The organism is Photobacterium sanctipauli, assembly GCF_003026495.1.
GTDB classification, from domain to species: Bacteria; Pseudomonadota; Gammaproteobacteria; order Enterobacterales; family Vibrionaceae; genus Photobacterium; species Photobacterium sanctipauli.
Window position 1 is genome coordinate 1 of the sequence record NZ_PYMA01000018.1, and the last position, 54,130, is coordinate 54,130.

Genomic DNA, 54,130 nt, shown 5'->3' on the forward strand with positions numbered 1-54,130 from the left:
GCCAGTTTAAGGGCTTCTGCTTTAAATTCAGGAGAATGGATAATACGTTTCTTCTTGTTTGTCATGATTCACCTCGTTAGTGATTGTACTCACTTAACTCGGTGTCCAAAACTGCTGGTGCGGATCACTTGGCGAGATGCTAACTACCTTGGACAGCTATATGTTAAGACTCAATATCACGGCCAAGGTATTGCCAAACAATTAGTTGATGAAATGAAGCAGTTGAGTCACGCAGAAGTGATTCAAGTTAAAGCTTCGATTTATGCAGTCGGTTTTTATAGTAGGGTCGGTTTTCAGCCAACCGATCAAGAGCAAAGCATCAATGGAATACGCTATATTCCAATGGAGCTAGTTGTAAAGCAGCCCATGAGTAGCACTTAATCTACTATTGCACATAATCATCATGCTATTCGGTTACTAAGGGCATTATAAATGCGTGAACAGTTTATGTTGAGAGCGCTTGAAATATCAAAACAAGCGTTGCCTCTATGTCTTCCTAATCCTCCCATCGGTTGTGTCTTGGTGAAAGATGGTTCTATTGTGGCTGAAGGGTTTACTCAGGCGATAGGGGGCGATCATGCTGAAGTTCAAGCGCTTAAAGCGTACTCAGGCTCTCTAGATGGTGTGACAGCCTATGTCACACTTGAGCCCTGTTCATTTGTTGGGAGAACACCAGCATGTGCTAAAACATTGGCAAACTCGGGTATTAAAAGCGTTGTGGTATCTATTCTTGATCCGGACCCTCGCAATAGCGGAAGAGGTATAGAAATCTTAAAACAGGCTGAGGTGAATGTTGAAATTGGCCTTTGCCGTGAGCAGGTGAGTCACTTTCTCGCACCATATTTAGGGAAATCATAATTATTGATCTCTGGCTTCGTTATATCCATTAGCTGTAACATGATCCCAAACCCTATGCAGCTAGAGAGTGTCTAAATGGTTAAGGAAGAACTGTCACAAATGGGCTCGGCGAGTGTGTATTTAACGGAGTACCAGGGCGTTGAGTGTATTCGTAAGCTTGGCGCTTCGCCTATCGAACTGAGTTTTTATCAACATTCGGCCCCATTACTTCGGCAGGCAGGCGTTAATATTCCTGACCTTATTCATGCTGATGGCACTGATTTATATATTGAATTCATTCCCAACCCCATTGCGCTCAATGAGTTAAATCAAACAGATGATGTTTATCGTCAAATCTCAATTATCCATTCTCTTAACCTGGAAAGCCCACCATATCTGAAAACGCATGAGTGGTCTTTGGCTAAAACACATAGTGCATTTCAAATTCTAAACTTGCCTAGTGCTAGTCAAGCTGTATTAACACACATCCAAACGCAAAGCCGTTGTTTATTTTCTCCCGCAACTTTGATCTCCGGTGACACCAATGATGGTAATTGGGGACGCCGTAACACTGGCGAATTGGTTTTGTTTGATTGGGAAAGGTTTGGTTATGGCAGCCCCGCCATTGACTTAGCGCCCTTGGTTAAAGGGATGGGCTGCCGAGCAGATTACGAGTCTGTTATTGAAAGGTATCTAAAGCACAGTACAGCCCAATCGGCTGGAGAGCTGCTGAGACAGCTGGTTATGGCGAAGGCCTGGATTGTCATTGATGTAGTTAATCTGCTTGTAGAGAGAAACAACCCAATGAAAGGGAAGTATATCGATTGGTTCAACGAAAATTTACCCTACTGGCTAGACGAAACAGCGGTAGCCTCGGTTTAAGAAAAGGAATTGAATATGAGTACTGTAGTGGTCACGGGTGCAAACCGCGGTATAGGTTTAGCTTTGGTTAAAGAGTTTATTAAGCTAGGTTGGCATATTATTGCGACTTGCCGTGATCCAGAAAATGCCACTGTGCTAAATCAACTGGCTCTTGATAATAGTCGGTTGTGTATTTATCCGTTAGAAGTGACAGATGAACACTCTGTGGCGGCCTTTTGCTCTGCACTTGAAGGGAAGACGATTGATGTGCTGGTCAATAACGCAGGTATCTTTGGGGGCGATGAACAAAGCGTTGATAATATGGATTATCAAGCGTGGCTGAGCGTGTTTGAGGTGAATACGTTGGCACCGTTTCGAATTTCGACATTATTGAAGCCTAACTTGTTGTTGGCGTCAAATCCGAGGGTCATTTCTATTTCAAGTTGTATGGCATCACTGAGTGGGGAAAGTGTGGGGTCCTATGCTTACCGAAGCTCGAAAACGGCTCTGAATAAAGTTATGCAAGTTTTAGCGAACGAATATAGGCAAGAAGGGATTATTGTTTGCCCTATTGATCCTGGTTGGGTTCGAACTGATATGGGGGGTGAGAATGCAGATATTTCCGTTGAAGAAAGTGCGTCAGGCTTAGTGTCGCTCATTGAAAACTTAAAGCCTGAGCACTCCGGGCGTTTCTTCACATGGAATAGTAAAGAAGTACCTTGGTAATAGGATTATTTGATCATCACTTTCTCAATGACAATAGGAATGACAGGTACATCTTCATGGCCGAATAGAGTGGTTGTGTGAGCTTTGGCAATGGTATTAACAACATCCATGCCTGCTGTGACTTTACCAAATACCGCATAGCCCCAGCCTTGGTTAGTTGTTGAGGTATGATCAAGAAAATCATTATCGGCAATGTTAATAAAAAACTGTGCGGTAGCTGAGTGAGGGGCGTCAGTTCGTGCCATGGCAATGGTGCCATAGCTGTTCTTTAGGCCACGGTTCGCTTCATTGACGATAGGTGCACGGGTTGCCTTCTCATTCAGATCTTGGGTATGGCCGCCCCCTTGGATCATGAACCCGTCTATGACGCGGTGAAAAATAGTGCCTTCGTAAAATCCGTCTTGGCAGTATTTCAAGAAGTTTTTTGAGCTAACAGGTGCTTTGTCCATGTTTAGCTCAATTTCGATATTGCCGAGGCTGGTTTGGAAAATAATCATAATATTGTTGGTCACGTCATAATATTGTTGGTCACGTCATAATGAAGTTGGTCGGAGTATACTTAACTCTATTTATTAAGGGTAGGCTAAAGTTGGCAGCTATATAGTTTTAATAAGCCCGTTTATACATGGCTTAATATTTGATCTTCTCGGGTGTTTTGCCATTCTGGAAACGGCGTCATGGCTTTGGCGTAGATAGGCGTTTGCACAAGACGGTTTATCCAATGGTGAGTTTGCTGATAAGGTGAACTTAGAAACCATTGCCTTTCTACGCGAGAGAATTGGCGGATAAAGGGGAGTAGGGCATAGTCAATAAGGCAGGGTTTGTCCTTAACAATACATGTTTGCCCCGATAAGACTTGCTCTATTTCAACCAGGAATTTTTCGCATTCGTCGCGAAAGTAGTATTTACTAAAGTCTTTGCGTCTCGTAGCTTGTTTATAGCGTTCAAGAAAAGGGATGAACTTAGCATCATGGCGGTGCACTAATTCAAGTTGGGTTACGTGTTTAGAGGATTCATCTAGCAAGTGATGAGGGTCGTTGTGCTGTAGTGCCCAGAGCATGATATCAAGGCTTTCGTTGATGATTTCGCCGCTGGGTAAAACCATCAACGGCACTGTTGGGCTTGAGGATATAACACGCATTTCATCAGGCACCCGTTTTAGGGAGACTTCACGAAGCCGAGTGGATTGTTGTGCACATATTAGCCCTAAGCGAGCCCGCATTGCATAGGGGCAGCGTTGGAGAGAATAGAGAATGGGTAGTGAGTCCATGATGATCTCATTTATCTATTGATGAATATCAGTATACGTATTTTTATCGACAAGGATGCTATATGGAGCAGTTAGAGCTTAAAGTCCCACCGCTGGTGTTAGTGATAATCGCCGTTGGGTTAATGGTGCCTTTGGCTTTGTATTTGCCACAAAGCGAGTGGCTGCAGAGCGCTGGTGGCTGGCTCGGTACGCTGTTCATTGTTGCGGGTGGCTTGGTTGCGATAAGTGGTGTTTGGGCATTTAGGCGATCGCAAACCACCGTTAATCCGATGAGTCCTGACACTGTTTCTGAGCTTGTAACGTCGGGGATATATAGATATACCCGTAATCCTATGTATCTTGGTTTTTTGCTGACGCTGATTGGTGCGAGTTGCTGGTTAGCGAGTATTTATACGCTTATTCCATGCGTTCTATTTGTGCGTTATATGACGACTTTTCAAATTAAGCCTGAAGAGCGGGCATTGGAGCAGCTATTTCCGCACTCTTTCCCAGAATATAAGCAACAAGTAAGACGTTGGTTATAGTCTAGCTTGGCCGTTCTATACCGATTGGCGAATTGCTGGTTCAATACAGCCGCAATTCGCCAGAAAGGAGTGAGTTATAAGGCCGTGATAGAGAAGTTGGTTGCAGGGGCAACAATTTCGTCTTGTGCTGCAATCGTTTGAAGTTCCCACTCGCCTAATGATGACGTTGTTCTGAGTACTGCGTAGCAAGCATCGTTACAGTGCTCGAATGCCTGCTCTGGCTGGTTTGTTGTCAGCAACTGGCCTGTGAAAAGGGCAGAAATTAAATCACCCACCCCTACAGGTTGCTTATCGAATTCAAGGTGCGGGCGTTGTGCAAGCCAGCAGCCTTCTTGGGTCGCTAACATCATCGAGAACTTTTCCGAAGAAATACTGTGGAGGTGCTTAACCAGCACAATTTTCGGGCCTTTCTCCAAAGCTGCCTTACAAGCCGTTACAGCATCTTCCAATGAGTTAATTTCCATCTGTGCAAATTGGCTTAGCTCGAATTGGTTCGGCACAATGATGTCGGCCATTGGCATTAGGGTGTTAATTAAATGCTCGGCAATGCCTGGTGCCACAATACAGCCTTTGTCAGGTGCGCCCATCACAGGATCACAAACGTAAAGCGCGGCGGGGTTGGCCGCTTTCACTTTCTCTACGGTGTCTTTAATGGCTAGGCATTGCTCGGCGCTGCCCTGGTAGCCGCTTAGGATTGCCTCACAGTTTTCAAGCTGGCCAATAGCGGCCATGCCTGCAACAAGGTCAGTAATGTCTTTGGCTTCGAAGGCGCGTCCAGTCCAGCCTTGCTGGTATTGGGTATGGTTGGAAAATTGAACGGTATGAATTGGCCACACTTCATACCCCATACGTTGCAGGGGAAATACAGCAGAGCTGTTACCTGCATGACCATAAACGACATGAGATTGAATAGACAAGATGCCTTTCATTGATAAATTCCTATTGGGTATGACGTAAGGGGTTAGATAATAGTTGGATTGTACTTATATCACAATCACTTAACGGCGGGCTCATCACATTTAATTGGAATAAGCCGTGCTAGAAACCATGTTTTTTGTCTCAATCTCACATAAAAGCAATAATTCACGTTAATCAACTGGTTTCAGTGTGATTTATTGCGCTCGATCTCGGAATGAAAGTTCGACCAATGCTAGTTTTTGCAGTGCATAATATTGAAGGAGTAGAATATGCAAGATGCAAACACTAGGTTTCCATTTATTGCCAGAGTGTTAATTCTAAGGCAATTTCTGTGGGGAGCTGCATTCTATGGTACATACGTACTACTGACTAAATTTTTTCTTGTAGAACTTAATTATAGTGAAGCCGATACCATCATGATGATGGGTGCATTTGGTGCGGTTGGGCCTGTTTTTTCCGCTGTGGGCGGGTTTGTGGCAGACCGTTATATCGGTTCTTTTCGTGCTGTTTATATAGGCTATACCGTTTATACAATTGGCTTTTTCACCCTTGGTATTGGGGCGAGTAGCCTAAATGTTCCCCTTAGTATCTTTGCTATTGCTTTGATCGGTTATGCCCGGGGTCTGTCGGCAACGAGCCCAACAGTACTTTTGGGTAACTCGTACTCTGAAACTAACCGCGAGTCATTCCAGCAAGGTTTGACTGTGAACTACTCAATCAATAACTTAGGTTCATTTTCTTCGAAATACTTGTTCCCATTCCTTATCGCCTTCCTTGCCTATAGCGGTAACTTCTATATTGCTTCAGGGCTAATGTCGATCACTTTGGTGCTATTTGTCTTGTTCCGTGACCGCTTGGTTGCTGTGGGTAACGACATCGACCGCCGCCCTGTAAGCTTGAAAATTTGGGCTGGTTTTATTGTTGGTTCGGCACTCATGCTAGGGTTAGTATTCTGGGTCTTCTCAAACTTGGATGCCGGTAAATACCTGCTTTACGCGTTAGGTTTCGGTGCTATTGGCTACTTTGTCTTTGAGATTACTCGTGCGACCAAAGCTTTCCAATACAAGATGATGGCTGTTTTGATCATGATCTTCATTATGATTGTGTTCTATTTCTACTACGGCCAAATGCTTACCTCGATGAACATTTATGCCATTAACCTGATGGGCGATAGTTTGCTTGGCTTTATTCCAATTCGTCCGGAGTCTAATGCGGCATTTAACCCATTGTGGTGCTTTGTTTTGGGTGGCCCTGTCATCTTTGTATACGGCTGGCTTGAGAGGAAAGGTATTTCACCATCGATTCCAACCAAGTTCTCCGCGGCATTCTTGTTTAGTGCGATAGCGTTTTCTTTGCTTGGCCTTTCAACCAATTTTGTTGGCGAAAGTGGCAAGATTTCTGCTGACTGGATTCTTTGGGTTCACTTCTTCCAGTCATTGGCTGAGTTGATTGTGGGTGCTTTGGGAGCGGGCTTTATTTTCGAAATGGTACCACGCTACCTATCGGCTTTCTCAATTGGCTTACGTTCGGTCGCACTTTCTTTGAGTGGTATTCTTGCTGCGGTAATTTCTACGCGTATTGCCCTGCCAAAAGATCAAGTACTGACGCCAGAGATCATCGAGAACGTTTATGCTAGCTACTTCTTCAACTTGGCTATCCTGGCCTTGGTGATGGTGTTTGTCACACTGGCATTATCCAAGGTGATTGCGAAGTTGGTGCGTAAAGGCGAACAACTTGAGCAACAAGAAAACCAGTCTGACGAGTCGCTGACTGTTCAGCACTAATTTTACGAGTTGTGAAATGATCAACGCCGGCAAATGCCGGCGTTTTTTTATATTAATTTTTATGTAGGTATTAATAGGCTAGTGCTTTGGCACACTGGCTGTAACGGTTCCTTCCGCCGTTGTTGCGGTTTGCTCCGTGATATTGACTTCTGCTGAAGTTGTTGTCATTTCAACAATATCGACCGTTAACTTGCCTTCTCCCAGTAGCTCGTCAACCAGCATTTGTGAGAATGGCCAGTAGTTCAAGGTTGCACTGAGTGATAGGGTGCCGGTGACATCCACAGGTACTAGGAAGGTGTAGTCAACAACAGAGTATCCCTTGGGCGGGATTCTGGTATCCGCTAAAATTCTATCCACTTCCCATACATTCAAGTCGACAACATTGCCGTCTGAGTCGCCCAAGGTCACCTTAAAGTTACGGGTGTTCGGTTCAGTATGGCCATCGACTACAGCGCCGGAACGGTAAACCGTCGTGGCGTCTTGAGCGGAGTTAGCCATAAAATCAACCCATACTTCACGCCCTTCAGGGAAACCCGTTGGTAGTTTGTGGCCAGCACCAACATTGGTCACTTTCACTTTTATGGTGATGAGCTCGCCAGGTGTCACTTCATGGGGCAAGTCTATGAACTCTATTGTGGCGGCAGATCGCAGCATAGCGCGTGCGAGCTCGGCACTTTCAGGTTCATTGAAGTAATTATGAAGTGTGGAGTTTCCGCCTGTGAATTCATGCGAATAAATATGTTCCCTTTCCTTGCCCATTACCGCCGAGCGACCAGGATTATCATTGACGCCCGGCCCAGGGGTCATATGACAATCTTGGCAATGGATGCCTTGTTCGTTATAGGCACTTTCAAGCCATTCATCGTAAGTTCGTTCAATCGGGGTGCTGTTTACCGGGTGGGAAACATTATGACAGGTGGAGCAAAATTCTGAACGCGTATGGAGATCAGAGTATTCAGTTTTATGGTAGGGAGAGACGGCGTCACTGCGTGGGCCTAATTTAACATGCTTTTCTTTATTGGGAGAGAGCACATAAGCCCCGTTATCGTGCCCGCTAATGCCCGTGATGTTATGGCACACTTCGCAATTCACACCGGGCAGATGCTCTTTGGTATCTATCATTTTGGCTGTGGCGTCCATGCTCGTCATGCCGATAGGGCTATGACAGGCAATACAGAAATTATCGATCTCCCCCTTGGTCGCAATGCTGGCACGTTTAAATAATGCTTGATAAATAGGGTCGTCCCAGGATTTTGCCATAACAGAACGTTTCCACTGCTGGTATATCTCGCTATGACAACTTTGGCAGACTTCTGGTTGCTCGAACATATCGGGTGTGAGCGTTTTGCCGTTGGTGGAAGCCCGAGATGGGAAATAGGGTAGAAGCTCTGCAATCTTGTCAGGATCAGTGATCTTATAAGGCTTCAGCCACTTTGTGTCGTGGTGAGTTTCTTGAGCAAACACGGGTGCTGAAAATAAAATTGATAGCAATAATAACCAAGAAAGATGAAAAAACAGGCGTAACCCATAAGGGTTACGTTTTTTGTTACTGTATGATTTCATGTGATTTTTCCATATTATTGTCTGATAACCTAGCGATATGAGTGTAGGAAAACTAACTTTGAGACGGTGTCACAAAAGGAGAAAGTAGACACATTTAAAACATGGACATTTGTTTGTGCGACAGAAGCGATGTTCTTTTGGAGAAATTAATTTTTTCTACGGTGTTTCAATTTATACCAAGCATTCCCTTTCAAAAATCTTATAAATTTTCGCTGAACCTGCATCTTGAAGTTGCTTGGGTATATAATGTTGACTTCATTGCATGAAGGAATAAGTTGTGAAACAAAGAATAAAGCTTGGTTGCTTGGGAGCGTGTTTGATTGCGCTGGTAGGGTGTAACGACGTCTTGGATTTAACGACAACACCCGTTAAAAATGTCGAGAAAATGAACGTTGAAGCCAGCATGGTCGATGTGTACTGCGTAACAGGCATATGCCAGTTCGAATTGGCAGCAAATCAAGAAACACAAGTCACTGTAAATATGCATTACAGCGACACTAAGGTATTCGAAAAGATTGAAGGTGTTAGCGTCACCGGCGAAACCAGTTCATCTGTTGGTATGGTTGATGGCAACACCTTCGAGTTGACCTTGGCCGGCAGTAATAAACCGGCTTTAATTCAGGTGGTCGATTATTACCGAAACTAGTGTCATTACCGGATTTAAGAATAAGTTAAGCTTGTTTTTTCACTACGGGCTAACCGGCACTAATTTCACGAATTGATTTTATTGATGGCAACTCGCATATGGCGGTTGGAGGCATTGGCTGGTGGTTTTGGCTCTACCTCTTTTTTTCCTGCCATAAGATGACGGATAGCAAGATAGGGATGGCGAAATAACATTTTCGGGCCGGCATAGCGCATGATTTCTTTTGAGCGAGCTTTATAGTCGGCTTTATAGCAATGGATTGGGCATAATTTACACGTTGGCTTGCTCCCTCCATATGGGCAGCGATCGAGACGAGTATGCGCGTAGGCAAGAAAGTCTTCACATTCGTCACAGAGTGACGCTGACTGATGTTTGTCTCGGCAATAGATGACGACCATGGCTTTGATGGTTTTGAACTCGAGGTTTAAACTTTCGATCAAAAAATCGTGCTGTTCTGACTGTTTCATGATGTTCCCATTAATCAAACAAAGCAGAGTGATTAACCGTGTAATTTAACTTTAGGTGTATTTGTAATGTAACTTATAACTAATGCACAAAACCATGACCTGAATCGTGATTTTTTGGGCAAAATGCGTTGATCTTGTTAAGAGAACGAAAAAAACATACAAATATGCCAAGAATCAGCCCTGTATGGGTTGATTTCATTGGTTTTGAGCAGTAGTATCCGCACCTCTTTTTTTGTGGTGGTGTATATGAGCAGATTTGAGTGCCTAGAAAGAATTGTCGACGAATACCGTAAGAAAGTTCGTGACGCGGAGTTTAATAAACAGAATGACAGTGAAGTCGCTAAAGTGTTGGTTCTGCTTGTTGGAAACTCTATGTTCAACTTGGCAGATGAATTTGCAGATTGGGTAAATCGTGGTGGCGATCGTAGCTACGGCGGTAAGTTCTTTGTTTCTAAGCAGCTAATGACGTTGCTAGAGCCAGTGACTTTCCGTGGTGTAACGGTTCGTCGTGACTCGATTAAGTTGTTCCGAATCTCATAATTCGAATAGCCCAATATCGTTTATTCAATGACTCTCATAAAGAAAAATTGAAAAACAGAATTTATGCTAGCCGATACGAGTGCCTACCCGTGAAAGCGTGGTGAGCCTTAATAGGTTGGCAACCATTGGCTCAATAACTGGGTCAATGACAAGAAAAGGTGCTTCGGCATCTTTTTTTGTATCTGAGGCTTCGTGTGTGCAATTCTTAGGCGTTGCGATTGAAATCTACTCTATGTGTGGTTGGGTGGATAATGACGGCGCAGAGAGCGTTTGAGCGCCTTGGATGGGCTAACTTGTATGACAGGGTAGGCTCTGATATAACTCTCTGGAAACATAGTCAGCCACTCAAAGAGATAAAATAAATGGATGCAGAATTTTGGCACAGCCGCTGGGCGGAAAACCGTATTGGCTTTCACCTGGACGATACCAACCCAATCTTAGTGAAGCATTGGCCAGCAATAAGCCATTCGAGAGAGGATGTTGTTCTCGTGCCGATGTGCGGTAAATCCGTTGATTTAACTTGGCTTGCTGAAAAACACAATAAAGTGGTGGGTGTTGAGCTTAGCGATATTGCCGTCCGCGCTTTTTTTGCTGAGCACTTTTACACGCCGATGGTGACATCGCTTGGTGGTAGTCAAACCCTGTATGAGTTCGATGAAATCAGCATTTACTGCGGTGACTTCTTTGCCACCAATATTGACCCAGTAGACGTGGTTTATGATCGTGCAGCACTGATTGCCATGCCGCAAGATATGCGTCAGCAATATGCCGATAAACTATTGTCCTTGGTTAAGCCGGGTGGCCGCATTTTGCTCGTTACGCTAGATTACCCTCAACATGAGATGGATGGCCCTCCATTCTCTGTGACACAACAAGAAGTCGAAGCCTTGTTCTCGCAATGTAAAGTTACCCATCTCGATCGCGATGATGCGGATGAAACGCACCCGCGACGCAAGCGCGGCCTCACTCGCTTTGCTGAGGAAGTCTGGCTGATTGAAGCTTAATGATTGTCGATAAAACAAAAAGGAGCTCATACGAGCTCCTTTTTAGTATTCATGCCACCCTCGAAATAGCTACTCCACAAAACAGCCACCCCACGAAATTGCTATCCAGTTCAGAGGGTGAGCGAATGGCGTGACGCTGTCACAGCTGGCTATGTGATAATTAGCATTCAACCTTGATGTCAGCCGCTGTTGCAACCGCGTCTTCAATCGCTTCTTCAACCGTGTTGCGGCGAGTAAGGGCAACACCAAGACGGCGGCGACCATTGATTTCTGGCTTACCGAAAAGGCGAACCTGTGTATTTGGACGTGCTAGCGCTTCGGTTAGGTTGTCAAAGCGAATATCCGTTGAAATACCGTCAGCAAGCAATACCGCCGATGCCGATGGACCGTATTGGTGAATCGAGTGGATAGGCAAGCCAAGGAATGCACGAACATGCAGGGCAAATTCCGACAGCTCTTGTGAGATCAAGGTCACCATGCCAGTGTCATGTGGGCGAGGTGATACTTCACTAAACAGCACTTGATCGCCTTTAACGAACAATTCAACACCAAATAGGCCGTAACCACCCAGTGCATTAACGACTTTTTCAGCAACGTCTTGTGCTGCTTTTAACGCCGCTTCTGACATTTGCTGTGGTTGCCATGATTCGCGGTAATCGCCGTCTTCCTGACGATGACCGATTGGGGCGCAGAAGTGAACGCCGTCGGCTGCACGCACAGTGAGCAAAGTAATTTCGTAATCGAATTCAACAAAGCCTTCAACAATGACACGTCCAGCGCCTGCGCGGCCGCCTTCTTGAGCATATTGCCATGCCGACTCGATATCAGCCGGTGTTTTAATCACGCTCTGGCCTTTGCCTGAAGAGCTCATGATAGGTTTTACAACACAGGGGGTACCGATGTGCTCAACTGAAGCTTTGAAAGCTTCAAACTGATCGGAGAACTCGTAAGGCGATGTTGGGATAGACAGTTCTTCAGCGGCGAGTCGGCGGATACCTTCACGGTTCATTGTTAGTTTGGTTGCATTCGCTGTTGGTACAACGTTCAAACCTTCTGCTTCCAGCTCTACCAGTGTATCTGTGGCAATTGCTTCGATTTCAGGTACAACATAATGCGGCTTTTCAACTTCAATGACGTGCTTTAGGGCTTCACGATCAAGCATGTCGATAACATGGCTACGATGGGCAACTTGCATGGCTGGGGCGTCGGCATATCGATCGACAGCGATAACTTCTAGGCCTAAGCGCTGACATTCAATCGCGACTTCTTTACCCAGTTCGCCAGAGCCAAGAAGCAGTACGCGTGTTGCGTTTAAGCGGGTTGCAGTTCCTAACATCGGAGTTCCTTACTGAAAGTGGTCAAACTGGGGCGATCATACAGTATTTTTTTGTTTGCGCAAACGTTTGCTTTTTGTTTTCTGTCCATCCCTTTTTGTGGCTTATTCTTGGGTTATCAGCACGATAGTCAATGAGATAGTGCTTGTTGGCTTGCTGAGCAAAATGAGAAATATCGCTGGTATATTGCGCATTTGCGGCAGTGGAATGCTGCTATCAAACACTGTTCATAATTTGTCAAAGTTCTGTCATGATTGGGGCTGAACGCTCGAAATCAAGGAACTTTCCCGTTAAATTGACGCCAGTTTCGATTGATTAAAGCAGTAGTATAACCATGAAAAAAGCGTTAGTAGGTTTAGGTTTGTTGTGTGCACTACCAATGCAGGCGCAAGCGGCACAAGCTTTGGGTGTGTTTTTCGGTAGCCCGATGTCAGGTATTCAATATAAGCACCATGACCTTCGTTTCTCACTCGGTATTGACGATTTTGGCTTGGCTTTTGACAAGACTTTTAACCTAGGATCACTGACTAATGATCCTGGTATGAATAATATCTACACCTTCGTTGGCGCCCAATATGTCGATAAGAAGTATGACAAACTGGGTGTTCGTGGCGGTATTGGCTTTGAAGTGCCAATCAATAGCTTTGAGTTTTATGGCGAAGTAGGGCCGACGCTATACGTAGTGGAAGACGTGGACCTCGAGCTTGAAGGCCAGTTAGGTTTCCGCGTACGCTTCTAACGTTAATTTCCTTCAGTTAGAAAAGCCAACCCTTTCCCAAATTGGGATAGCGGGTTGGCTTTTGCTTTTTGGGCCTTATTCTTTTAGCAAAGTCCTGCCAGTGTTTAGCTGTTAATCTTTGATTAATCCCGCTTCTACGTAATATTGCTTAGCACCGTCATGAAGTGGGGCTGAGAGGCCATCTTTGATCATCTCTTCTTTTTCTAAATGGGCAAACGCGGGGTGAAGCTTTTTGAATGTATCAAAGTCGGTGAAAACGGCCTTTACAACTTGGTAAATTAGGTTTTTATCAACCGCTGCTGAAGAGACAAATGTTGCCCCTACGCCAAAGGTTTGCACATCTTTGTCAGACCCCTTGTACATTCCCCCTGGTACGGTAGCAACACGGTAGAAATCATTCTCTTTGATAAGCTGTTCAACGACAGGACCAGATACTTCGACAATGACGCTATCACAAGCGGTTGTCGCTTCTTTGATGGCACCACTTGGGTGGCCAACGGTATAAACCATCGCGTCAATTTTATTGTCGCATAAGGCTTTGGATTGTTCTGACGCTTTCAGCTCTGAAACCTGCGCAAAGTCTTTCTCTGTCCAGCCCATTGCACCCATTAAGACTTCCATCGTGCCACGTTGGCCAGATCCCGGGTTACCGATATTGACTCGTTTCCCCTTGAGATCGGAAAAAGTTTTGATCCCTGAATCTGCTCTGGCAACCACAGTGAAAGGTTCAGGGTGAATAGAGAACACAGAGCGTAGTGACTTAAACGGCCCTTTAGATTCAAATTTACTGGTACCGTTATAGGCATGATATTGCCAGTCTGATTGGGCAATGCCCAAGTCTAGCTCGCCAGCACGGATGGTATTGATGTTGTAAATAGAGCCACCGGTTGATTCAACAGAACACCGGACACCGTGCGTTTTTCTGTCTTTGTTGACCAAACGGCAGATGGCCCCACCGGTTGGATAGTACACGCCGGTGACGCCACCAGTACCGATAGTAATGAAATCTTCAGAGGCCGCTGGTAGCGACAGGGCAATGGCTAACGCCCCAATGAAAGAAGAAACCCAAGTGCGCATTGTCATAATGAGACTCCGTTGCGTAACAAAAGGTGATGACCATGAAGTGTAGTCGCTAGATTGGATTCTTTTGTCGTGCAGATAAGAAAATCCCCGCAAAAGCGGGGACTTGATAATCGGTCGGGAGGGTTATTGGGTTACGGGACGCTTTCTGTTTTCCCATTGAGTGATGAATGCGACAGAGGCAATGATGATGGCTGCGCCAAGCCACAAACGGCCAGGTGGCACCCAACTGAATACAAGCCAGCCCGCCAAGACATTCAGAGGGAGCTTGGCATGGTCGAAAGGCTGTACGAAGGAAGCATCTGCCACAGCATAAGCTTTGGCAATGGCCCATTGCGCCAGTGCCGTGAGCAAGCCTGCGCCAATAAGCAGCAGCCATGTCACACCTGTTGATGGCATGGTAAAGCTCGGTATCGCGAGAAAAATATTGAATGGCGTGATTAGGATCAGCAAGTACACGACGATGGTTGTTGGCGAATCATGGGCTGACATCTTCTTCACCATCAGTGAATAGCATGCCCAGAAGAAAGCGGCGCCAACAGGCAGTAGCGATGCCCAACTGAAATCGTCACCCCATGGCTCGAGAATGATCATTGCACCGATGAACCCGCTGAGGGTGGCAACCCAACGTGCGGTACCGACTTTCTCTTTTAGGAATAGGCCAGATCCAATGGTGGCAAACAGTGGAGAGGTCATTAGCAATGCAATCCCTTGCCAAATTGGAACAGGGTAAGCCAGCGCCCACAGCCATAGTTGAATACCGATGACGGAAAGGAATACCCGGAAACAATGCATGCCGAAGTGTTCGGTTTTTAACGCATTGCGAAGCCCAAGTTTATGCAACCAAGGGAAAATGGCCACCAATGCGATGAAGTACTGAAACAGCGCCACCGTGGTGGATGGGATATGCAAAATCATACTGACGTATTGCGCCATGCTATTAACAATGGCAAAGGCCAGTCCGGCGATAAGCATCCAGCTCGCGCCTTGAAGCGGGTTATGTTGATGTGACATGTTATAAATTTTGTAGTTAACCTAGAAAAATCATACACCTGCTTTTACGGTGAATAAACTTGTTTTATATAAAATGTACATAAATAAAAACCGCCAATAGAATTGGCGGCTTTAATGGGAACAGAGTAGCTATTCGCTTGCTTGTTTAAGCTGCAATATCTTTAAGCAGCTATATATTTAAGCAGCAACGTACGTTAGCGGTACATCTGGGTTTAGTGCTTCAAGTGTTGTTTGGGTATCAGATAGGTGGCTGATTGTGCTATCAGCTTTTTCTACTAATGCCGCTTCTGCAATTTCTGCTAACGGGTAGCCAGCCATGTTCATGTTCACCAAAGCAACTTGAAGCGGGGGAAGACTCGGGTTGAATGCCGCATTCTCTGCGTACATGCCAATAAAGGTCTGGCCGTCTTTGGCCTTAAGTGCCACGCCGCTGAAATTCTTGGTGTAGGGTGCATGAGCACGGTTGGCTGCTTGGCATGCCAACGCAACTAACGCTTCATCTGCTTCTGTAGTCATACCGTGGTTTACGGTTGATAGCAGGGCATCTGTAATATTGAGATCTGCCGGGCCAAACGACTCAGGTAAGTATTCTTGTAGGCTCTTTGCTTCACGCTCAGGCAGTTGAACAACAAGTTCTTGTGCTGTCGTTAGCTCATTCATGAACTGGCGGCAGTGGCCACATGGGCTGTAGTTAATGGTGATATCGGAAATACCAGTTTCACCTTTAACCCAAGCATGGCTAATCGCAGATTGTTCGGCATGAATTGTTTGCGACAGGCAGGCACCAACAAATTCCATGTTAGCACCAAAGTAAAGTTTGCCAGATTCGCCGCGTACAATTGCGCCGACATAGAAGTTAGAAATTGGAGCGACGGAATAGGCAGCTGCTAGAGGAAGTAATGCCACGCGTAGTTCGCTGTCTGTCATTTGTGTTTGCGACAGCAGCTGAGCAAAGGTCTCAGGGCTAATTGTTGCATCGAATGTATCAGCTTCTAGAACAGGTTTAATAGCAGAAGCTAAATCAGCGGGTAGAGAGCCTAAAGCATCCATTACTTTAGTGTGCATGAGTTATCACTCCGTCTTGTGTATGGAGAAACATTGTAGGCATAGAACTAAAATTATAGTGTGATCATTGTCACAAATGATTGTTGATGTTTGCAGTTGTTGCATTAATGAGAGTCGGTTCACACAGTTTACAAAAATATAGCCTATATTAATCAACAGGTTAAATATGTATTCGATTGCTTACACAATTACGCGAAAAGGTAGACAATCAAAGGAAAGATCAGTGGCGCCAATATAGAAGTCATCACGCCACAAATCACTAGGGCCAGTGAACTGAATGCACCGTCTTGGTAATTTTCTTCTGTTGCTTTTGCGGTACCTAACGCGTGCGATACCGTGCCCATGGTGAGTCCTTTTGCAATAGGTGCCCTGGTACCCATTAAGCGGAAAATAGGGTAGCCCAACACAGCGCCAAACAGCCCTGCAATGATGACCATAACAGCCGCAATAGAAGGTACACCGCCGACTTGATCCGCCACAGCCATTGCAATGGGGGTGGTGACCGATTTTGGCAAAATACTGGCGGTGAGCTGTAAATCTGCCCCCATCAGCAAAGCAATGCCTGCACCGGTGAACATCGACAGCACGCTACCTACGAAGCAGGCGGAAAGAATGACTTTCCACTTTTGGCGAATTTGCGAAAGTTGCTCATAGAGAGGAAAGGCAAGCGCAACGACAGCGGGCTCAAGCAGTGCATCAAGCCACTTGTTTTGTTCGAAATAGGTTTCATAGGGCACATTCAGCCACATTAGCAGCGGAATAATAATCACCAAGCAAATCAATAGTGGGTTAACAATCGGGTGCTGCAGGTGCTTGGAGATATAACGTGCCGTATAGAAAACCACTAAGGTAGTGATAAGCCAGATCATGCTTTTCCCTTTTCCTTTCCTGTTTCCTTGTACTGCAGTGCCAACCCAAGGACGATAAAAACGACGATGCTACTACCCAAAGTACTTAGCAGGATGATCATGGCATTGGCTTGGAGAAGATCGAGATAATTGATTAAGCCAACACCAACGGGCACAAAAAGCAATGCCATGTGGCGGATAAGTAAATGGCAGCCTGCCATTGCCCAAGGGGAAGGGATAAAGCCACTTGAAAGTAAACCAAATAAAACCAGCATACCTATGATGCTGCCGGGTATTGCAATTTGGGTGTAGTGCTGGATAGCTTTGCCAATCATAAGGCAGACAAAGATGATGAAGAAAGAACGTAGATAAGCCATGAGCCCCTTCGTTAACTGGAATTGACTCATTTATCATACAAAATAAATGTGATCTAAGCCACGGTTAAATCATTAAATTACATTTGTAGAAAATGGGCGTTTTGCTCAGTAGTTTGAGACAAGCACAATGGCTAACCCCGCTGCCGCCAATAAGAACACCGAGATCTTATGCAGCAAACTGTGCTTCACGATATGTTCAGTAGGGCTTTCAACAAACTCATCCTCTTCAGGCGGTGAAGGCTTAACGGGTTGAACGGTTTTTGTTTGATGGACGAGTCGGCAGGTTTTCTCTGGCAACGGTACTCTAAAACCATAGTGTACGACTGCTTCAATGGGAATTGCAGCCTGTCCATTGCGTTCAAGCTTCTGAGTAAGTGATTTCAGCAGTGTATTGAGATCGTAGTGGTTGTTGTTGTCTTCGTACGGATCTATTTGCGAGAAGGTTTTGTCATAGAGTGGTTCTGCGCTGATCACTTCACCAGCACAAAAGCACATGGCTTCCAATAAACGGGATTCATGAACCGTCAGCGGGGTTTCGGTACCGTCTTTCCACACCAATAGGTGTAAGTCTGGTTCAAAATCAACAGTATCGAATCGGTAGCAACGGGTGAGTGTTTTTGTTGTCATATCAACCACTTTAAATTCAACTTCGAATCCATGAATGACAAACGGGTAATACCTTACCTCTTTCTCTCCATATAGTGTTGATGGTGATGTATCGAAGCGCAATTTCAGGAGTGAGGATTTTGTCTTATAAAAAAGCCTCTTGGTGTGACTGACACAAGAGGCTTGATAATATATTAGGTTTTTCTGCTGGTTAGCAGCGAGAGTTCGCTACCAAAAAATTGTGAATACCGACTGAACTTTTAGACCAGTGACTCTACATAGTCGTACACAGATTTTAGAATTTTCATCTTCTTCTCATCTGACTGGTGCTCCAAGGCAACGGCTTCTAGATTCTGCATGTAGGCAGGCAGGTTTTCTTCAAAGAAGTCTTGGCAATGGTGTTTCCATTGTTGCTGCTCTTGGTAATCCAACGTCATAGGGTAGTGACGTGCACGGTAGCGGAACAATAGTGGCTTGATGCGTTTGTCATCAACGTTAATCTCAAGGCTATTGAGCGCTTCTGGAGGCGTCTCACGAATGATATCCATGGTGGAGCGATCAGCGGTTGAGAAGAAACCATCATAAAGCATGCTGTCCACATTGGTATTTTCACCATAGTCGCGTTCTTGGCTGTAGATCTGCAATAGCTTCTCGCGAACTTCAGGGTGAGCTTTGAGCAATTGCAAATGCTTCAAGCACTGTTCGCGATCGATGCCGATACGGGCTGCATCTTCGGCCTTCAAGGTTTTGGCCGGTGCTAGCACAGGGCACTTATTCAGGTGTACAAGCTTTAGCGGGATCGGCAATTCGTCTGGGCCAAGATCCGCACGTTTGGTATACAGGCGCTGCTGGATTTCTTCTGCACTTAGCTCGATAAGCGGGGTAGGATCCATGGCAAGGTTAACAGTGATCACCGCGTTTTTGTTATCCGGGTGCCAAGCCATCGGCACAATCCAGCTGGTATTGCCGCAATCAACACCGAACATGCCTGATACATGAACCAGCGGCGTCATCTCGGCAATGTCGATGAGCTCTTGCAATTTCCGCTTGTGACGAAGACCGAACAGGTAGTTAAACAGTTTAGGCTGGTTTTGCTTTAAAATTTTCGCCAGCTCGATAGTGGCATACACATCTGCCATGGCATCGTGGGCATTGGCGTGCTCAATGCCATTGGCTACCGATAGGTGCTCTAGCTTAAAGCTTGGTAAACCTTCTTCGTTGTTTGGCCAGTTCACACCGTCAGGGCGAAGCGCGTAACATGTACGCATAATATCAAGCAGGTCCCAACGCGAGTTGCCGTTTTGCCAGCTCCATGCGTAAGGGTCAAAGAAATTGCGATATAGCGTGTATCGTGTCACTTCATCGTCGAAGCGAATGTTGTTGTAACCAATCACACAAGTGTTTGGCTTTGAAAGCTCTGCATGAATACGCGCAATGAATTCAGGCTCAGGTAAACCTTTCTCGTGAGCTTCTTGCGGTGTTATACCCGTGATCAGACACGCTTCCGGCGACGGTAGGTAGTCGAGTGGTGGCTTACAGTAGATGACCAGCGGCTCACCGATAACATTGAGATCCATATCAGTGCGAACACCCGCAAACTGGCAGGGGCGATCAGTCGCAGGGCTTGCACCAAAGGTTTCGTAATCTAGCCAAAACAGGGTTGGCTGATTTGTATCATTCATAGTAGTTTCCAGAAGCCATCGCATTGGTATTAAGTGTTTGTTCTTACAATGGCTTTTAAATGCTATACTGTACACTTATACAGTAGTTGATTCCGGCGCAATAACGTTTGGGATTTGCATTTACGTCCAAATCTGTGTCCAAACACTTGCGCTGTGCGTCCAAAACTAGTTCTAAAACCAAGCGACCAAATCATCGATTTTACAAGGATTTAGTATGACCATTTTAGACCGGCAACTGAAACTGATCTCAAAACAAGAATCTTACGATGGCCCATCAGAAATCAGTGATGGGGAAGGGTTGATAGCCCGCGTATCTCCCACCGCAAAAATTACCTTTCAGTATCGTTGTCGGTTCAATGGAAAAAGCCTCAGAATAAAGATAGGCAAGTATCCCGCAACTAGCCTTAAAGAGGCAAGGCGGAAACATAAAATCATGATGGAATTGAGAGAATCTGGCCGAAATCCCGAAATTGCCAACGGGGTTGGAGGTGGTGGTGAACAAGATTTCGTCACTTTAGATGGCTGCATAAACTACTGGTTGAAACACTATGTCCCCACCTTAAAGAAGGGGACGCAAGAACTTTACAGATCCTTTTCCAGAAACTACTACCTTGATGCCTTCCCAGATAGAAACGTCGAAACCATACCTGCTAGAGAATGGATGCAATGGCTTGATGATATTGGCGCTGAAAAGCCCAAAACCGCTAACTCGCTTTTTACCACACTGCGCGCCTGCCTTAACTTCTGCAAAAGCAAATTCATCATTGATAGAACCGACCTTGACCGAATCAAAAAGCAAAACGTTGGCATGAGGCCAGAGAACGGAAGCCGTGTTCCCACTTGGTCTGAACTAGGGCAAATTTGGTTAGCCATCGAACGTAGCCGCGCCAGCACTGCAAACAAAACCCTTCATCAACTCACCATGCTATGGGGCAACCGCCTCTCTGAGCTTCGCCTAGCAAGACGATCTCACTTCGATATGAAAGCCGGCATTTGGACTGTTCCCAAAGAACTGAGTAAAACCAATAAGCCTATCCGCCGCCCAATCCCCACCAAAGCCCGAGCCATACTAGAACGCGTCATGGCAACCTACGATGACGTGCTATTCCCAGGGCAAAACCTCAACACCCCAATTACCATTTCAGCCGCAAACCGTTATATACGACGAATACGCGCTAGCTTGCCATTAGAAGAGTGGCGTACCCATGATTTCAGACGCTCGTTGTCTACTGGCGCCTCAGAGCTCGGCGTAATGCCACACGTAGTAGAGAAGATGCTGGGACACGATCTGGGTGGAGTGCTAGCCGTGTACAACAAGCATGATTGGCTGGATGAACAGTTGGCGGGGTATGAGCTGTATGCTGAGAGGCTGTTTGCTGAGGTCGGTATGTAGTTAGCTATATTGTTAAGTGCACTTGATAATGCAGATAGTGATAGGTTGAAAATTTCAATTTATAAAGATTTTTATAGCTCCAGGGCTAACTGGAGCTATGCATGAAGTTAGGCTTTCAACTGCTCGAGTACTTTTGTTAGTACTGTGCAGCTTGAAACCACAAGGGCTGCTGCTAATGCGCTAGATGGATTTTGAATTCCGAGATAAATCCCTAACATTAGCAGAGCTGTAGATATCGAAAGAAACAATACGCATATAGTTCTATAAGACAAAGTCAGAGCTCCTTTGAACAAGTAAGCACCTGTACTCCGCGTATTTGAAATCACTTATACACAGATCCAGGTACTAACATTAGTCGTTTCTAGATTGTTGTGACTTCATCGATCCACATTTCGCATCACGTATTGCTTACCAAACGATCAGCACTCTAGCTTCACAATTTCATACGGATTCAAATATAATAATGTTGTTTTAGTGTGTCAACAGTCATATTGATGGGTCAAGAGTGCCCTTTGTTTGAAGAAAAGATTTTAGTGCAGCAGAGCCAAGTATTGATCGGCACTAGTAAATACTTCACTTAGGTTTTTTAATTCTATAACTGCTCAATGTGATAAAAGTCATGATTTTTAGATGTTTATGGTATACCTGCAGTTGTGGAGTCTAGAATTATAGGCATTCGTGTTGATTTATTGCATACTTCACTCAGTCTTTTATAGTAAAATCAGTCACTTGTAACTGTGTTTTTATACAGTATTTATGGGTTGATTTATGATACCTGCTTAGGAATAGTATGGAAAACGGACCATTTGGATCACGCTGCGTTATCGAGGAAAAAATATCAGAGAGCACCTTGCGAGCTTACTTGGTAGGATTTGATTTAACCGATGATGGAAGCAGTCAGTATCGTTGGAAAGAGTTTGTACAACGCATAGTTAATGTTATTCATGAATTTTCTTATGGTCATCATGAAGGAACAACGACGCAAAATACGCAAACATTAGATAAGTTAGTGGAAGCTGCTAATGCTATATATAAAATTGAAGAATTTCAGAAAGCTAAGGATATCTATTTAAATAACGGACATATTGATGATGATGTTGCCGATAAATACCTTCGCCGAGGCGAGTTTGGTGAACTTATTTTACATTTATTGTTGAGAGATAATTTTAATACTATTCCTCTTTTATCGAAAATCTATTTTAAAGATTCTTTAGGCCATACTGTGCATGGTTTTGATGGAGTTCATATTCAACCTGATACTGAATCATTGTGGTTAGGTGAGTCGAAATTATACATAGACCCAAAAAGAGGGCTTGCAGAACTGGTCAAAGATATAAAAGAGCATATAAAGTTAGACTACCTTAATGCAGAGTTTTCATTGATATCAAAAAAAGTTAAGCATTTTGATGAGAATAGTGAGGCTAAAGGGTGGAAAAAGGCTCTTTCGAGTACAACTAAGCTTAAAGATAAGTTAAAAGAAATAAACATTCCTTTGCTATGCACATATAGTAGTGAGGTATTCAATAAATATGATGATGAAGAGTTAGATGAATTTATTACAGAGTATGAAGTTCAAATAAGAGAATTAAGTGACTATTTTGATAAAAAAAACGATCACCCTCTGAAGTCAAAAATAAATATTGTTTTAATTTTGTTTCCAGTCAAATGTAAAGTGGAATTGGTTAAGAGGCTACATAAAAAATTATCGTTAATTCAAGCTATTGGAGATTGATTTTGGGTGACTTAATTAACAAGCTGAAATCAGCAGAAGAATTTTCATTTGATGAAACATTTGATATTTATAGTAAATGCTCTGTTTTAATTGATGAGGATGAAAAAAGAGGTAGTGAAACTCTAATACATATATTAGATAATAGACGTAAATTTGATATTCGTTTAGATGATATGTTAGCTGACATTGTTGAATCTGTAGGTTTTTATCCTTACTTAGAGAAAGAAAAGTTAGCATTATCATCTACAGGTTCAAGAATAAGAAATAAAGCTAATTGCTCGAAAAATATTATCGGAAAGGTTTTTCATGATGAGCAGAAATATCTTTCCGATATGTTGCTTTCAGATAAAAATTTAATAGTAAGTGCACCAACTAGTTTTGGGAAAAGCTTGCTCATTGAAGATATTGTAGCATCAAAAAGATATAATAATATTGTAATAATACAACCAACATTGGCGCTACTTGATGAAACGAGAAGAAAGCTGGTTAAATATAGTGAGTTTTATAAATTAATATTAAGAACATCCCAAGAGCCAGAAACTCATAAAGGTAATGTGTTTTTATTTACCGCTGAACGAGTAAATGAGTATTCGATGTTTGATAATGTTGATTTTCTAATAATTGACGAGTTTTACAAATTAAGCTCAAAGCGTGATGATGAGAGATCAGATACTCTGAATAATGCGTTTAATTATTTATTAAGAAAATTCGACCCAAAGTTTTATTTATTAGGTCCTAATATTGATGGTATATCTGAAGGATTTGCAAGTAAATATAACGCAGTATTCTATAAGACTGAATATAGTTTGGTAGCTTGTGAGGAGAATAATATATTCGAAGAACACAAGAACAAGTTTGGTGAGAGGGGTAAAAAAAAGAAATATAAAGAGGAAGTTCTTTTTGACCTTCTGTGGAAGAAAAGAGATGAGCACTCTCTTATTTATTGTTCATCACCATATCGTGCCAGATATTTATCTAAAGAGTATTATAGATATCTTATTAACAAAGGTGTTAAGGAAGCTAGTCACAACCTTCATATTATTGAATGGATTGAAAAATATGTTTCAGAGAGTTGGAGTCTCATTGATTGTTTAAAATATGGGATAGGAGTTCATGATGGTGCATTGCAGAAACATATAACGACTACAATAATTGATTACTTTAACAATGGTGATATAAAGCAACTATTTTGTACCGCAACTATTATTGAAGGTGTTAATACCAGTGCAAAAAATGTAATTTATTTTGATAAGAAGAAAGGAAAAGATGTATATGTAGATTTCTTCGATTACTCCAACATTAGAGGGAGAGCCGGTAGGTTGATGGAGCACTATGTTGGTAAAATTTATAATTTTAATGAGGTGCCACCAAGAGATCAAATCTATATTGATATTCCTTTTTTTGAACAGAATCCAATATCTGATGAAGTTCTTATAAACATTGATGATGATAATGTTGTAGATAAAAATTCAATACAGTTTGAATATATTTCATCACTTCCGCCAGATGAAAGAACACTTTTTTCTAAAAATTCTCTTTATATAAAAGGGCAAGATAGTCTATTAAAAAAACTCAGAAGGGACTTAGTTAAAGATTATAATTTAATATGTTGGGACTCGACACCTACATATGCCCAACTAGAGTATTGCCTTGGACTTGCATGGGATTATTTTGTCAGGCCAGAAGAATCACTTCGCCCTATGACAAAGAAAAGAATTGTAAAGGTAACATTTGACTATGGTTGGAATCGAAGTATTAACCATCTAGTTAAAAATATTTTTTCATATCAGTTAGAACAGAAAAATAAAAAAGATGAAAGAGATATTTTGGATGACTCGATTCGTGATAGTTTTCAAATATTAAGGCACTGGTTTCAGTATAAAATCCCTAAATGGCTAATTGTTATTCATGAAATACAAAAGTTCGTTTGTCTAGAAAAGGGAATTAGACCTGGAAACTATTTATATTATGCAAGTCTTATTGAAAATGATTTCATTCCAGACAATTTAACAATTTTGGCCGAAATTGGAGTTCCAAAATCCGCAATAGACAAGTTGCAGAAGCATATATCTACAAAGGTAAATCAAGATTTAATATTAAGTGAAATTAGAGAAAGAAAATTATATTCATTACCTAGTTTGCTTGACTATGAGAAGAATAAAATTCTAGAAAACCTATAACCTAAATAATCATATTGATGCGGCCACAGTTAATTGGCCGCATTAATATTATCGTCCAAGACCCCCAATATTTTCTTTCCATTCTTCAACAGCTGACCGTAGCCACCGCAACGGCATCAGAGTAACCGGATCTGGGAAGCCGCGGCTTTGCCGCCACTTGTAGATGGTGGCTTTGCTGCTTATGTGGAACATGGCCAATACTTCTTTATGGCTGATCAGTTGTGGTGATGACTGCTCATCTAACGTTGATACTGCTTTTGATTGTTCGGGTGATTGCTCATCGTTTTTATCAGATTTTAATAGTGACGGTGTCACGCTAATGTCTGATTTAACACGATAAGAGACATCAACTGTGGGGTAATCAGTGTAATTGTACATTTTTAGGCTCCTTATCTGCCTCGAACCAAGTGATACCACCGTCGGTTTCTAGTTCTCCGGTTGCGCCGCAGTCTAAACAGGTTAATTTGTCACCATCGTAGATCCATTCATCATTGCCTTGTTCGGTGGTAACTTCGATTTCGTTGCTGTCGCACTTGACACAGTTAAGCCATGAAAGTCGTATTGTTTTACTCATAATTTTTCTCCTCAGCTTGTTTTAACTTTTGATCAGGGTGAAGGCCAAAGTAATAGGCAGCTCTATCAAGTTGAGTTGTTCCATGAGTAGAAAGGTCATGTCGGTAGTCTTCGATTACTTGCTTCAGCATTAGCTCAATCAGCTTTGCGTCCATTGATGCAGATTGGAGCATCATTGCTGATTGGATTTGGCAATCTAAATAGCTTTCACTAATTTCAGCATCGAAGAAGGTAAATACGGCTTTTTCATTCCAATAGCCACTGTAATCACCTGCATCACCATTGGCTGACCAACTCACTAACTCTTCATTGTCGATACTTTCGGCAGATGTTTTTTGCATTAACAATAAGGCTGCTTCTCGGCGACCTTCTTTTCTCCATCGTTGCTCTTTGGTTTCCATAGTGAGTTCCTTATTTTTGTTTCTTGCTGGTGGCCAGTAGGTAACCGATATAAAACACAACACATCCGGTGGAGTAGATGAGTGGGGCTAAATATTCCATCATGAAACCTCCGTTGTTTTTGGTAGAAGCCGTGGTTCGAAAAGTCGGACTCGGTTGGTGGTATGCCAACAACGGGCATCACCTTTGAACAGTCCACCTTGATTTAAGTTGGCGCAGCCTTCGGGTAATGACTCGCCGCAATATTTGCAGGTGCCGAGCTTTTCTTTGATCACCGGAATCTCGGCGTGAACGCGGTGGATCAATAACTGCAATGCTTCAGCTTGTTTGCATGGTGTACCTGGTTGCGAGAAGAAGCGGCAAATCTCGTTGAGCTGTTCCACTTCCTTTTGTTCCAAGGGCAGGGGAAAGTTAGTCACGCCATTACTCTTTTGGTTGTCGCGAAAACGTTGGGCGCGTCGGCGGCCTTGCTCGCGAAGGCGATCTTCTTTATTCATGCTGCCGCCTTTTTCTTTTTATTACTGCGAGTGGCGGCTTTCTTTGTTGGCTTAATAAGATGACGCGCCTTAGTTAAACAGCTATCGAATACTTTACCTTTACTGAAAGTGACGGTAGTACGGTAGAAACGTAATGCTTCATTAATTCCGCGATCAATTTCTGATGGGAGATAACCCTCAGCCTGAAGTTGTTTATCTATATGCTTAACAATAAATGCCTCAATACTGTTCTTCACTGGTTCTCTCATTGCACGATTTCCTTATGTGAATATTGATAATCAGATTGTGGTCTTGCAGGGTGGTCAGCCCTGGGTTATTCTAAAGTTGAGCCTCGATGAGGACTCATTGCACGAGATACCCCGATTCGGATTGGTCCCTGAGTCGGGGTTTTCTTTTAATAATCAAAAACATCAATGCTCTCGCCGTAGATATTTTGCAGGCCAGAGATTTTGGTTTGTCGGCAGTAGAGTTTGTAGAAGTAACCCGCTAAACCCATTGCGTGAGTGGCGCCGGTAATGCTTCCGCTGATCCGTTTATCGTCTTCGTTGATATAGCCGATGTGGTATTGGCAGTCTTTTTCGCCGTGGTTGTAGAAGGTGACTTTTATTGATTGCCAATCATATTCGGGATGTTTGATAGTCATATAAATAGCGGTATCTCGTTCATCCCAATCTATATTTATTTCACCACCATTCTCTTGGGCCGATTCTTCCCAACAGCTTCGAATTTCATCCAGCATGTTGTGTGCGTCCAGTTCTTCAGGAACCGGGCTAAGCTCAGCTTTGAGTAATTCATCCAGTAGGGTAGCGGCGTGTTTATCTAATGCCTGGCCGTATTTTTCCTGCACCAACTGGGCTACGAAGTGGTTGTACTCTGGAAACGAAACTTTGTTGAGTGAAGTACCTATAGACGCTTCAATTGTCTCGGTAAGTGATTTGCCAAAGTCACTATACCTGCGAAGAGCAGCATTAACGGTATCTTGCATCAGCTTTTCTAGCTGATCTTCGATCATTTTCTCGATGGATCCGTCATCGATCATGTTGGCAAGCTTGGTTGTGACGATTTGATTGAGTTCTTTCATGGTCATTCCTTAGATAACTTTACATCTGATTCTTAATTAATCTTAGCTATCTAAGATTTGTTGTCAATGATGATTTTTAGTTTTCTAAGATTGATGGGGTAAAAAAAACCGCATAAGCGGCTTTTTCTTGAAACATAGAAAGGGATTAGCTGAAGGATCTACCTGAGAAAACAACGACACCAACAATAGTGCAGTTACCATTAACGGGAATGATTTGTTCCGGCCAATTTGGGTTTGCAGGCTTTAAGAATTTCTGGCCACCCTCGATGATGAGTTGTTTAAATGTTGCTTCATTTTTATCATCTAGACGAGCAACAATGTAAGAGCCATGCCTCCACTCAACTTGAGGATCAACAAATATGAGATCACCATCTCGAAAAACGGGTTCCATGCTTACACCTTGAACTTTAAGTACAAAGCTGTCTTCGCTGCATTTCACAGGGCATGGGTAACGAGTGGCTTCTGAAATACTAATTTCTTCGATAGTACTCCAAGCACCAGCTTGCACCCAACTAATCAAAGGAAAGTAGCCTTTAATGTCGGGACCATAAGTTACGTTAGAGCTCGTTGTCTTTTTAGATGGCTTCTGTTCACCAAATAAAAGCCAATCAGGTTCGCAATCTAATACCCGAGCTAAAGCAATAAGCTTTTCGCCCCTGGGTTTTGTCATGCCGTTTACCCATTGGCTGACCCCACCACTGGAGACTCCAGTAGCCTTGCTAATATCTACGCCTTTTAGCCCTAGGGCCTGCATGCGTTCTTTGATGCGATCTGAAATATCCATAATTTAAGTATTCTAAACCTTGACGGCATTAGTTTCCTAAGCTTAGAATCTTAGTTTTCTAAGATTTGGTGGTTTATGCTTAAGTCCGATGTAATCAAGTATTTTAAAAAACGAATCAATATTGCTGAAGCTCTTGGTATATCACCGGGTTCAATATCCCAGTGGAGTGATGTAATTCCAGAAAAACAGGCACTTAAACTTGAGTACTTAACTAATGGGAGGCTCAAGTATGACAGCAGCCTATATAGAAAAGTAGCCTAGTAATTATAGGGTAATCAGACGATTAACGGTGATTACAAACAATCAACCAACGTAAGGAAACAACAATGGTAAGTCTAAAAAGCGTTATGCGTAACGCGATAGAAAGTTGGCGGTGTGAAGTCACCAAGGAGTTCATCGCCAATAAAGTCGCTCGCAATTATTACAAGCTGAATCTGCATCATGAACCGGATGCCCCAAGAAAGCGGATCCTGAAAGTACCTGGTGCCGATGATGCCAACAACTCACAAAACTTCTGGCGCTACAACGAGCGGGTATCGGCTGAGGCCAAAGCCAATATCATGGATCTGCTTCCGGCTATCTTACTCGCCATGCCCAAGCAACGGGCTTGTGATGCACTCAATATCTTCCTCAATCCACTGGGCTTTTCGGTGGCATCAATAGGGGAGAGTGACTGCAGTTCTGGCCGCGATCGCTTGCTGGCTCACTTCAACAAAGAATCATCAGAAGCACTGACCACGCTACTGATGCTGCCCGAGAACGCCTCGCTGGACCAACTCCGTACCGCTTACAAAGAAGTGCAGGAGAGTGAGGGTTCTCACAAACCACTACTGGGATACCTAGAGAACTTGATGGCTAACAAAGCCGCGTAAGGATTTCGTGCAATGAGTCTTTATCTAATTCTGAATCAGGGCCATTCGGTATGGATGGCCAGTAACGGCAGGCGCAAGTTTGAAGTCTCACCTGTTGAAGCCCATTGGATTTTCCAACAGATGAGAGCAGGTCTGGCGTTATGAGTATCAAAGTAATGACGGCGGTATGGGACGCCGATAACCTCAAAGGCAACGCGAAGCTCATCATGCTTTGCCTTGCTGATTTTGCCAACGACGAAGGCTATTGTTGGCCGAGTTTAGAACGGTTGGCGAAGAAGTGTGGGGTATCCCGTTCTACGGTGAAAGCGCAGATCAAAAGCCTGTGTGAGATGCGGATTATCACTAAAGAATGTCGGGTGAAACCAGCCAAAGAAGGGGCTAAAAACAACGACACCAACATGTATTGGATTGATGTTCGTCAGCTGCAAAACAGCGATTCTACCCCAGTCGAAAATCAACCTAGGTCGAATTCTGACCTAGGGCAGATTTCGGCAAAGGGTGGGCCGGAGGCTGACCCCAAACCATCATTAGATCCATCAGATCTTAAAGATCCCCCTATAGTCCCCCAAGCAAGCAATCTTGATAAACCAACGAGCAAAACACGCAAGCCATCGAAAACCTTGCTGCCTGCTCAGTTCCACGTATCGGATGAGATGGCGCAGTGGTATGCCCAGCAAAACTTCTCGCTGGATGTGCACGATGCCACCAACCAATGGGCCGACGCCATGATTGCCCGAGGTTCGAAGTACACCGACTGGATTGCCGCCTGGCGTAACGGCATGCGCAATGCCAATAAGTGGGCGAGTGAGCGTCAAAGCAAGCAGGACTCAACGGTTCTGCGCATGGGGGCTAGTAATGGCAACTACGGACCACCGGAGGGTTACTGATGAACATCATGAATCGATTGGCCAAAGCGATGCCAAAACACGTCCAGCCATACACCGCCGAGCAGATGGCCGAAATCCACGAGCGAGAAGCAGAAGCCTTCCGCCAGAAGGTGAATCAAGAAAACCGTCAGGTGCTGGCAGCGAAAGCGATAGGTCGCTCGGGTATCAAGAAGCGTCATCAGGGCTGTAAGTTTGAAAACTACTTCACCCATTGCTCAGGCCAACGTGCGGCGTTTGCTGAAGCGCAACGCTTGTTGGATGACTACATCAATCATCGTCCGGGTGGTTTCATTTTTGCGGGAACGTCGGGTACGGGTAAGAATCACTTGGCCTGCGCTATCGCCAATGGGTTGTTGCAGCTGCGCCGTTCTGTAGTGGTGATCACTGTGGCTGAGTTGATGTTGAAGATCCGCGACTCTTACCGCAATGAAGCCGAAATCAGCGAGACAGAAATCATCCGCTACCTAAGCGTGGTTGATTTGCTGGTACTCGATGAGCTGGGCATTCAGCACAACAGCAACAACGAACGGGTAATGATTAATCGTATTATCGACGAGCGATACACGCAGGAACGGCCAACCGGCATCATCACCAACTTGCAGAGTGATGAGCTAGTGAAAACCCTCGGGCGCGCCGCGGTCGATCGCATTATGGAAGACGGCAAATGGGTGACTTTCAACTGGAGCAGTTACCGGATCAAGAAAGGGAGCAACGCAGCATGAGATATCAAACACTCGAACAGATTCAATCTGAACTGAAATCAAAGGCGTTTTGTTCTGCTGTACGCCACCTAATGCATCACCGTAAGTTGAAGCAGGATCAGGCCTTAAAGCTGATTGCCGATCACTGCTGGGTATCTGTCGCTACCGTGAAGAAATGGCAAACCAACGGCATACCCGCTAACCAAGTTGATGCGATGTTAGAGCTGCTTAACACCCGTTCACCGTGGGCACGGCATCAGCTAGCCCCGCGTAAGCGCGAAGCCGAAATCTGGATGCGTGTGAATACGCATGGCATTGCGAGGGCGGCGTGATGGCGATTTTGATTAAGAGCACGACTGCCCAAAGTGATAAGAATCGATGGGGTACACAGTGGCCTTGTTTTTGGGATGCCCAAGCTTTGTATGGTCGCGCGTTTGAGCTGGATGTGGCCGCCGAGCCTGAAACAACGAAGTGTGCCGAGTTCTATGTATCACCGGAATGGTTTGAACGCAGCCGAGAGCAATGTGCTTTCAGGTTGAACCCGAACGCTACGGTTCGTGGTTTTGATGCTTTGCAATGCGACTGGGCATCGCATTGGTGGTGTAACCCGCCGTTTGATAAGAAACCTGAGTTTCTAAGCAAGGCGTTGGAGCAAGCCAAGAAAGGCCATTCGGGCATGATGTTGTTGCCGTATGAGCCGTTAACCGGTTGGTGGCTGGAGTATGTCGAGGGCAAAGCCGCCGCTATTTATGAGCCTGATGGCCGATACAACTTCGTCGAACCTGACGGCGTCACCAAGAAGACAGGCGTTAACTTCGGGAGTGTGTTTGTGCTGTTCACACCGGGGTATTTTCCTGTCACGCAGCGGATCCGTTTTAAGCGTGGTATTGCGGATGAGCTAACAATCAACTTTCGCGAAAAAGTGGAGTGTGCCGCATGAACACAAAACAAACTTTTGAACAGCAAGTGGAAGACTTGAAAGCACAGAAGCGACTCCCCCTAGGTGCCGATACCCAATTTAATCGAGTCGTGTCTTCTGCGCTGGGCTTGGAATGGTCAACGCTGAGGGATTTAGAGCAGCGGATTCAAACCAAGTTTGATGCCTTTGATACTCAACCGGCGATTAGCGCCCGATTGCGAGAGGTGAAGCCAAGCAATACCGGCTTGGTAAAGCAGCGGATGTGCAAGCACGTTAACGGCAAATTGGTTTACTACTACCGCCTGGTTCCGGCCAGCATGGTAACAACGCTCGAAGAGGCGGCATAACATTATGAAAATTGAAAAGTTGCTAGGTAAATTCGGAATGAAGGGGATCAGCTATGGTCCCCGCACAGGCGGTAAAGCCTTACTGAGCCTTGATGAGCAGTTGGCGATAGTGGGCATTACTTGGAAGGAGTCGCCCATAGGCTTTCATGTGCTGTTTGTTGAGCTGCTGTCAGACAGAGATTCAGCCAGAGAGCTATACCAGCAAACCTGGCTAGAAGCCGCCAAAGTGATGCAAACATGGCGTGGCGTTTACCCCAAACAAGCCATCGAGGCCTTGTGCCTAACCGCTATAGCCGAAGCCACTCAACAACTCGGCCAGCTATGCCCCGAGTGCAATGGTGTGGGTAGGGTAACCAATAAACACCGCGTCACCCGCAAGTGCCCATGCTGCAAAGAAGGTCGCATAGAGTGGACGACAGAAACCCGCTTTGCTGTGTTTTGTCAAACCTTGCCGATCACCTATACACGCTTCAAGCGGTACTCAACGGTGCTGAACAAGTTGGTGGCGTGGTTAGTAGGGCAGCGAACAGTGGCGGTGTTGGCAGTGCAGAGCAGGGTGGAGCGGGAAAATGAAGAGGTGAGGGAGGTGGCTTAGAAGCTAAGTCTCAGGAAAAGTGAAATATTTAGAGTACGTTCTAGTAGCATTTGTACATATTGTGAAAACATTGGCCGAAGCGATTCGGCCGATGAATTAGAATGTTTTGGTTTTAGATTTCCCCAGCAACCCTTATTAAGGGGGAGCCGTTTTGATCAAAGCTTTGTCGAGAAGTACCTTTATATGATGCTGCGGATAATAATCGATTCAGCATATCAGCATCCTGATAGAATACAGTCATCCAAACACTCCAGAAGCCATCACTTTCAGCTGTTTCGATAATTTGTTCTCGCATGTAATCGTTATTACACTTTTGTAGACGATCTTTTGCTCTTTCAGCTTTATCCCAAACGATTCTACGCTTATTCCAACGACGGTCACTTGCCTCTTTTTCTATCGATGGTTGCTTGGTCAGCCCTACCAAATTAATTAAACGCTCGACTTTTTCTTTTAATGGTGAAATTACTGTGGGTGAAACTCGAACTATTCCGCCCTTTTGGTATTCAATAGCTTTAAATGTATTGTTTTTATCAGGCCAAATATAGTCAGATAGTACAATATCTGTACTTCCTTTATTTGAGTTGCAGTTTGTACAGGCAAGAAGGAAGTTATTCCAGTCAAGTAACCTTGACTGAATGACTTGATTTGCTCCTTTAGGTTTTTTGGGTTGAACATGCTCAACTGCAAGGCTTGCATCTAACTGCATCTCGCAATATGAGCAGTAATCACCTAAGCGCTTTATTAAATCACCTCTGGAATCTTGGTATTTTGAATAAGCTACGTCGTTACCATTATCATCTTTTGGAATAGTCCCACGCTCTACAGGTCGCATTACTCTTCATCCTTGACTTTAGACTTCCCTAGACCGGCAGCGAGCCTTTCCATTTCTAAAAAAGCATAATAAGCTATATCACCACTGTCACTAAAAGGTGCGCTAAGTTCATCAAGTTTCTGTTTTAAAATATTTTTTTCTTCTTCTGTGGCATTTTCGCTTTCTTCAAGAACTTGATAATATCTTTTGGCGACCTCGTACATCCGTTCAAGTCGAGCACTCCGTGAGGGTATGTTTACTCCCATGACCTCCTCAACGATGTCTTCAATGCTACGTTCACTATAACTTTTTGAAGGTGATGGCTGAGCTGTTTGAGCGATGTTATTACTAGCGTCATCATTAAACTCAAATTCTGGAGCTAGGTTCTCTCCTGAATTTAAATCTATTACCTCACCTCTTTGTAATGATTGAATGATGAACGGTGAATGAGTAGAAACTATAAATTGAACTTTTGGAAAAGCACTTCTTAAAGAGTTAACAATTTCACGCTGCCACTTTGGATGTAAGTGCAGATCAATTTCATCAATTAATACAATTCCTGGTGTTAAAGTTGCAGCTTGGTTACCTAGTTGTGGGTTTAGTCTAGCTGCCCGGTGTGCGATATCTGCAACAATTGCTAACATGTTACGATAACCATCACTTAAATTATCGAAGCTATATAAAGTGCCATCGGAAAATTCAACCATCAGTTCTTGAAGTTCAAGATCAAAGTAAAAATTTTCACAGTTTGGTATGCATGTTTTTACGGCTGTACGAACAGCTTCTAGCACATCGAACTTTTTATTTTTTTGAACACCGGCTTGTTCTAATCGACTAAACCATTTAAAAAACAAACGATGATTCGATGCTGGGTCTAAGCAGTCACGATAGCCAACGGTACGAGAGTCTGGCTTTGAAAGTTTGATGTCCTGCTTTTTATGCCAAAGACGACCAGTACCATAATATGAAATAATAGGTAGAAGAACTTCTTCTCCGTTCTCAACCTTAATACGTGCTTCTCTACCTGCTTTAGCAATTTTTTTTGCATTAATTCTTGTTGTTTTTCCTTCTTCTGAGGTTAATTCTCTAGACCAAAGGAATGGTTTACTTAAGGTTGTGTCATTAGGAGCGACTTCTGATAAAGTACCGATACAAGACAATTGAATACCATCAGTCCACTGGGGTTCTAAGCTAACAATTTGACCTGTTTTGATTTGAGCAATGCGAACTTCATCTTTACGAATATGTCGTGCTGCTTGCGGAACTTTGAAATCAAGTAAGTAACTACCCATCATAATGGATAACGCGTTTAAGATAGCAGATTTACCTGTTGCGTTATCACCAATAAGTACTGTTACATTGGATTTCGTATTAAAGCAAAAACGCGTATCAACAAATTTTCTGAAGTTTTTTAGGCGTAGCTCGTGAATTTTCATGATATCACTCGTTGTTTGACCATAAAGCGTCATTTATTGAACCAGATTTTAGCGCTTTTTTATTGGTTTCCCAACAAAATCTATCAATAAATCAATCGTTACAAAACTCAAGTGCAATAAAGTGTGAGTTTTGTTTTTTAATATGAAAAAGGTTATGTTTCTTATGCTTGGGGGGATTGCATGCTTTTAATCACAATTATCTATAAGATGACCGTTGACACTCACCCTGAAACGATGCATATTTACCACATTGCAAAACCTCGCCCACTCGGCGGGGTTTTGTCGTTTTAGCGCTTTATACCTCTAATCCTAACCGCCGTTCTGGCGGTTTTTTTATACCTGAAATTCGCCTATGAGAGAGAAGATGATCGGATGGTTTGCCTACCTCTGGGCGGGTTTTACCGGCTTGGTGTCTGGCTTATCCATCAATGAAATTGGTGTGGTGGTGTCTATCGCTGCCACCTTGTTTACCGCCGTTATCAACTGGCTCTATCGCCGCCGAATGCTCAAAGCCCTGCAGAACCATCCTGATGTGAGAAAAGCCTATGAACAAATGGAAGACGACTAGCGGCGCGGCCGGTTGTGCGGTGGCTGCTGTACTGGCTTTTGTTGCAGGTACTCATCACGACTTAAAGACCAGTGACGATGGCTTGGCGTTTATGGCCGGGCTGGAAGGATGTAAAAGCTCGGCTTACCAGTGCAGCGCCAACGTGTGGACCATCGGCCTTGGCCATACCCAAGGGGTAGAGCAGGGCGATACAGCGGAAGTACCTGAAATTGCCCAATGGTTTATTGATGATATTGCTGCCGCCGAAAAGGTAGTTAATCAACAAGTTAAGCTGCCCGAAGGGCCAAAGTTCGATATGGCCGTGAGCTTTGTGATGAACCTTGGTGCGGGTAATTTCCGCAGCTCGACTTACCTGAAAAAACTCAAAGCTGGCGAGCTGGATGCAGCCTGTAATGAGTTTACTCGCTGGGTGTATGTGAACGGTAAAGACTGTCGTGTGGAAACCAGCAATTGTCTGGGCATAGTGACGCGGCGGGAACGTGAACGGGGGATTTGCCTCAATGGTTATGAGTAAGTTCAAGAGCTTTAGTTTGGTGGTGCTGGTACTGATTGCGGTGGTGCTGTTTGTCGAGAACGGCTTCTTATCACGAGATTTAAAAGCATCGAAAGCGGATATTCAGGCCAAGTCGCAAGAAATCGCACAGCTGGTCGCAGTGAATCAATCCATGGAACAGACGGTGGCTTACCTAGAGGCCATGGCAGAGCGAGAACGTATAGCGGCTGAGCAGGCGGATTTAGCCCGTCGAAGTTGGCAGGCTCGCGCATCACAAGCACAACTACAAATTGAAAAGGACATTGCCAATGCGAATTGTGCTGATTTGCTTATTCCTGGTGCTGACCGTTGGGTGTACTACAACGCCGCCAGTGGTCACCCAATACAAAGTAACACTGATTAAACCGCCTGCGGCGTATTTACTTCCTTGTACTCAACCTTATCAATCGCCTCCGTTAACGTGGGGCGAGGCCGTTAGGCGTGATCCTGTCTGGCTGATGTATTTCTCGTTGTGTGCTTCTCGCATCGAGAATTTGCGGCGTTGTTACGACAACCCGCAGACCTGCATTCAAGAGTGATTTCTCTTTTCTATTTTCATCTTCTGCGTTTGTGCCTCGCTGTCTGCTGCGTTAGCTAAGACGGTGCCCTCCTTACATCTGAGCGCGCATTCAGAATCAAAAAGGCACTAGCCACGCGAGTAAGCGCGACATGAGCGGCAACGTCACCGTGGGCGAGACGGGCGTGACACCGGGAGAGACTGGGCTATTTCCGAGGAAGCCATGAATAATGAAAAACGATTATGGAATACCAGTGAGTTAGAGCAGTTTGGCTCTCACCGTTCGACGGTACGTAAACGCCTTAAAGCGGCAGGTATTGAGCCGGTGGCCTTCAAGGGTAATGCGCCGCTATACGATGTGTGTCAGGTGGCGCCGTATTTGTGTAAAGCGCCAGTGAAAGAGTCAGACGCTCCGGATCTAATGGGCTTTCCAACCGCCGCTGAGCTGCGGGCGTTTGTTCAGGCAGAGCGAGAGAAGCTGAGCCTATCGAAAGACACTGGCGAGTTGATCCTGCGTGAAGACTACGAGAATGAAATCGCCAAGAGTACCGCTGCGATTAAGAAGTTTGCCGATGGAGCTATCAACCGAATTGAAACCGCGATACCGGATGCGACTGCGGAACAACTTGAGAATATCGAAAGATTACTGAATTTTGATTTAGAGGCGGTGAACGATGACATTCGATTATAAATTTGCCGATGCGGCGGCTATTCGTCGTAGTTTGGCTTATTTGTGTTTGCCTGCGAATAAAACCCCAGCGGAAGCCGCTGATGAGTATCTCTGGGTGTCGGATGGAATGGACACCACTAAGTTTATGAGTTCGATGACGCCGTATATGCGTGAGCCGATGAATGCGCTGTCTCGTCGAATTTATGAAGCGGTGATTTTGATGGGGCCTGCGCGTTCGGGCAAGACTAAAGCCTTGGTTGAGGGCTGGATAAATTACGCCGTTACTCAAGCGCCGGGTGACATGCTGCTTATCTACAGTACCAAAACCAAAGCGGTCGATATGAGTAAGATAGATTTAGATCGCTGCTTTACCAAAACCAAACCTATTCGTGATTTGCGTACTGGCCGCAAGGCGGATGACAACCTCACCAGTAAAGTGTTCAAGAACGGCATGATGCTAAAGCTGGATTCCGCGACGGAAACTAGTTTGTCGGCCTCGACTTATCGTTATGCAGGTTGTACCGATTACGATCGCGGTGATGACTCGGTGGGGGAAGAAGGTAGTAAGTTTCAACTCATGCTAATGCGGGTACAAAATGCTAAGTCGTCTGGAATGGCGATGGCTGAATCTTCCCCTGGGCGTATTGTTCGTCAGCCAAAACCGGATGCGCAGTTGAAGCCTCATGAATGCCAGCCTTGTTCGGGCATCGGTGGTTTGTATAACCAAGGCGATAGGCGACGATTTTACTGGCAGTGTCCTGACTGCGAAGCGTGGTTCATGCCTCTTTTTGAGACGCTGAAGTGGGATGACCATGAGGACTACCAGGATGCGGCTAACACAGCGTATTGTGAGTGTCCTCGCTGTACATATCGAATAGAAGAAAAGCAAAAGCAGAAACTTAACCTTGCTGGGCGTTGGTTTCGGGAAGGTGGCGTTGACCAGTATGGTCAGGTTGTTGAAGACGAAAGCCAGCATCGAAAGTCCAAATGGGCAACGTTCTGGTTTGAGGGCGTTGTGGCGGCTTATGCGAGTTGGGAAAAGTTGGTTTATCGCTACTTGAATGCCCAGGCGCAATATGATGAAAGCGGTGATGAAGAAGCGCTGAAAAGCTTTATGAACATCAATGTTGGCCGTCCCTATATTTATCAATCTCAAAGTCAGGAAGTGGGGGCGCATGAGCTGATGGCTCGTGCTGGAGACTATCCGCGTGGTGTGATTCCTGAAGGAGGTCGATTCCTGATCATGAGTATCGATGTGCAGGGTGGTCGCAAGAACCCTCGGTTTGTGGTGCAAGCTCAGGTGTTCGGGGAAGGGCTGCAACGTTGGGTAATTGACCGCTTTGAAATCCTGACTACACCTCATCGCAATGGTGATCGCATTAATCCTGCGGTGTATGCCGAGGATTGGGATTTGTTGATTGATCAGGTGATTAAGAAAACCTATCCATTGGGGGATGAGTCTGGCCGGGTGATGAAGCCGTTACTGACACTGTGTGATTCCGGTGGATCTGGTGAAAAGGTGGGTAATAAAACCACTTCGGTTACTGAGCTGAGTTATCAGTTTTACAACCGCCTGAAGCGGCAGGGGATGTCTCATTTGTTCCGTTTGGTGAAAGGCGCGAGCCGTGATCCGAAAGACTTGGTGAAAGAGAGCTTTCCCGATAAGCGTTCTAAACATGCGCATGGTGAAATCCCGCTGTTGTTGCTTCATACCAACCGGTTAAAACACCGTGTGTCGTCGAGCTATTGTCGGGCTGAGTTTGGTTCTCGATTCTTCCATTTGCCTGCTTGGTGCCAACGTGAGTGGTTTGATGAGCTGACTGCCGAATATATTGATGAAAACGGCGATTGGCAGAAGCCAGATAAACAAGCGAATGAGGCGTTTGACCTGTGCGTGTATGCCGAAGCGGGGATGCATTACAAGGGCGGTGATGAGCTGAACTGGCAGAGCCCTCCGGGCTGGGCCGATGAGTGGCAGTTCAATATCAATGTAGTGGATGCCGATCAGCAGCCGAAGTTTGAGCGAAAACCAAGAAGTCGATATAGGCATTCAAGGGGCATTTACGGATGACAATAACGAACCGCCAGCGCTTGCAGTGGTACTTAGATGCCGAGCAGAAAATTTTGATGCAGCAGTCGGTGGAAACTGCTGAAGGGGAAAAGCTGACCTTTGCCAGCCTTGCAACGGTGCGACGAGAGATTGAACGCTTGCAGGCGTTAATCGCTCGGGAGTCGCAAGGGGGCCGCAGAAGCATGATCCGGAGGAATTACCTTGAGTAAATTCAACCTTGCCGATCGTGTGGTGGGTTACTTCAACCCCAAGGCAGGGCTTGAACGGATGCACAACCGAACGTTAATCAACAAGTATCAAGCTGCATTACCTGCTAACCCCCACACCAAGAAACGTAATCCTCGCTCTACCAGTAAAGCCAATCAGTTAAACAAAGATGCCAAGTCGCTGCGCCAACGGGCGCGGCATATGGATGAAAACACGCCTTTCGTTACTGCGATTCTTGATGAGTTCTGCGCCAATGTGGTGGGGCCGAACGGCATCATGATTGAACCTCAGCCATTGGATAAAGCCGGCAATGTACATACGGAGTTTGCCCGGCAAATCAATGAATGGTTTGAGCTGTTTTCCCTTAAGCAAAATATCGATGGTGAACACTCTCGGGCTGAAACCGAGTGGTTGGCCTGCCGTACCTGGTTGCGAGATGGGGAAGTGTTTGCGCGGTATTACATGGGCTATCACCCAGAGATTGATTATCCATCTGGGACGCCGTTTGGGGTGCAGCCGTTTGAGCCGGATTATGTGCCGGTGAATATCAGTGAGCCTGAGCGCGGTGTGTATGAAGGGATTCGTCGCAATAAATTAGGGCAGATTATCTCTGTGTTGATCCAGCGGGATGCGTTGGGTTTTGAGTTCTCTGAAGTTGAGGCGCGATTCGTTACTCACCTGAAGTTTACCCGTCGTTTTCATCAGAACCGAGGCGTGACCTTGCTGCATTCAGTCATGGACTTGATTGCGGATGTAGAAGATTACGATCAGTCAGAGCGGATCAGTGCGCAGATTGCTAGCCGCTTTGCTTATTTCATCAAGCGTGACAGCAGCACTGAAGTGAGTGATGCCTTTGACCGTGGTGGGGATGTGTTCCTTGGTATGGGGAACAGCTTTGAACTGGCACCTGGTGAAGATGCGGGTGTGGTGGAGAGCAATCGCAGTGAGTCGATGAGTAGTCCGTTCCGTGATGCCCAAATGCGATTAGCGTCGGCAGGTTCTGGCGTGAACTGTTCTAGTGTGACTCGTCATTACTCTGGAACCTATTCGGCCCAGCGGCAAGAGCTTATCGATTCCTTTGCTCGATACCGGATCCTTCAACGCAAGTTCGTTACCTGCTGGACCCGTCCGCAATATCGGCAAGCGCTGGAGATGGCGATTCTCTCTGGTCAGTTAAAAGTGCCAAAGGATGTTGATGCTGAGTCGGTATTGAATGCGATTTATCAAGCGCCAGTCATGCCGTGGATAGACCCAGCTAAAGAGATGACTGGGGTTGAGAAAGGTACGCGGTTGGGATTGCAGTCGCTTAGCCATTACCAGCGAGAACGTAACTTCAACCCTGTATCAGTCAGGCGTGAGATTAAGGCTGAGCGTCAGGCAATGAATGATGATGCGATTGTGAGTGTGGCGGATCCTGCCCATAACATTGCGTCGAAGGTTCAGCATAGCGCTAGCAGCAAGAATCAAACGAGCCAAAACACGAACAGAGAGGCAAAGAATGCCGAAGATGAATAAGTCATGGTTCACTCTGACCAATCAGGGTGAAGAGCAGCCGGTGAAGGTGTGGATCCACGGTGATATCGGTAGCTATGACATTGAGGCTATCGATTTGGTGCGGGCGCTGCAGGCCGTGGGTAGCCAAGATGCTGAGTTTCGTATTCAGAGCTATGGCGGCTCGGTGTATGAAGGGCTGGCGATGTATAACGCCATCAAGGCGCATAAGGGTAAAACCGTGGGTGTGGTTGATGGCTTGGTGGCGTCTATCTCAAGCTATTTCCTGATGGCCTGCGATGTGGTGAAGATGCCGGAAAACGCCAAGCTGATGATTCACAACCCGTCGATTGGGGCATGGGGCGGTGAAGATGAGCTGGATAGCGCGCTGACCCAGCTGAAGAACGCCAAACAAACCATTGCGGATGCTTATGTGGAGCGCTGCGGTAAGCCGTTGGACGATGTGCTGGCGGCGATGGCCAAGGAGACTTGGTTTACTGCGCAGGAAGCACTGGAGTTTGGCTTGATTGATGAGGTTGTCGATCCGGTTGATCTCTCCAACAGCCTCAAGAATGTCTCCCTTGATGATTTGCAGGCCAAGGCCTTTAAGCATCCCCCGGAAGATTTGCTTAATCAGTTAGAAAGCCCTATTTCTGAGCCCAAACCAGAACCTTCAACTTCAAAAACAGAACCTCAACCGCTGGCCGCAAGTGCGGCAGGCAGCGAACTATCACAACAGGTAAGTGACGATATGCCAAAACCACTTGATAACGATACGCTGCAAAATGCAGTGAAGAAAGAAAACGCTCGCCAGTCTGCGATTCGTGCGCTGTGTGCTCAGCACAAGGTGAGTGATGAGCTGCGCGATGACATGCTCAATGATATGGATTGCTCGGAAGAGAAGGCCTCGCTGAAGATTCTGCAGAACCTGGGGACTCTTTCTGCTCAAGGTAGTGAACCGTCTGGTCAAGGACGTGATCCGCAGGGGAATGGTGGTGATCAGGCTTCATCAGGGCCAACCAATACCCATATTCATGTTGATAACGGCAATACCACCAAAGATGCGCTGCAGAATGCGCTAAATTCGCGCTGTGGTACCGAAAATGTCGATAAAGATAATCCATATCGCATGAAAACGCTGTTGGATATGGCTGAGATCTTGGTGGGCAAAGATGCCAAGTTCTGCAGTAACAAGAATGAACTGGTGGCAAGGGCGTTCAACAGTGGTGATTTTGCCGACATCATCACCGAAGGTGTACGGACGGTCATGCGTGATGAAGCCAAGGTTCGGGCGCCGTTGTGGCGTGAGCTGGCAAACACCGAGAATCTGCCGAACTTTAAAGAAACGGATTTGGTGCTGATTAATGATGCGCCGGATTTGATGGCGGTATCAGAAGACGGTGAGTACAAAGCGGCGACCATTAAAGGTAGCGGCGAGAAGATCCAGCTGGCGACCTTTGGCCGTGAAATTGCCTTTACCCGTCAGGCGATCATCAATGATGAAATCGCGCTGATTTCTAAGATCCCCCGTAAGTTCATGCAGTCGGCTTATCGTCTGTCTGACAAGCTGATGTTCAATGCGATCCTCTCTGGCCAAATGGGTGATGGAAAGTCGGTTTATATCCCGGGTACGAGCACCAAGTGGGGCAATCTTAAAACAGGTATCACAAAGGGTGATTACCAAGATTTGATTATGGCGCTGCATAAGTCGTTCGCGACGGCGACATCATCGGGTGGTGATGCGTTGGATCTTCGCGGTGAAGTACTACTGGCAAACCCTGACCATGCTTCATACCTCGAAGCGGTGCTGAATACGGCGAGTAAGCCGGATACCTTCAACCCAGCTTATAAGAAGTTCCAGAAGGTGATTGAAACGGCTCGAATGGCTGAGGTGAATGGTGCGATTGCTCTTACCGGTAAGCATTTCGATTCGGTTGTGATGGCCTTCCTAGATGGCGAGCAAGATCCTTGGTTGGAAACGGGTGATGGCTGGAGCAGCGACGGTGCTAAGTTCCGCATCACTTACGATCTGGCTTCTAAGATGGTTGATCGCCGCGGTATTTCTAAAGTGACGTTCGCTTAATCATTCCCACACTCATTAGTTAATAAGACAGGTAGTTACGATGCGTATTGCTGACGGAAATAAGATTGACCTGAAAGCGCCTGCTGGCGGGTTTACCAAGGATGTGCCGGTTAAGTATGGCTCTTTGATTGTGGTACCCAATTACTCGGGTCCTGAAGGTCAGGTTGTGAGTTGTACTTACCGTGGTTTGTTTGACGGGCCGATTAAGGCGGGGGATACGTCTGCTTTTGAATCAGAACCGGCGTATTTCCACAATGGTGAATTCACCAAAACAGCGCCAACGGCTGACGGTTCGGTGAAAGTGCCGGTGGGTGTATTCACTGATGGCTGTGTGCTGCTGACTGGCGTGCTGGTTTAACGGTGGCTAGTCAGTTTGGTGAGGGGGCTAGCCAGTTTGAAGGAGCCCGAGAGCTAGTTCGGGCTTCGCTTCAAAGCTGCTTTGGCCGTCCCATTGTGGTGATGTTGTCCGATGGCAGCCAGCGAACGGTTCAGGGTTATATCAAGTCCACTGAGCTGAATGGCAATAAAGTAAAACGGCTTCTAACTGATGCCGAGTTACCGCCATTAGCGTCGCTGATGGATGAGGGTAAGCGCTATGTGCTAGCTCATTCAAATGCCCTTGATATGGGACGTGATGGGGATAGCCAAATCACCCGTGAATACTTGATGAGCTTGGAATCGGCAGGGGCTAAACATGGCTGGTCTGAATTCACAGATGATCCTTGATACGCGTGTGCTGGAGAAGTTTTCTCAGTTGCCTGTGGAGTTGGCCAAGGCGGCACGACGGGCGGTGGTGAAAACTAATCGTTGGCTACGTGCGGTATCGATGGCTGACCTGGGCTATGAGCTATCCATCGATAGTAAGGCGATGAAAACACGCTATCGGGTGTATCAGCGTGGCCATACATCGAAGCTGTGGGTTGGTGTACGGGAAGTGGGCGTTCATCGGTTGGGAAAGCCTGTTCAAGGTCGTGACGGTGTCACGGTTGGGCGGCATTTCTACAAGGGTGCGTTTATCTCTCCAATGGATAGTGATCAGCTGTTGGTGTTCCGGCGCCAGAGCCGAGCAAGGAAGTCTATCAAGCTGGTGACGATGGATATCTCGGAGCAGTCCGAAGAGATTATTGAGTCTTATCTTCCCGAGTTAAACCGCAAGTTCGAGGAGCACTTTCACCATGAGTTCAAATTCGTTCTTTCGAGTGCCAAGTGAGTGGGTGATGTTGGTGGTCGGTACGCTAGAGCAGCGGCTAGGCATCAAGATTGGTTCTGCTTATCGGCGTGAGGCCAAAGAGCCTACTCATACGTTGATCACTTATCAGGTTGGTGAGAGTGAGCCTGTAAATCATTCTGGTAATGATGGCCGTAAGCTGCATGAGATTGAGTTGCGTTTTTTGGTAGAAGTGCCGACCGCTGTCAGGGATTTCGACTTGGAAGCGCTGGATGCTTCTACTCGGCTTGAGCGAGAGCTATTGAATGAGCGGTTTGGTTGCTTTAACGATGTGGATGATACCCGGCTGATTTCGAATATCCCCCGTAAGTTCGACCCTGATAATGGGGTTTTCTTGAGAGTGGTCACCATAAAGCAGCGTATTTACATGGGGCCGGTTGGCGAAGAGTGGCTTCAGATTGTGGGGAGTAGTCATCATGATGTTGGAGTTGATGAAACGCCTCAGGTCGCTTGAGGAAGAGGTTCTGGCACTACGTGAAGAGCTGGAAGAAAACCGCAGGGCGGCAGCGAATATTATTCGTCTTGGTGTGGTCTCGAAGGCTGATAAGACAACGGTTGCTGTTACTTCTGGTTTGAACAAGGCTACGCGGATCCCTTTTTTTGTTCATTGCGCAGGGCGGGTGAGTCATTATCGTCGTCCGAGTGTGGGCGAGCAGTGCTTGCTGATAAATCTTGGCAGCGGTGACAACCTCAATAATGCGGTGGCGTTAATGGGGCTTCCTTCCACTCAGTACCCATGTCCAACCACTGAAGCTCATGAAGTGATGACCGATTACGGTGATGGGATGACAGAGTTCTACAACCTCGATAGCGGCAAGCTGACTGCGCATTATCCTGGTGGTGTTGAGTGGTATGCGCCAACCTTTAAGAATCACGGTGAGATTGTTGATCACACGCGATCCATGCAGGCCGACCGCAAGATATACAACGGCCACAAACATTCATCCCCAGAAACGGGTGCTGATACCTCTAATCCGGCACAACAACAATGATTGGAATCGATCCTCAAACTGGCCGCACGGTCAACGGTGCGGCTGCATTGCAATGCCGTTTTGAACGGGTGTTGACCACGTCTATGACTTCCCGCGTTAAGCGCAGAGCTGTGGGCAATCGAGCTATTGAGAGGCTGGGTAGAATTCAGTCTCCAACTGAAGCGATGATCTTGCAGAACCTGACTCTTGAAGCTCTGGCTAATCCGGCAAATGGGCTGACGGCTTTCAATGCTAAGTCGTGCCGTGCAGAACCGGGGAAGAATGGCTTCATTGTACGGGTGAGTGGCGACTGGAACGGGAAGCCACTTGAGCTAAAAGGGCGTGTATGACGAGTTCATCAAATATATCTAATTCGAATCTGCCGAGAGCATTTCAGGTTCCTGACTTTGAATCGTTACTACAGGAGTACATTGGCTTTGCTGTTGATTACTGTGCTGAGCGTGATCCTGATAAAGCGGTAGAGCTTCAATCGGCATTTGATAATGATGCTGAGTTGCTGGCACAGGTAACACAGGCGTTTGTGTTAAAGCGTATTGCTGAAATTCGTGAGTATAACCACCAAGCGTTGCAGATGTTTCGCAAGTTTGTCACTGAATCGGACATGGTGGATTTGTTGGCGTTGCAGTATGGGTTGAAACGGCAGGTGATGGAGCCGGGTGATGATTCGGTGTTTCCGCCTAAGCCACCGGTGATGGAATCAAATGAAAGCCTATTGCAGCGGTTTGATTTGGCGCCTTATCAGTTTCATACCACGGGTACCCACATGGGGTACAAGTTCCATGCGTTGACGCTGGATGAGCGACCGGTGATTAAGATTGAATCTGAACCTGATGCTGTGGTGATGCGGTATGAGTTTCAGAATCTCACTCGGCCTATGCCGGTTAAAGATGCACGGCCAAAAATGATTGAGCCTAATTCGGGTAAGGTCTGTGTGGCAGTACTTAGCCGTGAAAGCCCTGACGGTAGAGCGAGTCCTGCGTTATTGGCGAGGACGCTGAATTATTTAAGGCGGGATGATATTGCGCAGGAGTCTGATGAAATCTCGACCAAGAGCGCAACGCCAAAGCCTTATCGGATTGTAGCGACTTTATACACCGGTGCTCAACCGGGTAACCATGTTCAGCAAGAGGAAGCGGTGAAGGCTGCTGAATCGCTTGCGGATAGGCTTCATCGGTTAGAGGCTATTGTGGATCGTGAAGAGGTGGCGCATATCTTCTATGAGTTGGGTGCTAAGCGAGCCAAGGTGCATGAACCATCGCAAGATGTGGTTTGTGATTGGGATGAGGCGCCTTATTGCACGGAGGTAGTGATTGATGTCCGGGCAGAGTAAGCCTTTTGTCTCCGTTCAGCCGGAGAACCGCACTGTTATAGAGGAGTCACTAGAGTTCGCCTGGCATCAGGCAATCAATCTTCTGGTGGATCCTTTTCCTGAGCTTAAACAACCTTTGTATAGCCCCGACGAGTTTGTTGCTTTGCTAGCGGCAGAACGTGGGGTGATGGACTGGCGCCCTGAAGATACGTTGGATCAACAGCGCAAGACAGCGGATAAGGCCTTTGAGATACACCGTAAAGCCGGTACTCGGCATGGGCTCTCGGTAGCAATGGATGCGCTTGATTGTGATATCGAGGTGAGTCCTTGGTATCAAATGGATAAGCCTCCGGGGCCGTATCATATAGAAGTTATTGCTTGGAAGCGTAGCCATCCTGCCAATAAGCGAAGTGTCGAACGGATGCTTTCCCGTATTGAACATACTAAGTCGGAACGGGACACGGTTGAGCTGATTGTGGCTCATGGTAATGAGTCAGGCTTTCGGTTCTCTGGTATCGCTCAGGAAGGTGTGACCAATCATGATGACTCGGTGAATGGTGTATTACCACCATCACCGGTTTGTATCGGTTCTGTTTATTGGGGCGGTGCAACACGGATGGTGGTTATAAGTGAAATGAATCCCGGAGCAACAGCATGAGTACACCGACGGTACAGTACACCAAGGCTGGATTGGCCGAGCTGATCAGTGCGAAGAACCAAGGCATCAAAGGTGCGATCAAGTGGATCGGCGCGGGTAATCGTAGTTATACGCCGAGTGTTGATCAGACTCGGTTGAGTAACGAGAAGCAACGAGAGTTGATTACGGATTGGGAAGAGTTAAGTCCAACTCAGCTACGTATGGGCGCGGTATTCAAAGGCAGTTTGGAATATGAGGTGAGGGAAGTCGGGTTCTTTTTAGAGTCCGGTACATTGCTGGCTGTTTATTCGGTACCAAACACGCTGCTCACCTATAAATCAGCGAATGCCAGTTGGCTGCAGAAGTTTACTCTCGATATTTCTCCGTTGCCTACTGACAGCGTTAGCGTGGTGCTCGGCGCCGAGAATATAAACCTCTTCCTGGCTGAAGAACTCGCCATCATGGGGACGGCTCAGATTGGCAATATGGCCCGACATGTGGAGTTGCTGCTCCGGGTGAATGAACTGGAAAAGCAAGGTTAGTTGGCTGGCATTAATTCGATAATTGGAAATCAGGCATATGAGTATTGAGCAACAGATCGGGGCGCTGGTTGAAGCGTCGAATGATTTGACTAAGGTGGTGAATGGGAAGGTTGGGGAGATTGATAAGAAGATAGATAATGCGGTTAATGAGATTACAGAGACTATTACTGCTAATAATGTCGTTACGTATTATGTTGACGCTGAAAATGGAAGTGATTCGAACAGTGGCGCGTCTGGGTCACCTTTAAAAACTCTAAAGAGAGCAATGCAATTATGTCCAACAGGTTCGTATGCCAAAATCTATATTAAGAGATCACAGAGGCATTTACTTGAAAGTAATGTTCGTTGTTATGCTTTGTCTGTAGAAGTAATTCCTTGGGGGTCGAACACTGATACCACGGGAAGTGTTCACTATGATGAAACCACTCCAGTCATTATGTGGAATGCAACTGTAACTGCAAGTGGCGGTATGATGTTCGGCACATTTAAAGCTAGCTTGATTATTGAAGTTGGACGAGAAGGTGCTCTCGAATACTATGCGTCAGCAGGTAAATTTACTCTAGCTCGTAGTAAAATCGTTATCGATAGGCCAACCAGCCATCCTTTCATTGGTTCAAATTATGACTATTTGAATGTAGTTAAAGTTTCTCTACGCGATGCGACAATAGAGCAAATCTCTGGGTTTCTTACAAGGCGTGGGTGTATTTTATCAGCAGATGCAGTGACAGGGGCATCTACGATTGAAGAGCTAGTTTTAGGTGCGACTCGTGATAACACTCTAACCAACATGCAATTTGCATCCTAATGAAGAGGCTACAATGATAATTTCATTTTCATATAATGGGGATTCGTATTCAAATTGGAATACAGAAAGTGAAGAGTTTCAAAGATTGAATATTCCCAACGAGGAAAAGGTTAGGATTATATCGGAACAGAGTTTGACTAATGTGCTTCAGGCGAGAAAGGTGGCTTATCAAAAAGAATCAGATCCACTTTACCTTGAATGGCAATACGATCAATCTCCAGAGTCAGAAACAGCTTGGCGAGATAAAGTCGCTGAGATAAAAGCCCGTTACCCATTACCGACAGAATGACAATTCTAACGCCGCATCAGCGGTTTTTTTGTACCTAAATTCCAACCTTATTGATCTCCTGCAGGAACAACTATGGCAACCCAAAAGCAACTTGGGGTGCAGGATTACCCGATCCTGAAACCTTTCCGTCTTAATGGCCGATGGTATTTCCCATCCGATAAAACCATTTCCCTAAAACCTGCGCAGACGCCTTTTTTGCTGAAGAACGGCAAGATTGGTCTGGCTGAGCAGGCTACACAAGTTAAACAAGAGGTGATCAAATAATGGCAACCCTTGCACCAATTCAGGATTTTGAGCTTAACGGAGTTGAAGTTAATACCATTGAGCCGCTACCAAGTATGGGGCCGCTTGCGCTGCAGGTGGTTCATTTGGTCGGTACTGCGCCGGATAAACGCGGGACGATTGCTTATAACGAGCCGACTCGTCTCTGGAATTACTCCGATGCCATGATGGCGCTAGATAGTAAAGGTGATCGCCAAGGGACTCTGCCTAATGTGGTTCGCTATCTGCTGGAGTACGTGAAGTGCATCCTTTATGTGACGGTTGTACAAGATCATACCGATGATGCGACAACTGAATCCAATGTGATTGGCGGTGTAGATTCCGGTACTGGCGCAATAAAAGGCCTCGAGACCGTAAAAGGTTGTCCTGAGACACCAACGATTATTGCCGCCCCTGGCTTTAGCTCTAAACCTATTGGGCAGAAGCTAGCACTGATGGGGCGTGATGTTCGCTGTCGTTCGGTGCTGGATGGGCCTAATACAAACGATATGGCTGCAGCAGAGCTTGCGGCTGAATTTGGCGCAGAAGGAACGGGTGAGGATAAAGTTAGTATTATCGATCCTTGGTTTCTTAAGACTTATGACGGTGCCCAGCTATTGATGCCTGCTTCGATTGCGCTGGTGGCGGCGATGGCTTCTGTGGATGGTTGGGTTAGCCCTCAAAACCGTTCGGTACTTTGTGATGAAACTGCCCGTAACGTGTCGTACAAGATCAATGATAAAACCACTCAGGCCAACTTCCTCAATAAGCACGGTGTTGTGACCATTGCCCGTACCCGTATGGGCGGTTATTCGATCATTGGAAACCGAACCAATACCGGGCGCTTTATTTCTCATGTTGGCCTTGAAGATTTGATGGCGCGAAAGCTGGAAGAAACCAGTCAGCCGTTAATGGGCAAACAGCTCACAGAGGAGTTTATGCAGCAGGTGATTGATCGTCTGACCAATTGGGGACAAGACCTGGTTGCTCAGGGTGTGATTCCTGTATTCAAAGCCTTCTTGCACCCAAGTAAGAACAATCTTGAGACCTACAGCTCTGGCCGTTGGTTCTTGTGCGTTAACTATGGCCGTTACTCACCGAATGAACACATGGTGTATGAGATGAGTGTCGATAATGGCTTGATTACAGCTTGGCTTGAGGAGGTGGTAAATGGCTGATCGTATCCGTATGCGGATTAAGGCACAGGTTGAATCTGTGCCTTTGATGAATGAGATCGTTGATTTCACGCCGCCAGAAATCAAAGCCAAACTAGCCAACAACGAAGGCTCGTTTGTTGTCTCGGAAGATACCGTTGGGCTGGAGAAGCTAAGTTGGTCGCTCAAGGTGCGCGGTGAACATGGTGCGCTTTCTAAAGCGCTGGGTAAGTTCACCATGGGCAATGCTCAGGTGAATGTGACCGAGAAAGGCAAAAGCACGGAAGGTGTGGCGTATGTTGAGGAGTATTCAATGTACGGGCCAATCACTGGGATCAAGAAAGATCCTGTGAAAATGGGTGAGAAGCCGACCGTTACTATCGAAGGTACCTGTAAGGCGTATACCCAACGTGATACCGGCACTGTTGTTCATGACATCAATGTAAACACCGGGAAAACCATTGTCGGTGGTGCCGATTTGATGGGTGAGGCGGGGATAAGCCTGTAGTTGTTTTTCGTTTAGTTGATAAGCGCCTGAGGGCGCTTTTTTTGTATCGGAATTTCCATGAAAAAGACCACTAAGCTGCCGTTTTACAACCGAAACGATAACCATGAAATTGAAATCAAGCCTATTTCTCTGGGGGGGTTCCGACAGCTTCCTTATGTCAATCTTGGGGTAGATAAAGAGCTGAGTCCTTCTGAGTTGTTCCAGCAACTTAAAGCGATGATCTTGGCCTGTACCGATATCTCCAAGGAGGAATTTGAAGAGCTGTCAGCGCCTGATTTCACTCAGCTACATGAAGATATTCGAGCTTTTATCTTGAAGCCATCCGATGAGATTCAAGAGAAGCGACTGACTGGTTCTGATTTTGAGTTTGATTTGCTGTTCCCATTCACTAATGAGCTTGGCGAGAGTATTTCACATATCAAGTTCGTTGTTCCTAAGGTCAAACACTCGGAAGCGCTTGCGGAAATCACGGATGACATCGAGCAAGAGAACTTCATGTTCCGTGTTGTTTGTAACCTCGATACACCTGATATGGATGCGATGGCGCTGAATGACTACCTGGCTATCAAGCCTCAGGTCGGCGCTTTTTTTCAACTGTCGGGGGATTACTTTCGCCCAACGATGTAGAAGCGCTCATTGATTTAATCCCTATGCACCGTAATACCTCTGAGAGTGAACTGCGAGAGTGGCCACAAGATCAGGCGATGCGGCGCTACGAATTGATTCTTTCTAAGCTCGGGGTGAAACGATGAGCGAAAAGATCAGCTTTGTCCTTGATGCTACCGTAAAGGGCACCAAGGATATTGTTTCGACTACTACGGCTACAGAGCGCCTGACAGCAGCGTTGGAAGAGCAGCGTGGTGAGGTGAAGTCTCTTAATACTCAGCTCCGTGAAGTTAAAGGGTTTGAGTCTGTCAGTAGTCGAGCTGCAAAACTGGCCAAGCAGGTTACTGACGCCAAGGCATCTATGAATGCGCTTGGTATTGAGATGGAAGAGAATAAGCAGAAGACATCTCATTTACGTGGCGAGTACGGCATTACCCAGGCTGAAATCCGAAGCCTAAACCAGCAAATGAAAAAAGCCTCTGGTGAAGGGGCTCAACAGCTCAAGTTGAAACTTAATGAAGCCAATAAGCGACTTCAGTCGTTAAATTCGCAGATTCACCATGGCAAGGTTCGAACGACTGAATTAGGTGCGGCTTATAAAAAGGCGTCAGGGAAGGTTGATTCTCTAACTGATCGCCAGACGAAACAACAGAACCGCTTGCAGAGCTTGGGTGATGCCCTGAAGAAAGCCGGTATTAGTACCGATAGGCTCGGTGACGAGCAAAAGCGTTTGCAGTCCCAAACTGAGAAATCAACGGCGGCTCTTGAGAAGCAGAATCGTCGGCTCAAGGAAATGCAGACCATCCAAGGTCGCATTGATGCTAGAAAAGCAAAGCTTGGTGAGATAGGCAGTCAGGCAACGAGTTTAGCGATGGCCGCGGCGCCGTTGGCTGGCACTATGTGGTCTGCGATGAAGAACGAAAGCTCATTTGCTGATGTCAGCAAAGTTGTGGACATGACACCGGAGCAGTCTGCTCAGCTGCGTTCTTGGGCGCTGAAAACATCCACAGATACGCCGATGAGTGCCAATGATATTAATGCGATGCTTGCGGCTGGTGGCCAGAGTGGGATTCAAGACATTAGTGAGCTGAAAAGCTTTGTACTTGATTCCGCAAAGATGGGTGTGGCTTTTGATATGGAAGCCGGACAAGCCGGTGAAACCTTGGCGGTGTTTAAGGCTGCGATGGGGCTTGATCAGCAAGGAGCCTTAGGCCTCGCTGGACTTGCCAACCACCTTTCCAATAACTCCAACTCAAAAGCGAAAGACATTGCTGGCGTTATGGCTCGGCAGGGAGCAACCGCAAAAACGGCGGGCTTTTCTGTTAATGAATCTGCTGCTTTGGCTTCAGCCATGCTTTCAACCGGTATGGGGGAAGAGCGTGCGTCTACCGCCCTTAAGAATATTTCTGGCCGTCTGACCTTAGGTGACGCAGCCAGTGGAACCCAGAAAAAAGCAATGACTGCATTGGGCTTGGATGCTGGTGATATTGCCAGTTCTATGCAGCAAGACGCTTCGGGTACGTTGTTGGAAGTGCTCGAAGCGATTAAAGATGCACCTATTGAAGAGCAGAGCGCATTGATCAGTCAGATCTTTGGTGAAGAGGCCAAAGGTGCTGTGGCGGCGCTGGCGGGAAACACTCAGAACTTTACCAAAGCCCTGAAACTTGCCAAGCAGGGACAAGATGTTCATATCGAATCCCTTCAAAAAGAATACGAGACTCGAGTCAGTACGTCTGAAAATGGCGTAGATATGTTCGTCAATAAAGTGAGCCGTTTGAGTGTTGTCATTGGCACCGCTTTGTTACCGGCATTGAATTGGGTGCTCGAACCTCTGGGTAAGGGCGTGGATATGCTGGCTGACTTTGCTGAGGCTAATCAGGGCGTTGCCGCTGCTGTAGGTATTGGTATTGCTGCATTTATCGGCCTTAAAGGTGTATTGCTTGCCGGGAAAGCTGCCTCACTTATCTTTGGTAATACGTTGGATAAGTCCCGATTGTTTCGAAAGGGGCTAAATAGGGAAACCAAGGAGGGTGGCCGGATTGCTGCAATGGCGGCTAAACAGTGGCGAAATCTGAATGCTGCGGTGGCTTCGAGTCGTGGCCCTAGGAATGGCAGGGCCGGTGGACTGACTAGTGGAGGTCGGAAACGGGCTCGTCCATCACGCTCTAGACGGCGGGGGCGAGGCTTAGCAGGGTTGGCTCGTTCGGTATTGGATAACCGATATGTTCAGCCAAAAGGGGCGGCTTTAGCGATGGCCGGCTCTGGTATTGCGATGATGCCAATGAATGCGATGGCTGCAGATGCCATTGAGATTGGTGGTGATGTGGCCGATACCTTGGGTAAAGCTGGGCTTGCTCGTGTATTAAAGCCACTTGGTCTGACTATGAATGCTGTCTCTGCGGTTGAAGGCATTGCCAATGGCAATATGGAGCAGAGCGGTGAGGCTTTGGGTGATATTGGTGGTTCATTAGGTGGTGGCGCACTAGGCGCAGCACTTGGGACTATGATATTGCCCGGCATTGGTACTGCGATAGGTGGCTTAATTGGCTCTATAGGTGGCGGTATGGG

Annotated in this window: 69 protein-coding genes (1 of these 69 cut by a window edge); 47 read left to right on the top strand and 22 right to left on the bottom strand. The window is 45.9% G+C overall.

The genetic code is table 11. The annotated features are described in order from the left end of the window. The first annotated feature begins 63 nt into the window (after positions 1-63). The 4 genes from C9I98_RS21340 (at position 64) to C9I98_RS21355 (ending at position 2,424) form a co-directional block, all read left to right on the top strand. On the top strand, positions 64-381 hold the full coding sequence (locus C9I98_RS21340) for a GNAT family N-acetyltransferase (protein ID WP_170111233.1): 318 nt from the start codon (positions 64-66) through the stop codon (positions 379-381). A gap of 51 nt (positions 382-432) precedes the next feature. After that, entirely contained in the window at positions 433-858 is a 426-nt protein-coding gene (locus C9I98_RS21345; protein ID WP_036825180.1) for a bifunctional diaminohydroxyphosphoribosylaminopyrimidine deaminase/5-amino-6-(5-phosphoribosylamino)uracil reductase RibD, read from the top strand. A gap of 75 nt (positions 859-933) precedes the next feature. Beyond that, on the top strand, positions 934-1,719 hold the full coding sequence (locus C9I98_RS21350; RefSeq protein ID WP_036825181.1) for a phosphotransferase family protein: 786 nt from the start codon (positions 934-936) through the stop codon (positions 1,717-1,719). 15 nt (positions 1,720-1,734) lie between these two features. Beyond that, positions 1,735-2,424, top strand: a complete 690-nt coding sequence (locus C9I98_RS21355; RefSeq protein WP_036825183.1) for an SDR family oxidoreductase — start codon at positions 1,735-1,737, stop codon at positions 2,422-2,424. A 5-nt stretch (positions 2,425-2,429) separates the two neighbouring features. On the opposite strand, the gene C9I98_RS21360 is transcribed toward C9I98_RS21355, so the two are convergent. Together C9I98_RS21360 and C9I98_RS21365 are read right to left on the bottom strand one after the other, a co-directional pair. Further along, entirely contained in the window at positions 2,430-2,921 is a 492-nt protein-coding gene (locus C9I98_RS21360; protein ID WP_036825184.1) for a peptidylprolyl isomerase, read from the bottom strand. Between the two features lie 122 nt (positions 2,922-3,043). Next, positions 3,044-3,694 carry a glutathione S-transferase N-terminal domain-containing protein gene (locus tag C9I98_RS21365; RefSeq protein ID WP_036825185.1) on the bottom strand — a complete coding sequence of 217 codons (651 nt, stop codon included), beginning with the start codon at positions 3,692-3,694 and terminating at the stop codon, positions 3,044-3,046. A gap of 62 nt (positions 3,695-3,756) precedes the next feature. Here C9I98_RS21365 and C9I98_RS21370 point away from each other — a divergent pair, with 62 nt between their 5' ends. After that, a complete protein-coding gene (locus C9I98_RS21370; RefSeq protein WP_036825187.1) occupies positions 3,757-4,218 on the top strand; it encodes a methyltransferase family protein in 462 nt (153 codons plus the stop codon). Between the two features lie 74 nt (positions 4,219-4,292). Here C9I98_RS21370 and pdxY read toward each other — a convergent pair whose 3' ends face one another. Continuing rightward, positions 4,293-5,147 carry a pyridoxal kinase PdxY gene (gene pdxY / locus C9I98_RS21375; RefSeq protein WP_036825188.1) on the bottom strand — a complete coding sequence of 285 codons (855 nt, stop codon included), beginning with the start codon at positions 5,145-5,147 and terminating at the stop codon, positions 4,293-4,295. A 258-nt stretch (positions 5,148-5,405) separates the two neighbouring features. Here pdxY and C9I98_RS21380 point away from each other — a divergent pair, with 258 nt between their 5' ends. Beyond that, positions 5,406-6,920, top strand: coding sequence for a peptide MFS transporter (locus tag C9I98_RS21380; RefSeq protein ID WP_107272464.1), 1,515 nt, complete (start codon positions 5,406-5,408; stop codon positions 6,918-6,920). 78 nt (positions 6,921-6,998) lie between these two features. On the opposite strand, the gene C9I98_RS21385 is transcribed toward C9I98_RS21380, so the two are convergent. Next, positions 6,999-8,483, bottom strand: a complete 1,485-nt coding sequence (locus C9I98_RS21385) for a multiheme c-type cytochrome (RefSeq protein WP_107272465.1) — start codon at positions 8,481-8,483, stop codon at positions 6,999-7,001. A gap of 277 nt (positions 8,484-8,760) precedes the next feature. Here C9I98_RS21385 and C9I98_RS21390 point away from each other — a divergent pair, with 277 nt between their 5' ends. Then, positions 8,761-9,129 (top strand): hypothetical protein, encoded by a 369-nt coding sequence (locus tag C9I98_RS21390; protein WP_036826683.1) that lies wholly within the window; start codon positions 8,761-8,763, stop codon positions 9,127-9,129. 65 nt (positions 9,130-9,194) lie between these two features. Here the strand turns inward: C9I98_RS21390 and C9I98_RS21395 are convergent, their stop codons facing one another. Next, positions 9,195-9,596 carry a nitrous oxide-stimulated promoter family protein gene (locus C9I98_RS21395; protein ID WP_036826686.1) on the bottom strand — a complete coding sequence of 134 codons (402 nt, stop codon included), beginning with the start codon at positions 9,594-9,596 and terminating at the stop codon, positions 9,195-9,197. A gap of 246 nt (positions 9,597-9,842) precedes the next feature. Between C9I98_RS21395 and C9I98_RS21400 the strand changes: the two genes are divergently transcribed. Then, on the top strand, positions 9,843-10,136 hold the full coding sequence (locus C9I98_RS21400; RefSeq protein ID WP_036826689.1) for a hypothetical protein: 294 nt from the start codon (positions 9,843-9,845) through the stop codon (positions 10,134-10,136). 362 nt (positions 10,137-10,498) lie between these two features. Next, positions 10,499-11,140 (top strand): thiopurine S-methyltransferase, encoded by a 642-nt coding sequence (locus C9I98_RS21405; RefSeq protein WP_107272466.1) that lies wholly within the window; start codon positions 10,499-10,501, stop codon positions 11,138-11,140. 160 nt (positions 11,141-11,300) lie between these two features. On the opposite strand, the gene purT is transcribed toward C9I98_RS21405, so the two are convergent. Then, positions 11,301-12,476 (bottom strand): formate-dependent phosphoribosylglycinamide formyltransferase, encoded by a 1,176-nt coding sequence (gene purT, locus C9I98_RS21410; protein WP_107272467.1) that lies wholly within the window; start codon positions 12,474-12,476, stop codon positions 11,301-11,303. Positions 12,477-12,808: 332 nt separating this feature from the next. Here purT and C9I98_RS21415 point away from each other — a divergent pair, with 332 nt between their 5' ends. After that, positions 12,809-13,213 (top strand): hypothetical protein, encoded by a 405-nt coding sequence (locus C9I98_RS21415; RefSeq protein WP_107272468.1) that lies wholly within the window; start codon positions 12,809-12,811, stop codon positions 13,211-13,213. A 111-nt stretch (positions 13,214-13,324) separates the two neighbouring features. Here the strand turns inward: C9I98_RS21415 and C9I98_RS21420 are convergent, their stop codons facing one another. The 7 genes from C9I98_RS21420 to sbcB all read right to left on the bottom strand — a co-directional run bounded on the left by C9I98_RS21420 (position 13,325) and on the right by sbcB (position 19,885). Then, positions 13,325-14,290 (bottom strand): TAXI family TRAP transporter solute-binding subunit, encoded by a 966-nt coding sequence (locus tag C9I98_RS21420; RefSeq protein ID WP_245907222.1) that lies wholly within the window; start codon positions 14,288-14,290, stop codon positions 13,325-13,327. A gap of 129 nt (positions 14,291-14,419) precedes the next feature. Further along, positions 14,420-15,307 carry a DMT family transporter gene (locus tag C9I98_RS21425; protein ID WP_036824259.1) on the bottom strand — a complete coding sequence of 296 codons (888 nt, stop codon included), beginning with the start codon at positions 15,305-15,307 and terminating at the stop codon, positions 14,420-14,422. A gap of 177 nt (positions 15,308-15,484) precedes the next feature. Further along, on the bottom strand, positions 15,485-16,372 hold the full coding sequence (gene cdd, locus C9I98_RS21430) for a cytidine deaminase (protein WP_036821415.1): 888 nt from the start codon (positions 16,370-16,372) through the stop codon (positions 15,485-15,487). Between the two features lie 188 nt (positions 16,373-16,560). After that, on the bottom strand, positions 16,561-17,241 hold the full coding sequence (locus C9I98_RS21435) for a CidB/LrgB family autolysis modulator (protein WP_036821417.1): 681 nt from the start codon (positions 17,239-17,241) through the stop codon (positions 16,561-16,563). After that, a complete protein-coding gene (locus C9I98_RS21440; RefSeq protein ID WP_036821419.1) occupies positions 17,238-17,597 on the bottom strand; it encodes a CidA/LrgA family protein in 360 nt (119 codons plus the stop codon). Before C9I98_RS21440 ends, C9I98_RS21435 begins: the two co-directional genes overlap by 4 nt. Positions 17,598-17,702: 105 nt before the next feature. Continuing rightward, positions 17,703-18,224 carry a winged helix-turn-helix domain-containing protein gene (locus C9I98_RS21445; RefSeq protein ID WP_036821421.1) on the bottom strand — a complete coding sequence of 174 codons (522 nt, stop codon included), beginning with the start codon at positions 18,222-18,224 and terminating at the stop codon, positions 17,703-17,705. A 239-nt stretch (positions 18,225-18,463) separates the two neighbouring features. Continuing rightward, on the bottom strand, positions 18,464-19,885 hold the full coding sequence (sbcB, locus tag C9I98_RS21450) for an exodeoxyribonuclease I (RefSeq protein ID WP_107272469.1): 1,422 nt from the start codon (positions 19,883-19,885) through the stop codon (positions 18,464-18,466). A 214-nt stretch (positions 19,886-20,099) separates the two neighbouring features. Here sbcB and C9I98_RS21455 point away from each other — a divergent pair, with 214 nt between their 5' ends. The 3 genes from C9I98_RS21455 to C9I98_RS21465 all read left to right on the top strand — a co-directional run bounded on the left by C9I98_RS21455 (position 20,100) and on the right by C9I98_RS21465 (position 25,190). Further along, entirely contained in the window at positions 20,100-21,278 is a 1,179-nt protein-coding gene (locus tag C9I98_RS21455; protein ID WP_036826942.1) for a tyrosine-type recombinase/integrase, read from the top strand. A gap of 790 nt (positions 21,279-22,068) precedes the next feature. Then, positions 22,069-23,010, top strand: a complete 942-nt coding sequence (locus tag C9I98_RS21460; protein WP_107272470.1) for a HamA C-terminal domain-containing protein — start codon at positions 22,069-22,071, stop codon at positions 23,008-23,010. A 2-nt stretch (positions 23,011-23,012) separates the two neighbouring features. Next, positions 23,013-25,190: a DEAD/DEAH box helicase gene (locus C9I98_RS21465; RefSeq protein ID WP_107272471.1), complete on the top strand. Its 2,178-nt coding sequence runs from the start codon at positions 23,013-23,015 to the stop codon at positions 25,188-25,190. Between the two features lie 48 nt (positions 25,191-25,238). Here the strand turns inward: C9I98_RS21465 and C9I98_RS21470 are convergent, their stop codons facing one another. From C9I98_RS21470 to C9I98_RS21500, 7 genes are all read right to left on the bottom strand, one after another. Beyond that, on the bottom strand, positions 25,239-25,568 hold the full coding sequence (locus C9I98_RS21470) for a helix-turn-helix transcriptional regulator (RefSeq protein WP_051901771.1): 330 nt from the start codon (positions 25,566-25,568) through the stop codon (positions 25,239-25,241). Beyond that, positions 25,552-25,764, bottom strand: a complete 213-nt coding sequence (locus C9I98_RS21475) for a hypothetical protein (protein WP_036816020.1) — start codon at positions 25,762-25,764, stop codon at positions 25,552-25,554. The genes C9I98_RS21470 and C9I98_RS21475 overlap by 17 nt, the downstream gene beginning before the upstream one ends. Further along, positions 25,757-26,164 (bottom strand): hypothetical protein, encoded by a 408-nt coding sequence (locus tag C9I98_RS21480; RefSeq protein WP_036816018.1) that lies wholly within the window; start codon positions 26,162-26,164, stop codon positions 25,757-25,759. Before C9I98_RS21480 ends, C9I98_RS21475 begins: the two co-directional genes overlap by 8 nt. A 99-nt stretch (positions 26,165-26,263) precedes the next feature. Then, positions 26,264-26,659, bottom strand: coding sequence for a hypothetical protein (locus tag C9I98_RS21485; RefSeq protein ID WP_036816007.1), 396 nt, complete (start codon positions 26,657-26,659; stop codon positions 26,264-26,266). Beyond that, a complete protein-coding gene (locus C9I98_RS21490) occupies positions 26,656-26,907 on the bottom strand; it encodes a hypothetical protein (protein ID WP_036816005.1) in 252 nt (83 codons plus the stop codon). The genes C9I98_RS21485 and C9I98_RS21490 overlap by 4 nt, the downstream gene beginning before the upstream one ends. Before the next feature lie 146 nt (positions 26,908-27,053). Continuing rightward, positions 27,054-27,740: a hypothetical protein gene (locus C9I98_RS21495; protein ID WP_036816002.1), complete on the bottom strand. Its 687-nt coding sequence runs from the start codon at positions 27,738-27,740 to the stop codon at positions 27,054-27,056. A gap of 145 nt (positions 27,741-27,885) precedes the next feature. Further along, on the bottom strand, positions 27,886-28,524 hold the full coding sequence (locus C9I98_RS21500) for a LexA family protein (protein ID WP_036816001.1): 639 nt from the start codon (positions 28,522-28,524) through the stop codon (positions 27,886-27,888). A 75-nt stretch (positions 28,525-28,599) separates the two neighbouring features. On the opposite strand from C9I98_RS21500, the gene C9I98_RS27165 reads away from it, so the two are divergent. The 9 genes from C9I98_RS27165 to C9I98_RS21540 all read left to right on the top strand — a co-directional run bounded on the left by C9I98_RS27165 (position 28,600) and on the right by C9I98_RS21540 (position 32,845). Further along, positions 28,600-28,785, top strand: coding sequence for a Cro/CI family transcriptional regulator (locus C9I98_RS27165; RefSeq protein ID WP_036816000.1), 186 nt, complete (start codon positions 28,600-28,602; stop codon positions 28,783-28,785). 65 nt (positions 28,786-28,850) lie between these two features. Then, positions 28,851-29,396: a hypothetical protein gene (locus C9I98_RS21510; protein ID WP_036815999.1), complete on the top strand. Its 546-nt coding sequence runs from the start codon at positions 28,851-28,853 to the stop codon at positions 29,394-29,396. A gap of 12 nt (positions 29,397-29,408) precedes the next feature. Then, complete coding sequence (locus tag C9I98_RS27060; RefSeq protein ID WP_275451424.1) at positions 29,409-29,540, top strand: hypothetical protein; 132 nt, start codon at positions 29,409-29,411, stop codon at positions 29,538-29,540. Beyond that, positions 29,537-30,283 (top strand): helix-turn-helix domain-containing protein, encoded by a 747-nt coding sequence (locus C9I98_RS21515; protein WP_051901769.1) that lies wholly within the window; start codon positions 29,537-29,539, stop codon positions 30,281-30,283. Before C9I98_RS27060 ends, C9I98_RS21515 begins: the two co-directional genes overlap by 4 nt. After that, the gene (locus C9I98_RS21520) at positions 30,283-31,005 is read left to right on the top strand and encodes an ATP-binding protein (protein WP_036815996.1); all 723 of its coding nucleotides are present in this window, start codon (positions 30,283-30,285) and stop codon (positions 31,003-31,005) included. The genes C9I98_RS21515 and C9I98_RS21520 overlap by 1 nt, the downstream gene beginning before the upstream one ends. Continuing rightward, complete coding sequence (locus C9I98_RS21525; protein WP_036815994.1) at positions 31,002-31,316, top strand: hypothetical protein; 315 nt, start codon at positions 31,002-31,004, stop codon at positions 31,314-31,316. The genes C9I98_RS21520 and C9I98_RS21525 overlap by 4 nt, the downstream gene beginning before the upstream one ends. Then, on the top strand, positions 31,316-31,924 hold the full coding sequence (locus C9I98_RS21530; protein ID WP_036815991.1) for a DNA N-6-adenine-methyltransferase: 609 nt from the start codon (positions 31,316-31,318) through the stop codon (positions 31,922-31,924). The genes C9I98_RS21525 and C9I98_RS21530 overlap by 1 nt, the downstream gene beginning before the upstream one ends. Next, on the top strand, positions 31,921-32,250 hold the full coding sequence (locus tag C9I98_RS21535) for a hypothetical protein (RefSeq protein WP_051901767.1): 330 nt from the start codon (positions 31,921-31,923) through the stop codon (positions 32,248-32,250). Before C9I98_RS21530 ends, C9I98_RS21535 begins: the two co-directional genes overlap by 4 nt. 4 nt (positions 32,251-32,254) lie before the next feature. Continuing rightward, complete coding sequence (locus tag C9I98_RS21540; protein ID WP_036815989.1) at positions 32,255-32,845, top strand: hypothetical protein; 591 nt, start codon at positions 32,255-32,257, stop codon at positions 32,843-32,845. A gap of 112 nt (positions 32,846-32,957) precedes the next feature. Here the strand turns inward: C9I98_RS21540 and C9I98_RS21545 are convergent, their stop codons facing one another. Continuing rightward, positions 32,958-33,677, bottom strand: coding sequence for an HNH endonuclease (locus tag C9I98_RS21545; protein ID WP_036815987.1), 720 nt, complete (start codon positions 33,675-33,677; stop codon positions 32,958-32,960). Then, entirely contained in the window at positions 33,677-35,092 is a 1,416-nt protein-coding gene (locus C9I98_RS21550; RefSeq protein ID WP_036816021.1) for an AAA family ATPase, read from the bottom strand. The genes C9I98_RS21545 and C9I98_RS21550 overlap by 1 nt, the downstream gene beginning before the upstream one ends. Before the next feature lie 364 nt (positions 35,093-35,456). Here C9I98_RS21550 and C9I98_RS21555 point away from each other — a divergent pair, with 364 nt between their 5' ends. The 25 genes from C9I98_RS21555 to C9I98_RS21675 all read left to right on the top strand — a co-directional run. After that, positions 35,457-35,660, top strand: coding sequence for an HP1 family phage holin (locus C9I98_RS21555; protein WP_158262707.1), 204 nt, complete (start codon positions 35,457-35,459; stop codon positions 35,658-35,660). Next, on the top strand, positions 35,638-36,174 hold the full coding sequence (locus C9I98_RS21560; protein WP_051901871.1) for a lysozyme: 537 nt from the start codon (positions 35,638-35,640) through the stop codon (positions 36,172-36,174). Before C9I98_RS21555 ends, C9I98_RS21560 begins: the two co-directional genes overlap by 23 nt. Next, positions 36,167-36,556 (top strand): hypothetical protein, encoded by a 390-nt coding sequence (locus tag C9I98_RS21565; RefSeq protein ID WP_036817354.1) that lies wholly within the window; start codon positions 36,167-36,169, stop codon positions 36,554-36,556. Before C9I98_RS21560 ends, C9I98_RS21565 begins: the two co-directional genes overlap by 8 nt. Continuing rightward, positions 36,462-36,731 (top strand): Rz1-like lysis system protein LysC, encoded by a 270-nt coding sequence (gene lysC, locus C9I98_RS27170; protein WP_420848067.1) that lies wholly within the window; start codon positions 36,462-36,464, stop codon positions 36,729-36,731. Before C9I98_RS21565 ends, lysC begins: the two co-directional genes overlap by 95 nt. Before the next feature lie 201 nt (positions 36,732-36,932). After that, positions 36,933-37,400: a DUF1441 family protein gene (locus C9I98_RS21575; protein WP_036817356.1), complete on the top strand. Its 468-nt coding sequence runs from the start codon at positions 36,933-36,935 to the stop codon at positions 37,398-37,400. Next, a complete protein-coding gene (locus tag C9I98_RS21580) occupies positions 37,384-39,450 on the top strand; it encodes a terminase gpA endonuclease subunit (RefSeq protein WP_036817358.1) in 2,067 nt (688 codons plus the stop codon). Before C9I98_RS21575 ends, C9I98_RS21580 begins: the two co-directional genes overlap by 17 nt. After that, complete coding sequence (locus C9I98_RS21585) at positions 39,447-39,659, top strand: hypothetical protein (RefSeq protein WP_036817360.1); 213 nt, start codon at positions 39,447-39,449, stop codon at positions 39,657-39,659. Before C9I98_RS21580 ends, C9I98_RS21585 begins: the two co-directional genes overlap by 4 nt. Next, the gene (locus tag C9I98_RS21590) at positions 39,652-41,172 is read left to right on the top strand and encodes a phage portal protein (protein WP_245907215.1); all 1,521 of its coding nucleotides are present in this window, start codon (positions 39,652-39,654) and stop codon (positions 41,170-41,172) included. The genes C9I98_RS21585 and C9I98_RS21590 overlap by 8 nt, the downstream gene beginning before the upstream one ends. Next, the gene (locus C9I98_RS21595; RefSeq protein WP_245907216.1) at positions 41,165-43,231 is read left to right on the top strand and encodes a ClpP-like prohead protease/major capsid protein fusion protein; all 2,067 of its coding nucleotides are present in this window, start codon (positions 41,165-41,167) and stop codon (positions 43,229-43,231) included. Before C9I98_RS21590 ends, C9I98_RS21595 begins: the two co-directional genes overlap by 8 nt. 40 nt (positions 43,232-43,271) lie before the next feature. Further along, the gene (locus tag C9I98_RS21600; RefSeq protein ID WP_036817365.1) at positions 43,272-43,589 is read left to right on the top strand and encodes a hypothetical protein; all 318 of its coding nucleotides are present in this window, start codon (positions 43,272-43,274) and stop codon (positions 43,587-43,589) included. A gap of 2 nt (positions 43,590-43,591) precedes the next feature. Then, positions 43,592-43,957: a hypothetical protein gene (locus C9I98_RS21605; RefSeq protein WP_036817367.1), complete on the top strand. Its 366-nt coding sequence runs from the start codon at positions 43,592-43,594 to the stop codon at positions 43,955-43,957. Continuing rightward, positions 43,926-44,441, top strand: coding sequence for a hypothetical protein (locus C9I98_RS21610; protein ID WP_036817370.1), 516 nt, complete (start codon positions 43,926-43,928; stop codon positions 44,439-44,441). The genes C9I98_RS21605 and C9I98_RS21610 overlap by 32 nt, the downstream gene beginning before the upstream one ends. Further along, positions 44,407-44,913: a hypothetical protein gene (locus C9I98_RS21615; protein ID WP_051901873.1), complete on the top strand. Its 507-nt coding sequence runs from the start codon at positions 44,407-44,409 to the stop codon at positions 44,911-44,913. Before C9I98_RS21610 ends, C9I98_RS21615 begins: the two co-directional genes overlap by 35 nt. Next, the gene (locus C9I98_RS21620; protein ID WP_245907217.1) at positions 44,891-45,451 is read left to right on the top strand and encodes a phage baseplate assembly protein V; all 561 of its coding nucleotides are present in this window, start codon (positions 44,891-44,893) and stop codon (positions 45,449-45,451) included. The genes C9I98_RS21615 and C9I98_RS21620 overlap by 23 nt, the downstream gene beginning before the upstream one ends. Before the next feature lie 83 nt (positions 45,452-45,534). Then, positions 45,535-45,780 (top strand): phage baseplate protein, encoded by a 246-nt coding sequence (locus tag C9I98_RS21625; protein ID WP_245907218.1) that lies wholly within the window; start codon positions 45,535-45,537, stop codon positions 45,778-45,780. Then, positions 45,777-46,781: a baseplate J/gp47 family protein gene (locus C9I98_RS21630; RefSeq protein ID WP_036817377.1), complete on the top strand. Its 1,005-nt coding sequence runs from the start codon at positions 45,777-45,779 to the stop codon at positions 46,779-46,781. Before C9I98_RS21625 ends, C9I98_RS21630 begins: the two co-directional genes overlap by 4 nt. Then, complete coding sequence (locus C9I98_RS21635) at positions 46,765-47,418, top strand: phage tail protein I (RefSeq protein WP_036817379.1); 654 nt, start codon at positions 46,765-46,767, stop codon at positions 47,416-47,418. The genes C9I98_RS21630 and C9I98_RS21635 overlap by 17 nt, the downstream gene beginning before the upstream one ends. Next, positions 47,415-47,939: a phage tail-collar fiber domain-containing protein gene (locus C9I98_RS21640; protein WP_036817382.1), complete on the top strand. Its 525-nt coding sequence runs from the start codon at positions 47,415-47,417 to the stop codon at positions 47,937-47,939. The genes C9I98_RS21635 and C9I98_RS21640 overlap by 4 nt, the downstream gene beginning before the upstream one ends. Before the next feature lie 37 nt (positions 47,940-47,976). Beyond that, on the top strand, positions 47,977-48,744 hold the full coding sequence (locus C9I98_RS21645) for a hypothetical protein (RefSeq protein ID WP_051901875.1): 768 nt from the start codon (positions 47,977-47,979) through the stop codon (positions 48,742-48,744). A 13-nt stretch (positions 48,745-48,757) separates the two neighbouring features. Beyond that, positions 48,758-49,033, top strand: a complete 276-nt coding sequence (locus tag C9I98_RS21650; protein ID WP_036817384.1) for a hypothetical protein — start codon at positions 48,758-48,760, stop codon at positions 49,031-49,033. A 72-nt stretch (positions 49,034-49,105) separates the two neighbouring features. Further along, complete coding sequence (locus C9I98_RS21655; RefSeq protein ID WP_036817387.1) at positions 49,106-49,297, top strand: hypothetical protein; 192 nt, start codon at positions 49,106-49,108, stop codon at positions 49,295-49,297. Further along, the gene (locus C9I98_RS21660; protein ID WP_036817389.1) at positions 49,297-50,472 is read left to right on the top strand and encodes a phage tail sheath protein; all 1,176 of its coding nucleotides are present in this window, start codon (positions 49,297-49,299) and stop codon (positions 50,470-50,472) included. Before C9I98_RS21655 ends, C9I98_RS21660 begins: the two co-directional genes overlap by 1 nt. Further along, on the top strand, positions 50,465-50,956 hold the full coding sequence (locus tag C9I98_RS21665; protein WP_036817392.1) for a phage major tail tube protein: 492 nt from the start codon (positions 50,465-50,467) through the stop codon (positions 50,954-50,956). The genes C9I98_RS21660 and C9I98_RS21665 overlap by 8 nt, the downstream gene beginning before the upstream one ends. A gap of 57 nt (positions 50,957-51,013) precedes the next feature. Further along, entirely contained in the window at positions 51,014-51,583 is a 570-nt protein-coding gene (locus C9I98_RS21670; protein WP_036817394.1) for a hypothetical protein, read from the top strand. A 121-nt stretch (positions 51,584-51,704) separates the two neighbouring features. Then, positions 51,705-54,130 carry the 5' portion of a phage tail tape measure protein gene (locus C9I98_RS21675; protein ID WP_107272474.1) on the top strand. 277 nt of this gene lie beyond the right edge of the window, so 2,426 of the gene's 2,703 nt are visible here — the first part of the coding sequence; it begins with the start codon at positions 51,705-51,707; the stop codon falls past the right edge of the window.

Coding starts and splice junctions, on each gene's coding strand:
- C9I98_RS21610 (WP_036817370.1), top strand. CDS start 43,926: ATGGCTGGTCTGAATTCACAGATGATCCTTGATACGCGTGTGCTGGAG.
- C9I98_RS21625 (WP_245907218.1), top strand. CDS start 45,535: ATGACTTCCCGCGTTAAGCGCAGAGCTGTGGGCAATCGAGCTATTGAG.
- C9I98_RS21425 (WP_036824259.1), bottom strand. CDS start 15,307: ATGTCACATCAACATAACCCGCTTCAAGGCGCGAGCTGGATGCTTATC.
- C9I98_RS21350 (WP_036825181.1), top strand. CDS start 934: ATGGTTAAGGAAGAACTGTCACAAATGGGCTCGGCGAGTGTGTATTTA.
- C9I98_RS21460 (WP_107272470.1), top strand. CDS start 22,069: ATGGAAAACGGACCATTTGGATCACGCTGCGTTATCGAGGAAAAAATA.
- C9I98_RS21420 (WP_245907222.1), bottom strand. CDS start 14,290: ATGCGCACTTGGGTTTCTTCTTTCATTGGGGCGTTAGCCATTGCCCTG.
- C9I98_RS27060 (WP_275451424.1), top strand. CDS start 29,409: ATGAGTCTTTATCTAATTCTGAATCAGGGCCATTCGGTATGGATGGCC.
- C9I98_RS21455 (WP_036826942.1), top strand. CDS start 20,100: ATGACCATTTTAGACCGGCAACTGAAACTGATCTCAAAACAAGAATCT.
- C9I98_RS21560 (WP_051901871.1), top strand. CDS start 35,638: ATGAACAAATGGAAGACGACTAGCGGCGCGGCCGGTTGTGCGGTGGCT.
- C9I98_RS21340 (WP_170111233.1), top strand. CDS start 64: ATGATTCACCTCGTTAGTGATTGTACTCACTTAACTCGGTGTCCAAAA.
- C9I98_RS21670 (WP_036817394.1), top strand. CDS start 51,014: ATGAAAAAGACCACTAAGCTGCCGTTTTACAACCGAAACGATAACCAT.
- C9I98_RS21535 (WP_051901767.1), top strand. CDS start 31,921: ATGAACACAAAACAAACTTTTGAACAGCAAGTGGAAGACTTGAAAGCA.
- C9I98_RS21440 (WP_036821419.1), bottom strand. CDS start 17,597: ATGGCTTATCTACGTTCTTTCTTCATCATCTTTGTCTGCCTTATGATT.
- C9I98_RS21615 (WP_051901873.1), top strand. CDS start 44,407: ATGAGTTCAAATTCGTTCTTTCGAGTGCCAAGTGAGTGGGTGATGTTG.
- C9I98_RS21485 (WP_036816007.1), bottom strand. CDS start 26,659: ATGAATAAAGAAGATCGCCTTCGCGAGCAAGGCCGCCGACGCGCCCAA.
- C9I98_RS21380 (WP_107272464.1), top strand. CDS start 5,406: ATGCAAGATGCAAACACTAGGTTTCCATTTATTGCCAGAGTGTTAATT.
- C9I98_RS21365 (WP_036825185.1), bottom strand. CDS start 3,694: ATGGACTCACTACCCATTCTCTATTCTCTCCAACGCTGCCCCTATGCA.
- C9I98_RS21400 (WP_036826689.1), top strand. CDS start 9,843: ATGAGCAGATTTGAGTGCCTAGAAAGAATTGTCGACGAATACCGTAAG.
- C9I98_RS21620 (WP_245907217.1), top strand. CDS start 44,891: ATGAAACGCCTCAGGTCGCTTGAGGAAGAGGTTCTGGCACTACGTGAA.
- C9I98_RS21500 (WP_036816001.1), bottom strand. CDS start 28,524: ATGGATATTTCAGATCGCATCAAAGAACGCATGCAGGCCCTAGGGCTA.
- C9I98_RS21640 (WP_036817382.1), top strand. CDS start 47,415: ATGAGTACACCGACGGTACAGTACACCAAGGCTGGATTGGCCGAGCTG.
- C9I98_RS21665 (WP_036817392.1), top strand. CDS start 50,465: ATGGCTGATCGTATCCGTATGCGGATTAAGGCACAGGTTGAATCTGTG.
- C9I98_RS21660 (WP_036817389.1), top strand. CDS start 49,297: ATGGCAACCCTTGCACCAATTCAGGATTTTGAGCTTAACGGAGTTGAA.
- C9I98_RS21595 (WP_245907216.1), top strand. CDS start 41,165: ATGAATAAGTCATGGTTCACTCTGACCAATCAGGGTGAAGAGCAGCCG.
- C9I98_RS21510 (WP_036815999.1), top strand. CDS start 28,851: ATGGTAAGTCTAAAAAGCGTTATGCGTAACGCGATAGAAAGTTGGCGG.
- C9I98_RS21580 (WP_036817358.1), top strand. CDS start 37,384: ATGACATTCGATTATAAATTTGCCGATGCGGCGGCTATTCGTCGTAGT.
- C9I98_RS27165 (WP_036816000.1), top strand. CDS start 28,600: ATGCTTAAGTCCGATGTAATCAAGTATTTTAAAAAACGAATCAATATT.
- lysC (WP_420848067.1), top strand. CDS start 36,462: ATGCGAATTGTGCTGATTTGCTTATTCCTGGTGCTGACCGTTGGGTGT.
- C9I98_RS21645 (WP_051901875.1), top strand. CDS start 47,977: ATGAGTATTGAGCAACAGATCGGGGCGCTGGTTGAAGCGTCGAATGAT.
- C9I98_RS21415 (WP_107272468.1), top strand. CDS start 12,809: ATGAAAAAAGCGTTAGTAGGTTTAGGTTTGTTGTGTGCACTACCAATG.
- C9I98_RS21435 (WP_036821417.1), bottom strand. CDS start 17,241: ATGATCTGGCTTATCACTACCTTAGTGGTTTTCTATACGGCACGTTAT.
- C9I98_RS21360 (WP_036825184.1), bottom strand. CDS start 2,921: ATGATTATTTTCCAAACCAGCCTCGGCAATATCGAAATTGAGCTAAAC.
- C9I98_RS21475 (WP_036816020.1), bottom strand. CDS start 25,764: ATGAGTAAAACAATACGACTTTCATGGCTTAACTGTGTCAAGTGCGAC.
- C9I98_RS21395 (WP_036826686.1), bottom strand. CDS start 9,596: ATGAAACAGTCAGAACAGCACGATTTTTTGATCGAAAGTTTAAACCTC.
- C9I98_RS21530 (WP_036815991.1), top strand. CDS start 31,316: ATGGCGATTTTGATTAAGAGCACGACTGCCCAAAGTGATAAGAATCGA.
- C9I98_RS21565 (WP_036817354.1), top strand. CDS start 36,167: ATGAGTAAGTTCAAGAGCTTTAGTTTGGTGGTGCTGGTACTGATTGCG.
- C9I98_RS21490 (WP_036816005.1), bottom strand. CDS start 26,907: ATGAGAGAACCAGTGAAGAACAGTATTGAGGCATTTATTGTTAAGCAT.
- sbcB (WP_107272469.1), bottom strand. CDS start 19,885: ATGAATGATACAAATCAGCCAACCCTGTTTTGGCTAGATTACGAAACC.
- C9I98_RS21525 (WP_036815994.1), top strand. CDS start 31,002: ATGAGATATCAAACACTCGAACAGATTCAATCTGAACTGAAATCAAAG.
- C9I98_RS21555 (WP_158262707.1), top strand. CDS start 35,457: ATGATCGGATGGTTTGCCTACCTCTGGGCGGGTTTTACCGGCTTGGTG.
- C9I98_RS21585 (WP_036817360.1), top strand. CDS start 39,447: ATGACAATAACGAACCGCCAGCGCTTGCAGTGGTACTTAGATGCCGAG.
- C9I98_RS21470 (WP_051901771.1), bottom strand. CDS start 25,568: ATGTACAATTACACTGATTACCCCACAGTTGATGTCTCTTATCGTGTT.
- purT (WP_107272467.1), bottom strand. CDS start 12,476: ATGTTAGGAACTGCAACCCGCTTAAACGCAACACGCGTACTGCTTCTT.
- cdd (WP_036821415.1), bottom strand. CDS start 16,372: ATGCACACTAAAGTAATGGATGCTTTAGGCTCTCTACCCGCTGATTTA.
- C9I98_RS21445 (WP_036821421.1), bottom strand. CDS start 18,224: ATGACAACAAAAACACTCACCCGTTGCTACCGATTCGATACTGTTGAT.
- C9I98_RS21480 (WP_036816018.1), bottom strand. CDS start 26,164: ATGGAAACCAAAGAGCAACGATGGAGAAAAGAAGGTCGCCGAGAAGCA.
- C9I98_RS21405 (WP_107272466.1), top strand. CDS start 10,499: ATGGATGCAGAATTTTGGCACAGCCGCTGGGCGGAAAACCGTATTGGC.
- C9I98_RS21575 (WP_036817356.1), top strand. CDS start 36,933: ATGAATAATGAAAAACGATTATGGAATACCAGTGAGTTAGAGCAGTTT.
- C9I98_RS21385 (WP_107272465.1), bottom strand. CDS start 8,483: ATGAAATCATACAGTAACAAAAAACGTAACCCTTATGGGTTACGCCTG.
- C9I98_RS21630 (WP_036817377.1), top strand. CDS start 45,777: ATGACGAGTTCATCAAATATATCTAATTCGAATCTGCCGAGAGCATTT.
- C9I98_RS21520 (WP_036815996.1), top strand. CDS start 30,283: ATGAACATCATGAATCGATTGGCCAAAGCGATGCCAAAACACGTCCAG.
- C9I98_RS21550 (WP_036816021.1), bottom strand. CDS start 35,092: ATGAAAATTCACGAGCTACGCCTAAAAAACTTCAGAAAATTTGTTGAT.
- C9I98_RS21540 (WP_036815989.1), top strand. CDS start 32,255: ATGAAAATTGAAAAGTTGCTAGGTAAATTCGGAATGAAGGGGATCAGC.
- C9I98_RS21515 (WP_051901769.1), top strand. CDS start 29,537: ATGAGTATCAAAGTAATGACGGCGGTATGGGACGCCGATAACCTCAAA.
- C9I98_RS21345 (WP_036825180.1), top strand. CDS start 433: ATGCGTGAACAGTTTATGTTGAGAGCGCTTGAAATATCAAAACAAGCG.
- C9I98_RS21370 (WP_036825187.1), top strand. CDS start 3,757: ATGGAGCAGTTAGAGCTTAAAGTCCCACCGCTGGTGTTAGTGATAATC.
- C9I98_RS21545 (WP_036815987.1), bottom strand. CDS start 33,677: ATGCGACCTGTAGAGCGTGGGACTATTCCAAAAGATGATAATGGTAAC.
- C9I98_RS21355 (WP_036825183.1), top strand. CDS start 1,735: ATGAGTACTGTAGTGGTCACGGGTGCAAACCGCGGTATAGGTTTAGCT.
- C9I98_RS21495 (WP_036816002.1), bottom strand. CDS start 27,740: ATGAAAGAACTCAATCAAATCGTCACAACCAAGCTTGCCAACATGATC.
- C9I98_RS21655 (WP_036817387.1), top strand. CDS start 49,106: ATGGCAACCCAAAAGCAACTTGGGGTGCAGGATTACCCGATCCTGAAA.
- C9I98_RS21650 (WP_036817384.1), top strand. CDS start 48,758: ATGATAATTTCATTTTCATATAATGGGGATTCGTATTCAAATTGGAAT.
- C9I98_RS21600 (WP_036817365.1), top strand. CDS start 43,272: ATGCGTATTGCTGACGGAAATAAGATTGACCTGAAAGCGCCTGCTGGC.
- C9I98_RS21635 (WP_036817379.1), top strand. CDS start 46,765: ATGTCCGGGCAGAGTAAGCCTTTTGTCTCCGTTCAGCCGGAGAACCGC.
- pdxY (WP_036825188.1), bottom strand. CDS start 5,147: ATGAAAGGCATCTTGTCTATTCAATCTCATGTCGTTTATGGTCATGCA.